Below are 57,671 nucleotides of genomic sequence, written 5' to 3'. Positions count from 1 at the left end.
TGATGTGCTCCAGCGCCGGCTGCACGTTGTTCGTCGGATCGAAATCCACCCAACCCGACACCGGACAAAACACGGACACCCACGCATGCGACGCATCGGCACCGATCAGCCGTGGCTGGCCGGGCGGCGGCTGGGTGAGCAGGTAGCCGCTGATATAACGCGCCGCCAGGCCTCGCGAGCGCAGGCAGGCGAGCATCAGGTGGGCGAAGTCCTGGCACACGCCGCGACGGCGCTCCAGCACTTCCACCAGCGGCGTGGCGACCTGAGTGGCTTCGGCATCGAAGGTGAATTCGCTGAAGATCTTTTGCATCAGCGCCTGCACGCCTATCAACAGGGGCTCGCCAGGCGCAAAGCAGCTCTCGGAGAACTCGACGAAGGTTTGTTTCAAATGCACGTAAGGCGATTCGAAGCGATAGCGGCAGGCTTCGATGATGTCCAGTGACAGCGGTTGGCTGCTGTAGGTAAAGCTGTCGCGGGTGCGGTCCCACGCCGGCGATTGCCGCAGGTCCAGTGCGGGTCGCGCCAGCACTTCCACGGTCAGCCCGGCATTGACCAGCAGTTCATCATGGGGACGCTCGAACGCCAGCCGCGTGATCGGGTTGCCGAACACGTCCAGCTCGTCGCGGCGTGAAGAGGGCTGCGGGCTGATATCCAGGGTCTGCCAGGTGCACCGTTGCCACGCACAGGGCCGCGGCCACAAGTGCGCCAGTTGCTGGGCCAGGGAAACCGGGCTGTCGTAGTGATAATGGGTGTCGTGGAAAATCTGGTAGCGCGCGCTCATCACACCGACACCGTTTGCTGGCTGACATCATCCACATGGGCAAAGTGTCGCAACGCCAGGCGATCCGATACTTGCCCGCTCTCATCGGCGACCGCTTGCAGCAGGTCGGCCAGGCCATCCAGCGCGGCGCGCACGCTGGATTCGCCGAACAGCGGATTCTCCAGGCAACCGAGGTCGAAGCGCGCCAACTGCTCCACCAGCGGCCCCAGGCCGCTTTCCCGTGGCACGCCGAAATCGTCGTTCAAGCGACGCAAAGTGCGGCTCACCAGCTTGAGCTGGAACAGCACCGCGTGGGGGTTCTGCTCGTCGAGCAACAACAGGTCCAGCACCGGGATCAGTTGCGGCACCGCCAGGTACCGCGAACGGTAGGTGATGCTGCTGTTGCCCAGTTCCAGCAGCCATTCCAGCCCGGCCTGATCGAACACCGCCACACCACGCAGGAACGCGGCAAGGCTGCTGCTCAGAAACTGCAGACGCTCGATACGCCGGCCCATCATCAAGAAGCGCCAGCCCTCGTCGCGGGTCATATCGTCCAGGGCAAACCCCGACAGCGCCGCCAGGGACATCACCAGGCGGTTGAGGAAATCCAGCAACTCGCCGAAGTCCGGGGTCTCGCGTTCCAGGTCCATGGCTTCGCGTTGCAGCTCCACCAGGGCCTGCCAGTTTTCCCGGGACAACTTGCCGCGCACCTGGGACGCGGCCCACTGCAGGCGCTGCAAATTGGCGCGCAGGCTGGAGGGCCAGTCATCGCCGAGCAAGGCCGCCAGCAAGCGTTCGGGCAACTCGCCCTCTTCCGGCAACAGCCGCAGGCTTTCGCCCAGTTCCACCGCCGCCTGCAAGGCCAACGGATCGTCGCCGTCGACATAGCGTGCCAGCACGATGCGCAGCCAGCGCGCACTGTCATCGCAGCGCTCGCAATAACGACCAAACCAGAACAGGTTTTCCACCACCCGTGACGGCAGGTACGGATCGCGGCGCACCAGATCGTGCGCACCGATCACGCGCTGGGCGCGCCACTGCTCGCCACCGGGCGCACGTTCGCCGAGTACCCAGGTGTCCTTGCTCGCACCGCCGCGTTGCATCGACACCACTTCGGCATCGGCCTCGGCGGCTACGCGGGTCAGGCCGCCGGGCAGTACACGGTAGCCGTCGTCACTGGCCACGGCGTACACGCGCATGCCGATGGCGCGGTGTTGCAAATGGTCTTCCACGGTGTGCCACACCGGCGCCTGGGACAATTGCGCCAGCTCCTGGGCCACATAAGCATAAGGCCGCGCACGCATGCGCCGGGCCAGAGCTTCGCGTTGTTCGGCGTTGAGGTCGCGACCGAACACCGGGGCGAAACTCTGCGAGGGGAACGCCGGTTTGATCAATAACTGCGGCAGCTTCTCCAACGCGTCGGCCAGCACCGGCGCTTCACCGCACCACCAAGTGGCGATGGACGGCAGGATCAGTGCTTCGCCAAATAAAAACTCATTGATCTTCGGCAGAAAGCCAAGCAGGCCTGGCGACTCCAGCACACCGCTGCCCAAGGCATTGGCCACCAGTACATTGCCCTGGCGCACGGCATCAAGCAGGCCGGGGACGCCGAGCGCCGAATCGGTGCGCAGCTCCAGGGGGTCGCAGAAATCATCGTCCAGGCGCCGCATGATTGCGTGAACACGGCGCAGGCCACTGAGGGTCTTGAGAAACACGGTGCTGTCGCGCACGGTGAGGTCGCCGCCTTCCACCAAGGGGTAGCCAAGCTGACGCGCAAGGTAGAGATGTTCGAAATAGCTTTCGTTGAAGCGCCCCGGCGTCAGTAGCACGATCAGCGGGGGCTGGTTATCGCCGGGCGCCTGGCGGGCCAGGGTTTCCTGGAGGGTGCGAAAGAAACCGGTGAGGTGCTGCACCTGCAAGTCACGGTAAAGGTCCGGGAAAGCGCGGGACACGATGGTGCGGTTTTCCAGGGCATAGCCCGCGCCCGATGGGGCCTGGGTTCGGTCGGCCGTCACCCACCAGCGTCCATCCGGTGTGCGGGCCAGGTCCACGGCATACAGGTGCAGGAAGGCGCCGTCCGGCGGCTGGATACCCTGGCACGGCCACAGGAAGTTGTTGTGGCCGAATACCAGCTCGGCGGGCAGCAGGCCTTCCTTGATCAGGCGCTGCGGGCCATAGAGGTCGGCGAGCACGGCATTGAGCAGGCGCGCCCGCTGGGCAATACCAGCCGACAAGTGCTGCCACTCGTCAGCGGCCAGCACGTGGGGCAACAGGTCCAGTTCCCACGGGCGATCGGCGCCCTTGGGGTCAGCGTAGACGTTGTAGGTCACACCGTTTTCCTGGATCTGCCGGGTCAGCAGTGCCTGGCGCTGGGCAAGTTGGGCCGGCGTGCTGCGTTGCAGGTGGTCGAGCAGGCGCTGCCAGTGAACACGCACTGCGCCGCTGTCATCCAGCAGTTCGTGATAGGTGCCTGGAGTCAGCGGGTAACGGTCGAGCAAATCGGACATGGAACGCTCGGCAGAGGCAAGGGGGATCAGGTTAACTCAACAAACATCGCAAATCCCCTGTGGGAGGGGGCTTGCTCCCGATTGCGGTGCATCAGTAACAGACATCCTGACTGACAGACTGCTATCGGGAGCAAGCCCCCTCCCACATTTGGATTGTGATTCAGTCATTTTTATTGGGGAAACGCCGCAGGTCGAGGGTCATTGGCAATTCATCGTTCACCACCACAGTCGGCACAGGGAGCTTGCCCGGACTATGCCCCAAGCGGAAGAACCGCGCCATCCGCCGGCTCTCGGCTTCGTTGGCATTCACCGGCAAGCTGTCGTAATTGCGCCCACCCGGATGGGCCACATGGTACTGGCAGCCACCCAGCGAGCGCTGCATCCAGGTATCCAGCAGGTCGAACACCAGCGGCGCGTGCACGGCGATAGTCGGCTGCAGGCAGTTGGCCGGTTGCCAGGCGCGGTAACGCACGCCGGCGACAAATTCGCCGACGCGGCCGGTCGGCTGCAGCGGCACCGGGATGCCATTGCAGGTCAGCACATAACGCTGCGGCGCCAAGCCGCTCAACTTCACTTGCAGGCGCTCCAGGGACGAGTCCACGTAGCGCACCGTACCGCCCACCGCGCCCTCCTCGCCCAACACATGCCAGGGTTCAAGGGCCTGGCGCAGCTCCAGCTCGATGCCATTGACGGCATAGTCGCCAACCTTGGGGAAACGAAATTCCAGGTGCGCAGCAAACCATTCGGCGCGCAGCGGATAACCGGCGGCGTTGAGTTCGGCGATCACATCAGCGAAATCCTGCTCGATAAAGTGCGGCAACAGGAAACGGTCGTGCAGTTCTGTGCCCCAGCGAGTCAGTTTCGGCGGCGCATAGGGTTCACGCCAGAAACGTGCAACCAAGGCGCGCAACAGCAATTGTTGGGTCAGGCTCATGCGCGCATGGGGCGGCATCTCAAATGCGCGCAGTTCCAGCAAGCCCAGGCGGCCGGTTGCGCCATCCGGCGAGTAGAGTTTGTCGATGCAGAATTCGGCGCGGTGGGTGTTACCCGTCACGTCGATCAGCAGGTTGCGCAGCAGGCGGTCGACCAGCCAGGGCAGGCATTCTTGGCCGGGCGCAGGCATTTGTGCAAACGCGATTTCCAGCTCATACAGCGCATCGTTGCGTGCCTCATCCACCCGCGGTGCCTGGGAAGTCGGCCCGATAAAAAGGCCGGAAAACAGGTACGACAGCGATGGATGGTTATGCCAGTAGCTGATCAGGCTGCGCAGCAGATCGGGCCGGCGCAGGAAGGGTGAATCCTTGGGTGTGGCGCCACCGAGCACAAAGTGGTTGCCGCCGCCGGTGCCGGTATGGCGACCGTCGATCATGAACTTTTCGGTGGTCAGGCGGGTTTGCCGCGCCTCTTCGTAGAGGAACTCGGTGCGCTCCACCAACTCGTCCCAGGTGGCGGACGGCTGCACGTTGACCTCGATCACGCCTGGGTCCGGCGTCACCCGGAAGTTGCTCAGGCGCGTATCCGAAGGCGGCTCGTAGCCTTCCAGCAGCACCGGGCAATGCAGTTCTTCGGCGGTCGCCTCGATGGCGGTCACCAGCTCCAGGTAATCCTCGACACGCTCCAAAGGCGGCATAAACAGGTACAGCCGCCCTTCCCGCGCTTCGGCGCACAGCGCAGTGCGGGTCAGCCAGTCGGCGGATTCATCGACCTGCGGCACGCGTTCATCGCTCGGGGCAGGCTCGCCATGGCTGCGCAGTTGTGGGGCGGTCGGCAGCGGCGGTTGGTCCTGATTCGGGTCGGTCGGATGCACAAACGGATATTCCGCTGCCGTCACCCACGGCTGCGAGGCCAGCGGCAGCCGATAACCCAGCGGCGAATCACCCGGCACCAGGCGGCAATGGTTGTCGCGCAGGTACCAGCGCCCGCTCTGCCAGCGATCGTTGGCGGCGGTACGCGCCAGCGGCAGCACCTGGCCAATGACTTTATCCAGGCCTTGGCTGAAGACTTTGCGCAGGCGCTCGCGCTCCAGATCATCGCTCAGGCGCGGGTCCTGGGCGGTGACGTTTTGCGGTAGCGCACCTTCGCGCCACAGGTAGTAGAAATTGTCTTCAAATGCCGGAAATACAAAGCGGGCTGGCAACTTGAGACGCTCGGCGACACTGGCCAGGAAGCGCCCGGCCAGCACGCTATCCGCGCCATAGTCGGCTTGCTCATCGGCGAGCAACGCGCTGTTGTGCCAGATCGGCACGCCGTCGCGGCGCCAGTAGCAGTTCAGGGACCAGCGCGGCAACTGCTCGCCGGGGTACCACTTGCCCTGGCCGAAATGCGCGAGGCCCTGCGGCGCGTAGTGCCTGCGCAGGCGCTGGAACAGCTCAGCGGACAGGCGGCGCTTGTCCGGGCCCAGGGCGGCGGTATTCCATTCGGCGCCGTCGGGGTCGTCGATAGAGACGAAGGTCGGTTCGCCGCCCATGGTCAGGCGTACATCGTCCCTGAGCAGGTCGGCATCGATCTGCCGGCCCAGGGCCTGGATCGCCAGCCATTGCTCTTCGGTGTAGGGCCTGGTGACACGTGGTGCTTCCCAAATGCGCTGCACCGACATCTCGTGGGTAAACTCGCACTCGCACGGCTCAACCAAGCCACTGATCGGTGCAGCAGAAGACGGATCCGGACTACAGGCCAACGGAATATGCCCTTCACCGGCAAACAACCCGGAGGTGGCGTCCAGGCCGATCCAGCCGGCGCCGGGCAGATACACTTCGCACCAGGCGTGCAGGTCGGTGAAGTCCACGTCGGTGCCGGAGGGGCCATCCAGTGCTTTGACATCAGCGGTGAGCTGGATCAGATAGCCGGAGACAAACCGCGCCGCCAGCCCGAGATTGCGCAGCAGTTGCACCAGCAGCCAGGCCGAGTCGCGGCAGGAGCCGCAAGCGTTTTCCAGGGTGAACTCCGGGGTTTGCACGCCCGGTTCCATGCGGATCAGGTAGCCGATATCGGCAGCCAGGCGCTGATTGAGTCCGACCAGAAAATCCACGGCTGGCAACGGCGTACGGTCGATACCGGCCAGGTAGGCGGCAAACTTCGGCGTCAGCGGCAAGGTTTCCAGGTAGGGCGCCAGCTCGCGCTGCTCATCGGCGGCATAGCTGAAAGGGATGTTCTCGGCGTAGGGCTCGAGGAAAAAGTCGAATGGGTTGAATACCGCCATCTCGGCGACCAGGTCGACCTCAACGCGCAGTTCGTCAGTCTTTTCCGGAAACACCAGACGCGCCAGGTAATTACCCTGGGGGTCTTGCTGCCAATTGATAAAATGCTGCTCGGGCAGCACCTTCAGCGCGTAGGACAGTATCCGCGTGCGGCTATGGGGCGTCGGGCGCAAACGCACAATTTGCGGGCCCAGTTCGACAGCACGGTCGTAGCGGTAATGCGTAACGTGGTGCAACGCGACATGAATCGACACGGCGGCCTCCTGCGAGCCAGGGCATGGGCACAACGCGCGCAAGACTTATGCCAGAGCGGCAGTCATTGCGCTTTATCGTGGGAACCGCCGCAGTACAGCACTAAAACAGCGCCAAGGTTGCAACCATGGTGCGGCCGCTGCACGTATTTGTGGCGCCGGCGCCGCGACAGGTGGTGAATCTACCCAGTCAACGGTGTTTATGTTGGGCAGTCATGGCCTGGCGCAGGCGGCGGACTTCGACCAGTTTGCGGCGCATTTCGCGGTGGCGTTTGCTGTTGAGCAGTAGCAACCCGAGCAGCGGGAACAGCAGGCTCAATCCATAGGACAGAGGATGAGGACCAAAGGCAGTAGTGGGCAGTACCGCCAGAATACAGAGGGCGAGCAGCGCCACCAGCGGCCATACCCACTGCGGTCGCCCGCGGGCGATCATGAAATTGCACTGCACGATGCCCCACGTCAGCGCGAGGCCACCCAGGAAGGAGTACTTGAGGTTGTCGTCCATCGGCAAGCGAGGGAAATAACTGTCGAAAATCAGTGGCACCGCAAACACAAGACTGAACACCGCCGCGAAAATCGCACCCATGAAGACCGGAAAGTACTGCGCCAGAAAACTGCGAATACCCGGTAGCTCATTCATCGCGCATTTCCTCATACAGCCCCACGGCAATGGTGCGCACATTTCCCGAAATTGCGCTGCCGGTAAAACCGATGGCCGCGCCCAATGCATCCTGTATCTGGGTCACCGTCCCATGCTTGACCTGGGCGGGCGTGAACCGCTTGGTCGCCTCGCCGGACAGTTGCTTCAACTTGAGCATTTTGGCGCTCATGCGCGGGTCCTTGATGCTGAGCAGCTCCTTGGTAAGCTTGGCGCGCTCTTGCCGGTTCAATCCTCGCAGCACGTCCCGCACGCTTTTTCCGGTGGTCGCCTGGTTCAACCGCACCAGTTTTACCGTGGTCAACGTCGATGCACCGACCCCGATCAACGACGCCGCGTCCAGCGCGATCATCGTGTACTGGTACCACTCGGAGCTATCAAGCTTGTCATTTTTGGAGGGGTCGCTGATCTCATTGCTGACGCGGTAGCCACTGGCAAAACACTGGAGCGTGCTGGCCGTGGCAGCGGTATAGCCGATGGCCGTAATCACTGTGCTGGCGCCCGCCGTGAACGGCACAGCAACGGTGCCGCTGAGCACAACGATCCAACCGATGATCGCGCCCGCGCAGGATAGGGAGGTGTTGATCGCCTCCCCCACCAGGCGCGATTCGCGGGGGTTGTCCTGGACCTGTTGCACAAACTGCGCCGGGGCGATGTATTTCTGCGCCTCACGCAAAATAATGCGCTTGGGGGCAATACTGCAGATAGGCTGGAACTCACGCAGGGTTACCACGTTGAAGTCGGCGTCGATATACACCACGCCCGCACCAACAATGCCAGGGTCTGCGTCAATGGCCGCAAACAGCCGTGGCAGGTTGATCTGGCTTTCAATGCGCTGGCGCGCCATGAACTGGGAGCGGTTGAAATCCATGCCGATGCTGAGCAGGGGGTTGCTCATGGGGGTACTCTTCCTTGAAGGGGGGTGACGGAACTGACGCTATCGGGGGCAAGCCCCCTCCCACATTTTGAATGTCTTCACACATCAAAGTGTGGGGAGGGGGCTTGCCCCCGATAGCAATCTGATAGGCGCCACCATACCAAACGGGCTCACCACCGACTAGAAATCAAAACGCCAGCACGAAGCTGGCGTTTTGCATATCAGGCTGCGATCAACGCGGCACCACCGGCTTGCGCGCAGGCTTGCCGCCCTTGCCCTTGGCCGCATCGGTACGTTCCTTCGCCGCCTGCTTGTTGCGCGCCTGAGCCGCCGCCTTGGCTTGCTCACGCTTGTCCCACGGGTTGCTGCCGTCACTGCCACGCGGCGGAAGGCCGGTGTGCTGGGTGAGGATTCTGGTGGTGGTTTCCTTGGCGACCTTGTGGCTGCCGGCCGGCGTCGAGTTCTTGCGACGCGCGCTCTGGTAGCTGTCGGTGCTCGGCTGATGCAGCGGGATCAACTGGTCCTTGCCCGGCCCGATCAGGTCGGCGCGGCCCATGCGGGTCAGCGCTTCACGCAGCATCGGCCAGCCTTTCGGGTCGTGATAGCGCAGGAACGCCTTGTGCAGACGGCGTTGTTCTTCGCTCTTGACGATGGTCACCGCGTCACTCTTGTAGGTGACCTTGCGCAGCGGGTTCTTGCCCGAGTGGTACATCGCGGTGGCGGTGGCCATCGGCGACGGGTAGAACGCCTGCACCTGGTCGGCGCGAAAGCCATTGCCCTTGAGCCACAGGGCCAGGTTCATCATGTCTTCATCGGTGGTGCCGGGGTGGGCGGCGATGAAGTACGGGATCAGGTACTGCTCCTTACCCGCTTCCTTGGTGTACTTCTCGAACATGCGCTTGAACTTGTCATAGCTGCCGATGCCCGGTTTCATCATCTGGTTGAGCGGACCTTCCTCGGTGTGTTCCGGGGCGATCTTGAGGTAACCACCGACGTGGTGGGTCACCAGTTCCTTGACGTATTCCGGCGACTCGACGGCGAGGTCGTAGCGCAGGCCGGAGGCGATCAGGATTTTCTTCACACCCGGCAACGCACGGGCGCTGCGGTACAGCTGGATCAAGGAGGAGTGGTCGGTGTTCAGGTTCGGGCAGATGCCAGGGAACACGCACGACGGCTTGCGGCACGCGGATTCGATTTCCGGGCTCTTGCAGGCAATGCGGTACATGTTCGCGGTCGGCCCGCCGAGGTCGGAGATCACGCCGGTAAAGCCCGGGACCTTGTCGCGGATCTCTTCGATCTCGCGAATGATCGACTCTTCGGAACGGTTCTGGATGATGCGGCCTTCGTGCTCGGTGATCGAGCAGAAGGTGCAGCCGCCGAAGCAGCCACGCATGATGTTCACCGAGAAACGGATCATGTCGTAGGCCGGAATCTTCTCCTTGCCGTACGCCGGGTGCGGTACGCGGGCGTAAGGCATGCCGAACACATAGTCCATTTCTTCGGTGGTCATTGGAATGGGCGGCGGGTTGAACCACACGTCCACTTCGCCGTGCTTCTGCACCAGGGCGCGGGCGTTGCCCGGGTTGGTTTCCAGGTGCAACACGCGGTTGGCGTGGGCATACAGCACCGCGTCGCCACGGACCTTTTCCACCGAGGGCAGGCGGATCACGGTCTTGTCGCGGGTCATGCGCGGGCTGGCCAGGATCTGCACGACCTTGGCTTCCTCAGGATCATCCACCGGGCCTTTTTCCTGCTCGATGGCGCAGGCCTGGGTGTCCTGGGTGTTGACGTACGGGTTGATGATCTTGTCGACCTTGCCCGGCCGGTCGATGCGCGTGGAGTCCACTTCGTACCAACCGGCTGGCGTATCACGGCGGATGAACGCCGTACCGCGCACATCAGTAATGTCTTCGATCTTGTGCCCCCACGACAGGCGCTGGGCAACTTCGACGATGGCCCGCTCGGCGTTGCCGTACAGCAGGATATCGGCGGTGGCGTCGATCAGGATCGAATTGCGCACGCGGTCCTGCCAGTAGTCGTAGTGAGCAATACGACGCAGGGAAGCTTCGATACCGCCGAGTACGATCGGCACGTTCTTGTAGGCTTCCTTGCAACGCTGGCTGTACACCAGGCTCGCGCGGTCCGGGCGTTTGCCGGCCATGCCGCCTGGGGTATAGGCGTCATCGGAGCGGATTTTCTTGTCGGCGGTGTAGCGGTTGATCATCGAGTCCATGTTGCCGGCCGCGACGCCGAAGAACAGGTTCGGCTCGCCGAGCTTCATGAAGTCGTCTTTGGACTGCCAGTTCGGCTGGGCGATGATTCCGACGCGAAAGCCCTGGGACTCCAGCAGCCGGCCGATGATCGCCATGCCGAACGACGGATGGTCAACGTAGGCATCACCGGTGACGATGATGATGTCGCACGAATCCCAGCCAAGCTGATCCATCTCCTCCCTGCTCATCGGCAGGAATGGCGCAGGACCGAAACATTCGGCCCAGTACTTGGGATAGTCAAATAACGGCTTGGCTGTTTGCATGACGGTGACCGGTGTTGAGATGAAAAATCGCGGGCGCGGAATATAGCACAAAATTTGACCAATTCCGACGGCAGCGGTCGGCTTTTTCACCTCGCCGTACTGTCCGAGCGTTGCCTCGCACATATGTACCACCGCCCAGGCACTGCCCGTCGTAACGTCGCTCGTTTCCTGACCCGTGCCGCCAAGCCCACAGTGCCCGGCGTGCCTACCGCGAGCACCGAACATGACAACCCCTCCCAGCGCAGCCGACGAAACGGATACCCCGCTTGTACTGACCAGTGAAAGCTGGCAGCAACAACAGATTGTGCAACTGGTGCATGAGAACGTGAAAACGTTCATGGGCAAGCTCCCTCCAGAAGAGCAAAAGGAATACCTGCGCCTGTGCAAAGACCATGCTGAGCGCGAAAAAACCTTGAGCATCGCCCTCAATGACTTTTACAGCGACCTGAACAAACAACTGGTCGAGGCCCTGGAAAGCGCCTTGAAAAACAAAGCCGGCAAGCCCATCAATGCACAGACCACTTACCTCAAAACCCGGGTGAGGCAATTGCCTGTCGCCCTGGACGATCTGCCGGCCAATGACCGTCTGAGCGATCAAGTGCGTATCTTCAAAGAAGACCTCAGCGTGCGCGAGTATCAGCGCTCAATCACCTTACTGGAGGCCGCCTACCGCAACTTCGGCTTCACCGCCTACTTTTCCACCGAAGAACAGCGCGCCAGTTCCATCAGCGATACAGCCCTTAGCGTGAAAGACTTCGTGGCCGTGGCGCGCAGCGTCGATTTCGGCAAGCGCATCAATGACTACATCCAGGCCCAGTTCAGGAAGCGGCTGTCCAATGCGCTGTTCGGCCTGCAAGGTACCAAGTTGGTGATCGCCTTGAGAGATGCCTATCGCACCCAGGCATCCTGGAGCATCGGCGAGCAGGCGTTCAATGACCTTAAAACGTGGCTGTTCGATTCCAGCCTTCACTGGGAGCTGCATCAACTGGATGCCGGCGGCGACAAGATCGCCATGCCGTTTTTCACGCGGCGCTTTGAGTCGCCGGAAGGTGCCTGCGTCTACAGCTATTTCCCGGACCGCCCGAATGGTGCGCTGCGTCGCCATGGGTCTCAGCACGAAGCGGTCCAATCGCTGCAGGACCAGATTCGCAACGACGTGGGCCTTGAGCATTTCAATTGGTTCATGAAGGCCATCTCTCTGGACAATCAGGAGAAGCTGCGCACCTTTATCAAACCGCTCAAGGTCAACCGGGATGAGCTCTACTGGCATGCCCGAATCCTGTATGACCTGTTCGTCAGCAAAACTCCCAACCGGCAAAAACTGACGGTCGAGCGCTTCGCCACCGGCGCCCGTAGCCTGGCGCATACCTTGCCGGTCTACCATGGGTGGCCCATACAGGCGGACCTCAACCGGCTGGCGCGCACCAACAAAGTCGCCGACCGCGAGGCCGCCGAGGCCTTGGCCACCTACTTGGTCAGTGAAACCTTGTCGATGCTGCTGATTCCGGTGCCTGGCGGCGTCACGGGGTTAAGCAAAGTGATGCTGGTCGCGATGCTGGGTACCCTCGTCTACCAGACCTGGTCGGCGATTGCCGCACTGCGTCGCGGCCAGCAGGCCGAGTTGGTGCAGGCCGTGGGAGATATCTTCGATCTGTTGGTGGGCCTGCGTTTGCAGGGCGCGGCGGCCAAGTTGTCGGCACGCCGTACAGGCAAATTGATGAACGCGCTGGGCAACCCCAACTACGGTACCGCCGCCGATGGCAAACCGGCGTTGTGGTTCATCAACGACTACACACAGATCGCCCCCTCCTTCCTCGCGGGAGTTGAGCCAAACCCTCAGGGCCTATTTGAAAAAGGCAGCCTTAACTACATCAAGCTTGAGGTAGACAACCAGACCAGATTCGCCAGGGTCACCCTGGAAAAAAGCTCCGGGCGTTATCAGCTGGATACCGATCTCGCCGCCAGTGTTCGCCCCTATGTCACTTATTCGCCCAAGCAGGGGCGCTGGAACCTCGACCCCGTCGACACACGCGCCCTGAGCGAAGCCCAACTGCTGCAGCACATGATTTCGCCAAGCGAGCTGTCGATGACGCCGCAGGCCTGCCGGCGTGCATTGAATGTCGCAGGCATTGATCGTCAGGAGCTGCTGGACATCTGGTTCGGCCGCCAGCCCGTGCCGCCGACCTTGACGCAAGCCATTGAAAACCAGCACCTGCGCGAGGGGCTCGAGCAACTGCAAACGGCGCTCAAGCAGCGCGATGGCCGCCTGCCAACCCTTGCCGATAGAGCATTGCCCGCGTTGCTGGCGGACCTGGGCAGTTGCACGATCAACCTGTACACCGCCGACGGCAAAACGATGCTGTCGAGCCACACCCCGCCAGGCGCGGCCAATGCACCCACGCCAATCACCATCGACCTGCGCCAGGACGGCAGTGACCGTTATCGCCCCCTCGCAACCACCGCCTCGGTTGCCCCGCTTATGCAGCAAGTGCTGCACGAGCATGAACGGCTCGACCCGAAGAGCATCCTGGGCAAGACGGGCCGTGGCAGCGAAGATCAGCATCTGGAGAACCGCTTGCTTGGACTGAGGAAAAAACTCGGTGCGCACCTTGAGGCACACCATGAAGCGGTCTATGCAGCCCTGCGCACCGACCGCCTGCGCGAGCATCTGGGAGTAACCCATGAAGCCCGTCGATTTGCACCGACAGCGCTGCTTGATCAAACCTTCAGTGACAGCCCGGCAGTCCGCCTGTTGCGTCGGCGTTTCCCGCAGCTTTCCAGGCCCATGGCCGTCGACCTGCTCCAGCGGCACCCTTCATTACGCGACATCGGCCTCTATTCACCGCTGCACGCCCCGGTACGCGCCGCCATCTTCAAAAGCGTTGAGCAAAGCATCATTACCGAAGCCCTCGGCGCACTCTCGGACCCCAGCGGGCGAGGGCTCAATGCGCAAAGCGAGGCACTGTTCTGCCAATTGCTGACGCTGCTGCCGGACTGGTCAAGCGACGTTGGTGTTCAGGTGTATCAAGGCAACGTCGACCCGGCCGGAACCATCACTCGTCGTGGTCCGCTGCTGGACACCTATGGCAGCGAGGACGCCGACAGCATGATCATGCTGGTCAAGTCCGGCAATCGATACGCCGCTTACCTGGCGCACAACGGCGAACTGCAACCCGCTGCGAAGGGCGAAAACAGTTTGCTCAGCGCCACCTTGCACAGTTTGACCGACGCACAGCGCACTGCGCTTGGGCGTAAAATCCACGACGTCGATGGGCTCGCGCAGGACATACTCCAACAGGCCCGCGTGCAACAGGCACACTTGCCGGAGTTCCTGATTGCCTCGCGGGAGTTACCGCTGTCGAGCCAAAGCCTCAGTGCTTTTCGCATCGTCTACAAGCAACTGCCGGACAATGCCGACGCCGACGGCATTCATGCGTTGAGCGAGCGCAACTATGTGAGTATCGATGGCGGCATCTATCAGGTCATGTTCGACCGTGACGCCTCCACTGCCACCGGCAAAGTCTGGCGTATCGTCAAGCCAGACGACCCGGTTGCCCAGGATGAAGGCAACCTCTACAACAGCAGCCGTGCCGGAGAAAGTCACGCCATCACCCGCAATGCCGCGAATGTCTGGGTCAGCGCCGTCGTGGGTGCGCAAGGCGGCGTGCGGGGGCCGGGGCATGAGTGGAGTTTTTTCCGGCAACTCTCGGACCAGGCCGCCGCCGCCACCAATCGCCTGCGCAACCCGCAAAGCCGCGTACGCAAACTGTTCCCCATTTTCACCGATGAACAGGTCAGCACCTTTGTGCAATCGCTGGGGGACAACGTCACAGGCGAGCTGACGCGAAGGGAAACCGAATACAGAACCCTGCGCAACGCATTGAAGGCATGGCGGCAAACGACCACATCCGAAACCGCAGCCTGGAAGAAAACGCTCACCGACGAGATCAAGCGTTGCTGGCGACGTGAAACCGGGACGACACTCAAACTGGCGTCGATAACCTCAGCGCTTCCAGCGCTGAACGCTGATTTCAGCCATGTACGCGAACTTGATCTGGTGTCGGTCAACTGGACGGAGGCGGCCGATACCCTCATTGGCAACTTCCCCAACATTGAGCGCCTGCGCATCACGCAGTCCAAGCTCGACAAACTCCCCACAGCGGTCAGTGACATGCGCCACTTGACCACTTTGAATCTGAGTTCGAATCAGGTCCGCCTGGATGCACAGAGCGTGGAAAAACTCGCGGCACTTACCCTGCTCGAACACTTGAACCTCTCGGACAACCCTTTGGAAACAACCCCCGACTTGAGCGCCATGGCGAACCTGAAAACCCTGGATCTCAATAAGACCGGGATCAATCAATGGCCTAAAGGTTTGCTGGGCAAGCCTGGCCTGAGCAGCGTCGACCTGCGCAGCAACCAGTTGCGCGCGGTTCCCGAGGCCCACCTCAAGCCACCGGCTGATCAACTGGACGCTATTGTACGGGTCAATAACGTCATGCTGCTGCAAGGCAATCCCTTCCCCGCCCAGTACTGGCGCAAATTCGACCGGTACTGGCGCGACCTCAGTGAAAACCATGCGCAACTGATCGAAGGCGTCATCGACGCCGCGTTTGACTGTGGCAGCCCACGGGTTGAACGCTATCGCCGGATGTTCCCGAACAAAAGCCTGAAGCAATCCCGGGAGTTTCTGTGGAGTTTCCCCAACGGCGCGGCAGCGGTGGAGGTGGATCGGCTGGAGCTGGAGTTCAACCTGCTCCAGGCGCAGCTGGATGCGTGGACCTTCTCGGGCGGTGGCCAACGGCAGACCTATATCCGCGCAGGCCAACTGGCGGCAAATGCCGCGCATCACAGTGACCGAAACACTGCCCGGGAACGTATCTTGAGTTGCTGGCGCAGGGAAACACCCCAGATGCTGGCCAATGACGGCACGCCTATCGGCCTGGAGCTTGACCTCAGCCGCCTGACACTGCCCAGCCTGCCGGACCTGGACGCGGACTTCAGCCATGTCGGCTCGCTCAAACTGAACAACATGAACCTGAGCACTTCTCCGGAGGGTTTCCTGACCCGATACCGGCACGTGCGCTGGCTGAACCTTGCCAACAATCAGCTCCGAGAGCTGCCGCCGGCGTTGGGTGAAATGCACGGGCTTACACGTATTTTTTTACAGAACAACCAGATTCGCCTGACCCCGGACACCGCGCGCATCCTGTCGGAACGCACCACCCTCAGAGCCCTGTGGATGCAAAACAATCCACAACTGGGCCTCACCCCCGATTTCAGCCAAATACCGGATATACGCTCGCTCGATCTCTCCAATACAGGCATCGATACCTGGCCTGCGGGCTTGTTAGAGCAACCTTCGCTGGACAAGATCAACCTGAGCGGGAATCGGATCACCGAGATTCCCGACACCCTCATTGCACCCACCGACGCACTCCTGGCGCAGTCGGGGAGGATCAGCAATGTGACCGACGTCGCCGGCAACCCCTTATCCGCGGACACCCTGAATCGGGTCGCCGATTACGGAGAGCGACTCTTGGCCGCCGGCATTACACAAATCGGACTACCGAACTTTCTGGTAGCGACCAGCGCGCAGGCCCAGCGTGTCGCAGGGTTCAGAGCGCGAGGCGACGATTCTTTCAGGCGGTTGACCAATGGCCTGGCCTCAGACAAGGTTCGCGCAAGACGAACACAATGGAATGCGTTACGCGAACAAGCAGGCGCAGAACCTTTCTTCGACCTGCTCAAACGCCTGGAACAATTGGGCACCGGCCAGGAGGATTACCGGCGTCGGGTCTGGGAACTGATCGACGCCATCACCGAAAACAACCCGGAATCCGAAAAGCTGCGTCAGGAAATTTTCGACCGTGCCGGCGAGCCGGCCTGCTGTGACCGTGCGGCGTTCTCCTTTGGCAATCTGGAAATCACTGTACTCGCCTACCGCGCTCGCACGCAGGCGATGGATCAGTCACAAGGCGCACAGTTATCGACACTGTCCAGAGGCTTGTTCCGCTTGCATGAAGTGGACAGGATCGCCTCGCAAGACATTCAGCGCAGCGAAGCGATCATCAATGACCCTCAGGTTTCAGAGGCGCAGAAACAGCCCCACCGTGAGCGTCTGCGTGAAGAAGTCGAGATCAGGCTGGCCTATCGCTACGGCCTCAAGGATCGCCTCCAATTGCCGGGGCAGCCTGAGCAAACACGCTTCACCCATATGGGCCAAGTCACTCAGGCGATGCTGGACAGCGCCTATGAAAGCGTCGTGGCGCTGGATAATTCGCCTGAGGAGTTCCAGGCACTGGTGTCCAGAGAATTCTGGCAAGTTTATGTCATCAACAAACACCAGCCGCAATTCGAAACCCAGCGTCAGCCCTTTCAGGAGCGCCTGGAGGCCCTTCGCGAGAGTTTTACCGCAGGGGCACTGTCAGAAGCCGACTATAAGGAGCAAACCGACAACCAACAGGCACTGCTTGTAATTGAAGAGGCCCAGTTGATTCAGACGCTGACCCGCCAGGAGCTGGCCGAATGACCTGAGCCAGTCGTTACTCGTCGTCGTCGAAGTTATAACTGCCCGGCGCCAGGTTTTCAAAGCGCGTGTACTTGCCGATGAACGCCAGGCGGATAAAGCCGATGGGGCCGTTACGCTGCTTGCCGATGATGATTTCGGCAATGCCTTTGTGTTCCGTTTCGGGGTGATACACCTCGTCGCGGTACACGAACATGATCACGTCGGCGTCCTGCTCGATGGCTCCGGATTCACGCAAGTCGGAGTTCACCGGGCGCTTGTTGGGGCGTTGTTCCAGGGAACGGTTGAGCTGGGACAGCGCCACCACCGGGCAGTTGAATTCCTTGGCCAGGGCTTTCAGGGAACGGGAGATTTCGGAAATCTCGTTGGTGCGGTTGTCGCCGCTCGAACCCGGGATCTGCATCAACTGCAGGTAGTCGATCATAATCAGGGCGATGTCACCGTGTTCACGCACCAGGCGGCGGGTACGTGCGCGCATCTCTGAAGGGCTGATACCGGCGGTGTCATCGATGAACAGCTTGCGGTCGTTGAGCAGGTTGACCGCCGAAGTCAGGCGTGGCCAATCGTCGTCTTCCAATTGGCCGGAACGCACCTTGGTCTGGTCGATACGGCCCAGGGACGAAAGCATACGCATGATCAGCGATTCGCCCGGCATCTCGAGGGAGTACACCAGCACCGCCTTGTCGCTGCGCAGTACGGCGTTTTCCACCAGGTTCATCGCGAAGGTGGTCTTACCCATCGACGGACGGCCGGCGACGATGATCAAGTCGGACGGCTGCAGGCCGCTGGTCTTTTCGTCGAGGTCGGTGTACCCGGTGGAAATACCGGTAATCGCAGCATCGGTGTTGAACAAGGTATCGATACGGTCGATGGCTTTGGTCAGCAGGTCGTTGACGCTGACCGGCCCGCCGGTTTTCGGGCGGGCTTCGGCAATCTGGAAGATCTGGCGCTCGGCCTCGTCGAGAATCTCAGCGGCGGTGCGACCTTCGGGGTTGAAGGCGCTGTCGGCGATTTCAGTGCTGATGCCGATCAACTGGCGCAGGGTGGCGCGCTCGCGGACGATCTGCGCATACGCCTTGATGTTGGCGACGGACGGCGTGTTCTTCGCCAGTTCACCGAGGTAGCCGAGGCCGCCGACCTGGGAGGTCTGGCCTTCCTTGTCCAGTTGTTCGGCCAGGGTCACCACGTCGATCGGTGAGTTCTGGTCGGCCAGCTTGGCGATGGCGCGGAAGATCAGGCGGTGGTCATGGCGATAGAAGTCACCGTCCGAGACTTGATCCAGCACGCGTTCCCAGGCGTTGTTGTCCAGCATCAAACCACCGAGCACGGCCTGTTCGGCCTCGATGGAATGCGGCGGCACCTTCAGGGCAGCGGTTTGCAGATCGTATTGCTCAGGAGCGGAGATTTCGTTCATGGCCACTTGAAATTTGGGGTGTGTAAAAAAACAAAAGGCACGACCTGTAAACAGGATCGTGCCCGATGTTAACCGGCTGGCACACGAGGTGCCAGTCAGTTAGGTGCGACTTAAGCTGCTACCACGACAACGCGTACGGTGGCTTCAACTTCGGCGTGCAGGTGCACGGCTACGTCGAATTCGCCTACGTTGCGGATGGTGCCGTTCGGCAGACGAACTTCGCTCTTCTGCACTTCAACGCCGGAGGCGGTCAGTGCATCAGCGATGTCGTGGGTGCCGATCGAACCGAACAGCTTGCCTTCGTCACCGGCGGTGGCAGTGATAGTCACTTCCAGCTCAGCCAGTTGGGCAGCGCGAGTTTCGGCCGACGCTTTTTTGTCTGCTGCGGCTTTTTCCAGCTCAGCACGACGCTCTTCAAACGCAGCCAGGTTGGCAGCGGTTGCAGCGGTGGCTTTGCCGTATGGCAGCAGGTAGTTACGACCGTAGCCGGCCTTAACGTTCACTTTGTCGCCCAGGTTGCCCAGGTTGGCGACTTTTTCCAGAAGGATCAGTTGCATGTGAAAATCCTCTAACTTTTAACCTTCACCGTTCGCGCTATCGGCATCTTTCGACGCCAGACGTCCGCGAAAATCAATCAGGCCGTCGACAATGGCCAAGACCACGAGTAACGGATAGATCAGCTGCATGAACAGCAACAGCGTGACGTACAACCCCACCAGCCAGAACCTGGCCAGGCGCTTTCGCGCCACCAGCCCGTGAATCAGGGCCAGCCCGGCAAACACCAGCGGTACGCTGCAAATCGGCGCCAGCAAGGCCATCTGTGGACCGAAGTTCGGTCCGACAACCATGCACGCCAGCAGCAACATCGCCGGTCCCGCAGGGATTCTGATACTGCGAAACTCGCGACCAAAACCACCCGGGTTGTACAACAACGCCTGCCAATAACGCCCAAGAATCAGGCTCAGCACGCTGACGACCTGCAACAGAGCCGCAATCAGGCCGGTCAGGACCGGCGCAATCAGTGACGCAAAACGCGCTCGCTCATCTACCGACAAATGCTGGTAGAGATCCCCGAGGGCCAGCGGCAGGATCTTGACGATTTCCTGCGCCAGCGCCTCGATTTGCGGGCGGAAAGCCGCGCCAAGCATCACTGAGTACACCAACCCCACTGCCACGCTGACCAGCAGCGTACGGACCCAGGACTCACTTGCGCGTAAAACCAACGCAAGGCTCGATGACCCCAGCAGTACCAGAAGTACCCGTGGATCACCCATTTGCAGCCACCAGATCAAGGCCGGCAACAAACCCAGGGCAAGAACGCCAAGGGCGTCCTTCAAACCGCGCCGCAGGAGCACAAGGCAACCTGCGGCAGCACCCAACCAATAAAGCAACGGCAATGCCGCACAGCCAGCCACTACCAGAGTGGCCTGCATACGACCGCGCATGATGAACTCAGCTAAGGCGCGCATGCATTCAATCCCTTACTACTTGTCGACTGCCCGGTCTCAGCGGCCGTGGCTGTCGGTGTAGGCCAGCAGGGCCAGGAAGCGGGCGCGCTTGATAGCGGTGGCCAGCTGACGCTGATAACGTGCTTTGGTACCGGTGATACGGCTTGGAACGATTTTGCCGGTCTCGGATACGTAGGCTTTCAGAGTGTTGAGATCTTTGTAATCGATCTCTTTCACGTCTTCAGCGGTGAAGCGGCAGAATTTACGACGACGGAAGAAACGTGCCATTTGATAGGCTCCTTAAAAGGTCCGTGGATTACTCGTCAGCGTTATCGCTGTTGTCGCTGTCATCACTATCAGCGCTATCAGCGCCTTCGTGCTCAGGACGGTCGCGACGCTCACGGCGCTCACTGCGGTTTTCTTCAGCCTTGAGCATCTCGGATTGGCCGGTAACGGCTTCTTCGCGACGGATGACCAGGTTACGGATCACTGCATCGTTGTAGCGGAAGTTGTCTTCCAGCTCGGCCAGGGCCTTGCCGGTGCATTCAACGTTCAGCATCACGTAGTGAGCCTTGTGAACATTGTTGATTGCGTAGGCCAGTTGACGACGGCCCCAATCTTCCAGACGGTGGATTTTGCCGCCGTCTTCTTCGATCAGCTTGGTGTAACGCTCAACCATGCCGCCGACTTGCTCGCTTTGATCCGGGTGGACCAAAAAGATGATTTCGTAATGACGCATGAATGCTCCTTACGGGTTGTAGCCTGCCGCTCAAAAACGGTCAGACAAGGAGTGAATGACACTTATGGATCTTGCCGCAGGGGAGGCACATGCGTGCCTGCCAGGTGGGCAAGGGGCGCAATTGTAGAGAAGGGGGAGAACGGGCGCAAGGTGATTGGTGATTATTTGAACAATCTCCCAAACACCACAAAATTAAATGTGGGAGGGGGCTTGCCCCCGATTGCGGTGTATCAGTCAACTAATGTTTAGCTGACACACTGCTATCGGGGGCAAGCCCCCTCCCACATTTTGCTGCTATATCAAGCTTAGAATTACTTCTTGGCCTTGGCCTTGGCACCGCGCTGACGCCGGGCTTCGAACAGGCATACGCCCGTCGCCACCGACACGTTCAGGCTGCTGACGCTGCCGGCCATCGGCAGGTGCACCAGGTAATCGCAATGCTCGCGGGTCAAGCGACGCATGCCCTTGCCTTCGGCGCCCATGATCAGGATGGTCGGGCCGGTGAGGTCCTGGTCGTAGATGCTGACTTCGGCTTCGCCTGCCGTGCCGACAATCCACAGGCCGCGCTGCTGAAGCTTCTCCAGGGTGCGCGCCAGGTTGGTCACGGCCACCAGTGGAATCACTTCCGCCGCGCCGCAGGCCACTTTACGCACGACCGGCGTGAGGGTGGCCGACTTGTCTTTAGGCACGATCACCGCCAGCGCGCCGGCCGCATCCGCCGAACGCAGGCAGGCGCCGAGGTTGTGCGGATCGGTCACGCCGTCCAGCACCAGCAACAACGGCGCGCCTTCGGTACGGTCGAGCAGCTCGTCGAGCATGGCTTCGCCCCACACCTGGCTCGGGCTGACATCGGCAACCACGCCCTGGTGAACGCCTTCTACCCACACATCCATTTCACGGCGCTCAGCCTGGCCGATGGCAACCTTGTTCTGGGTGGCCAGTTCGACCAGCGCCTGCACGCGTGGCTCGCTGCGACCTTCCGCCAGCCACACTTGCTTGACGCGCTTGGGGTGGTGACGCAGCAGTGCTTCTACGGCGTGCACGCCGTAGATTTTTTCCAGACTCATGACTTGGCCTTAGGTTTGCGCGACCCGCCGCTTTTCGCAGGGGCCGAACCCGCTTTAGGCGGGCCTTTACGGTGTTTACTCGGTTTGCTCGACGGTTTTTCCGCCCCTTGGGACTTTCCCCCAGACGCCGCTTTACCACCGCTTTTGGCTTCGTTGAGCAGTTGCTGCTTCAGCTCGCGACTCTTGCGCAGCTCGGCATTTTTCGCCGCAGCATCGCTTGGGCGGTAGGCCTCAGGGGCCTTGTCCTTGGCCGAAGAACGACGCCCGGTCTTGGCAGGTGCAGGCTCGGTAGCCGTCTTCGTGCCGGAAGCCTTGCCTTTGGAAGCCGGCGCTGCGGTTTCGCTGCCACGCTTTTTACGGCCAGCCGGCTCTGCGGGCTTGTCAGGCATGCCGAAGTCGATCTTGCGCTCGTCCAGGTCGACACGCATGACCTGAACTTCCACGGTATCGCCCAGGCGGAAGCTGCGACCGGTGCGCTCGCCCGCCAGGCGGTGGTGCACAGGATCGAAGTGGTAGTAGTCACCCGGCAAGGCGGTGACGTGCACCAGGCCCTCGACGTAGATGTCGGTCAGTTCGACGAACAGGCCGAAGCCGGTCACGGCGGTGATCACACCCGGGAACGACTCGCCCACGCGGTCCTTCATGAACTCGCACTTGAGCCAGTTCACCACATCGCGGGTGGCTTCGTCGGCGCGGCGCTCGCTCATCGAGCACTGCTCGCCCAACTGCTCAAGGGCCGCTTCGTCGTACGGATAGATCCGTGCCTTCGGAATGGTCATGGCACCGGCGCGCTTGACGTGCGGGGTGTTCTGCTTGGAATGGATCACGCTGCGGATCGCCCGGTGCGTGAGCAAATCCGGGTAACGACGGATCGGCGAGGTGAAGTGGGTGTACGCCTCGTAATTGAGGCCGAAGTGACCCTGGTTATCGGCGCTGTACACCGCCTGGCTCAACGAGCGCAGCATCACGGTCTGGATCACGTGGTAATCCGGACGGTCCTTGATGCTTGCGAGCAATGCCTGGTAGTCCTTCGGCGTCGGACCATCCTTGCCTTTGTGCAGGGACAGGCCGAGTTCACCGAGGAAGGCGCGCAGTTTTTCCAGGCGCTCCGGCGGCGGACCATCGTGGACGCGGTACAACGCAGGAATCTCGTGCTTCTTCAGGAATTCCGCAGTGGCCACGTTGGCCGCCAGCATGCATTCCTCGATCAGCTTGTGCGCATCATTACGGGTGGTTGGGGTGATGGCAGCGATCTTGCGCTCGGAACCGAAGACAATCCGGGTTTCCTGGGTTTCAAAATCGATCGCGCCACGGGTGTGACGGGCGCCCAGCAGCACCTTGTACAGCGAGTAAAGCTGCTTGAGGTGCGGGACCACATCGGCATATTCGCTGCGCAGGGCCTTGGCTTCGCTGGTCTTCGGCGTTTCCAGGATGGTGCTGACCTTGTTGTAGGTCAGGCGCGCCTGGGAGTGAATCACCGCCTCATAGAACTGGTAGTCGGTCATTTCGCCGGTTTTCGAGATGGTCATCTCGCACACCATGGCCAAACGGTCGACTTTCGGGTTCAGCGAGCACAGGCCGTTGGACAGCTGCTCGGGCAGCATCGGGATCACGCGCTCAGGGAAGTACACGGAGTTGCCGCGCACCTGGGCCTCGTTATCCAGGGCCGAACCGATCTTCACGTAGCTGGACACGTCGGCAATCGCGACATACAACTTCCAGCCGCCGGAGAACAGGCGCAGCTTGCCCGGCTTGGCTTCACAGTAAACCGCATCGTCGAAGTCGCGGGCATCTTCGCCGTCGATGGTGACGAACGGCAGATGGCGCAGGTCGATGCGTTTTTCTTTGTCCTTGTCTTCAACTTCCGGCTTGAGCTTGGCGGCTTCCTTGAGCACGGCATCCGGCCAGACGTGAGGAATATCGTAGGTGCGCAGCGCCACGTCGATTTCCATGCCCGGCGCCATGTAGTTGCCGACCACCTCAACGATATCGCCCTGAGGCTGGAAGCGCGCAGTCGGCCAGTGGGTGATTTTCACCTCGACAAACTGGCCAACCTTGGCGGCGCCATTGCGGCCCGGGGTGATCAGCACTTCCTGCTGGACCTTCGGGTTGTCCGGCACAACGAAGCCGATACCGCCTTCTTCGAAGTAACGGCCGACGATGGATTCGTGGGCGCGGGACACCACTTCGACGATCACGCCTTCGCGACGACCACGACGGTCCAGGCCGGAAACACGCGCCAGGGCACGGTCGCCGTCGAACACCAAGCGCATCTGCGCCGGGCTCATGAACAGGTCGTCACTGCCGTCATCCGGGATCAGGAAGCCGAAGCCGTCCCGATGGCCGGCGATGCGGCCCAGGATCAGGTCAAGCTTGTCGACCGGCGCGTAGGTGCCACGGCGGGTGTAGATCAACTGAGCATCGCGCTCCATCGCACGCAGACGGCGGCGCAGGGCTTCGAGCTGGTCTTCGGTGGTCAGACCGAACTCTTCAACCAGCTGCTCGCGGCTAGCAGGCGAACCACGATCGGCGAGGTGCGCCAGGATCAGTTCGCGGCTAGGAATAGGGTTTTCATATTTTTCCGCTTCACGAGCGGCCTCGGGATCGAGGGACTGCCAATCGGCCATTAGAGAGTTTTCACCTTGTCTATATGCGGGTTAGTTTGGCATACGCGTATTGAAACGGGAAATTTCAGACGTCATCAAGCCTTTTAAAGCCCTTTGCAGCCCCCGGCGCGCACCTTGCACGACCATTGGCGAAATTTTCCAGGCTTTTTTCATGGCAGGGGTTTACAGCGCAAATGTCGCTCCGTATAGTGCGCGCCATCGACGACGGCAACGTTGTCAGATAATGCCCAGGTGGTGAAATTGGTAGACACGCCAGCTTCAGGTGCTGGTGATCGCAAGGTCGTGGAAGTTCGAGTCTTCTCCTGGGCACCAAATTCAGATCAAACCCGCGAAAGCGGGTTTTTTCGTTTCAGGCCTTTGATTTTTAACGGAAAAATTGATTTATATTTTTCGAATCAGGGGTTTACAGATCAAAACGCCCGCCGTATAGTTCGCCCCATCAACAGCGGCAACGTTGCTTGATAATGCCCAGGTGGTGAAATTGGTAGACACGCCAGCTTCAGGTGCTGGTGATCGCAAGGTCGTGGAAGTTCGAGTCTTCTCCTGGGCACCAAATTCAGATCAAACCCGCGAAAGCGGGTTTTTTCGTTTCCGGGGTTTGAAAAAAATCGGCGTGAAAACTTTCCCCCGCGATCACCCTCGATCCCGCACTTGAGAAGCTTTATCGTTTATCCTTGTAGTGATTTGTTGCACATAAGCGAGGAACACTTCGGATGATGATCCGCGATAACCGACTCAAGACATCCCTTCTGCGTGGCCTGACCCTTACCCTGCTCGGCCTGACTCTGCTCTCCCCCAACGCCTATTGCGCCGAAAAAATCTCCCTGACCCTCTACAACGGCCAGCACAAAGAAGTCGGCGATGAGCTCGCCAAAGCCTTTGAAGCCAAGACCGGCATTCACGTCAATGTACGCAAAGGCAGTAGCAACCAACTGGCCAGCCAGGTCGTCGAAGAAGGTGAGCGCTCCCCCGCCGACGTGATCTATACCGAAGAATCGCCGCCGCTGAACAAACTCGGCGAGCAAGGTTTATTGGCGAAGATCGATGCCAGCACCCTTGACGTGCTGCCCAAGGATTACGTCGGCAGCAATGGCGACTGGATGGGCGTTACCGCACGCACCCGCGTCGTCGCCTTCAACCCCAAGTTGATTGCCGAAAAGGACCTGCCCAAATCGGTGCTGGATTTCGCCGGTCCCGAGTGGCAAGGCAAGGTTGGCTTCGTGCCCACCAGCGGCGCACTCCAGGAACAGGCGGTGGCGATCATCAAGCTGCACGGGCGTGAAGCCGCCGAAGAATGGCTGACCGGCCTGCGCGCCTTCGGCAAGGTGTACAGCAATAATATGGTTGCGCTCAAAGCCGTGGAAAACGGTGAAGTGGCCACCGTGCTGGTGAACAACTACTACTGGTTTGCCTTGAAGAAAGAAAAAACCAACCTCGACTCCCAACTGCACTATTTCACCGACGGCGATGCCGGCGGCCTGATTACGGTGTCTTCGGCGGCCGCGCTGAAATCCAGCAAACACCCCAAGGAAGCCCAGCAACTGCTGGCCTTCATGGCCAGTGAAGAAGGCCAGCGCGTGATCACCAACACCTCGGCCGAATACCAGCTGCGCAAGGGCATGGAGTCCAGCCGTGGCCTCAAGCCTTTCAGCGAACTGCAACCGCCGAAAGTCACCCCTGCCGACCTGGGCAATGCCGAAGAAGCCCTGGAACTGGAACGTGACGTTGGCTTGAACTGATGACCCCATTGCCCAGCGCTGCAGGCTTTCGCCCCCGACGCAAACGCCCTTCAATCTGGCTGCTGTTGCCGGTGCTGTTCCTGGTTGGCCTGAGCCTGCTGCCACTGGCGTATGTCGGGCTCAAGGCCTGGCAGGCCGGCTGGGCACAGGCGGTGCATCTGCTATGGCGGCCTTATGTCTTCGGGCTGCTGCGCAACACCCTGTCGTTGATGGTCGGCGTGACGGTTGTGTGCGGCGTGGTCGGCCTGTCCCTGGCCTGGTTGCTGGAACGCAGCAACCTGCCGGGGCGGCGCATCTGGGGCGTGATCCTGTGCCTGCCGTTTGCGGTGCCGGCGTTTGTCAGCAGCTTCACCTGGGTGTCGCTGAGCGCCAACTTCGAAGGCCTCGGCGGCGCGATCCTGGTGATGAGCCTGTCCAAATATCCGCTGGTGTTCCTGCCGGTGGCGGCGACATTACGTAACCTGGACCCGTCGCTGGAGGAATCGGCGCGCACTCTGGGATTGAGCCGCTGGAGGGTATTCCTGCACGTCACCCTGCCGCTGCTGTGGCCGTCGCTGCTGGCCGGCGCGCTGTTGATTGCCCTGCACATGCTGGTGGAGTTCGGCGCCCTGTCGATCATCGGCCTGCAGACCTTCACCACGGCGATCTACCAGCAGTTCGAACTGGAGTTCAGCAACGCCAATGCCGCGATGCTCTCGGCGGTGCTGCTGGCGATGTGCCTGAGCTTGTTGTGGCTGGAGCTGCGCGTGCGCGGCAAGGGTCGTCATGTGCGGATCGGCCAGGGTGCAGCACGACATGCCGAACAGGTTCGACTGGGCAAGTGGGCGCCATTGGGTCAATTGTATTGCCTGGCACTTGCGATCATTGGCAGTGGCATCCCACTGGGCATGCTCGGGTATTGGTTGGCAGTCGGTTCGTCGGCTGCGTTTCCGATGGCCGAGATCGGTGAGGCACTGCTGTCATCCCTGGCGCTCTCGCTGGGCGGCGCCGCACTGTGCCTGGTACTGGCAGTACCGGTTGGGCTGCTGGTGGTGCGCTACAAAGGGCAGTTGGCGATATGGGCCGAACGCCTGCCGTATCTACTGCATGCCCTGCCCGGCCTGGTGATTGCATTGACCCTGGTGTATTTCGCACTGCATTACGTGCCGGCGCTGTATCAGACGTCGGCGTTATTGCTGATTGCTTATGCGCTACTGTTTTTGCCGTTGGCACAGGCGCCTATTCGCACAGCGCTGAACAAGGCTGCGCCGCAATTGGAAGAGGCCGCGCGCACGCTCGGCGCATCGTCGTTCAGTGCTTTTTGCCGGGTGACGCTGCCGATTATTTTTCCGGCATTGGGGGCGGCGTTTGCGCTGGTGTTTCTGGATGCGATGAAGGAGCTGACGGCCACCTTGCTGTTGAGCCCTACGGGGCTGAATACCTTGGCGACGGCCGTGTGGGCGCATACCTCGAATGTCGAGTTTGCGGCGGCGGCGCCTTATGCGGCGTTGTTGATTCTGGTGTCGGGGTTGCCGGTTTATTTGCTTACGACGCGGATGTATCTGAGTCGCTGAGACCGCTATCGGGGGCAAGCCCCCTCCCACATTTGGAATGCGTTCCCATGTGGGAGGGGGCTTGCCCCCGATGAGGCCGGCACAGGCAACGCTAAGCCCTGAACTGCCCCAGACTCGCCTTCAACTGCGCCGCCAACCCATCCAGCACCTTGCCACTGGCCGTCGTCTCCACCACCGCCTGCGCCGCACGCTCAGCCTGAGCATGAATCACCTCGACCCGCCCACGCACCGCATGCGCACCTTGCGCCTGATGCTCTGCCGCACGCGTCGCCAGGCCGATCGCCGCATGCACCTGCTCCACCGAAGCCTGTACCGTCTGCTGCAAGCGCACGCTGTCGCGCAACACCCGTAGCCCTTCGTCCGCCTGGCGCCCGGCTTTGCCGATGGTTTCCACGGCCTCACGCGCGCCTTGCTGCAACGCCACGATATGCGCCTGAATGTCTCCCGTGGAGCTTTGAGTCTTGCTCGCCAGCGCACGCACCTCGTCCGCGACCACGGCAAAGCCCCTTCCGGTTTCGCCAGCACGGGCCGCTTCAATGGCCGCATTGAGCGCCAGCAGGTTGGTTTGCTCGGCGATGCCGTGAATCACCGTCAGTACCACTTCAATCTGCTCGCTTTGCTGGGCCAAACGCTCGATGACCTGGGAACCGGCCTGAACCTGTCCTGCCAACGCCTCGATCAAGCCGCCGACTTCAGCCGAGGTACGTGAGTTCTCATCCGTGGCCAGGCGAATATCCACCACCTGCTGCAAAGCCGCCTGCATCGCGTGGCTCTCGGCCTGGGCCTCGTCGGCCATTTGCTCAAGGGCACGCAAACTCTCGGCCACTTCGTCGCGCTGCAAGCCTGCCGCGGCATCGGCTCCGGCATTGCGCAGGGTCATCGCACCGATCTCTACGCCGGTACGCTGGGCCACATCACCGGCTTCACGCACGATGGGCTGCAACTTATCCACAAAGCGATTGACCGCCGAAGCCATGTCGCCAATTTCGTCCTTGCTGCTGATCTGTACACGCTTGGTGAGGTCGCCCTCACCTGCTGCCAGGTCATCCATGGCGACGATCAACAGCTTCAGACGGTTGACTACGCGGCGGCCGAGCACAATGGCAATCAGCAGCAATACACCAAACCCGACCAGTGCCAGGCCCATGCCGATACGCCAGCGCAAGGTGCCGGCAGCCTCCTGAACCGCACTGGTGGTGTTGGCGGTCATCTGGGTGGCCGTGGCTTGCGCCGATTGCAGGCGCGCGCCCATGGCGGCGGCGCTATCGGCCGCTGCGCCTTTGAGGCTGTCGCCGACCAGTTGATCACCGCTGGCAATCAGCGCGGCGAAACGGGTATCCAGTGCTTGCAGATCGGCCTCGACCGATGCGGTCGAGACCCCCATGCGAACTTTGCCGATCTCAACGCCGTTGGGACTGATCGAGGCTTCGACGTAATACACCGAAGGATCCGTCCTGGCCGCGTCCAGTACCTTATCCAGGGCCCGCTCTCCCGCGCCCTTGGCCAACAAGGCCTGGTTGATCGGATTTTCACGGTTCAGGTAACGGGTCAAATGCTCACCCGCCGCGTCGTCATACACCACGAACAACACGTTGGGATTGCGCTGTGCACGCCGGGCAAACTCCGACAATGTCGGCACATCGCTGTCCCACATGGCGCGCGGCGCTACCGAAGCCAGCAACTGCGCCATGTCATTGGCGGAGTCCTGCAGGTCTTTTTCCAGGGTCGCGCGCAATTGCTTCTGCTCTTGCTGAAGACGCGTGGAGAGCCCTGCAGTCAGACGCTGGCGAGTGCTGGTGGACAGGCTATCCAGGCTCGAGGTGACTTCCTTGCCGGCCTGGGCCAATTCGCCGGACAGCTTCTGGCTATCAATGCCCAGACGATTGCCCAAATCGGCCTCCAGGGCAGTGACCGTGCTCCGCGTCAGCGCGACGGCCACCAGCACTTGCACCAAAAGAGCGATACCTAGGGTAACGAACACCGGCCGCAGCAGACGGCTTTGTAACAACGAGAGAACAGCAGACACTGGAAATCCCTCCACCACGGGTGCCATTAATTTGATAGCACCTCGAAAGAGGGAAATACAGCAAGGGTCGTGCCGCTTGCCAGGCGGAAACGACAAAGGGCTCCCGAAGGAGCCCTTTGCTTTTTACATCAACAGCTTATTAAGCGAACGGGTGACGCAGAACGATGGTCTCGTTGCGGTCCGGGCCCGTCGAAATAATGTCGATCGGTGCGCCGATCAGCTCTTCCACGCGCTTGATGTAGGCGCGGGCGTTGGCTGGCAACTCTTCCAGGGTCTTGGCACCTACGGTCGATTCGGTCCAACCCGGCACTTCTTCGTACACAGGCTGCAGGCCTACGTAGCTGTCAGCGTCGGTCGGGGCGACATCGTTGCCTTGCGCGTCTTTGTAGCCGACGCAGATGTTGATGGCTTCCAGGCCGTCGAGCACGTCCAGCTTGGTCAGGCAGATGCCCGAGATGCTGTTCACATCGATAGCGCGACGCAGGATAACGGCGTCGAACCAGCCACAACGACGGGCACGGCCGGTGGTGGCGCCGAATTCGTGACCCTGCTTTGCCAGATGGGCGCCGACATCGTCGAACAGCTCAGTCGGGAACGGACCGGAACCTACACGGGTAGTGTAAGCCTTGGTGATGCCCAGGATGTAGTCCAGGAACATCGGGCCAACGCCTGAACCTGTGGCAACGCCGCCGGCAGTGGTGTTGGAGCTGGTCACATACGGGTAGGTACCGTGGTCGATGTCCAGCAACGAGCCCTGGGCGCCTTCGAACATGATGTCCTTGCCGGCGCGACGCAGGTCGTGCAGCTCGGCCGTCACGTCCAGCATCAGCGGCTTGAGCAGCTCGGCGTATTCCTTGCACTCGGCCAGGGTCTTTTCAAATTCGATGGCCGGCTCTTTGTAATAACCGACCAGCATGAAGTTGTGGTAATCCACCAGTTCACGCAGCTTGTCTTCAAAACGCGGCATGTTGAGCAGGTCGCCCACACGCAGGCCACGGCGTGCCACCTTGTCTTCGTAGGCCGGGCCGATGCCGCGACCGGTCGTACCGATCTTCAGCTCGCCACGCGCCTTTTCACGGGCCTGGTCCAGCGCCACGTGGAAGGACAGGATCAGCGGGCAGGATGGGCTGATACGCAGGCGCTCGCGCACCGGTACGCCTTTCTCTTCCAGCTTGACGATCTCGCGCAGCAAGGCGTCCGGTGCAACCACCACGCCGTTGCCGATCAGGCACTGCACGCCTTCGCGCAGCACGCCCGACGGGATAAGGTGCAAGACGGTTTTTTCGCCATCGATGACCAGGGTGTGGCCAGCGTTGTGACCACCCTGGTAGCGCACTACGGCGGCAGCATGTTCGGTCAGCAGATCAACGATCTTGCCTTTGCCCTCATCACCCCATTGGGTGCCCAGGACTACGACATTCTTACCCATAACACTTGTCCTCATTCGCGCAAACTTGGTGCCGGCGGTGGCCGGCAGGAAAACTCAAGAAGCCAGTGGCGATACTTGCCAAAGCCCGTTCTGCTGAATCAATTGCCGGTCGCAGTCCGCTTCACGGGCGGCGGCCAATGGTTGCCCAGGCAGGGCCTGGACGACACGCTGACCCTCACTGCGCAACTGACAAACCTGCTGCCAGAGTGCCGCGTCCGTACTGTCGGGCATCCAGATGCCACCAGACGGCAGCTCGACCTCAGCACGCCCCAGGGTCACCAGGGTTTTCAAATCGGTGGAAAAACCGGTGGCCGGACGGGCGCGACCAAAGTCGGCACCGATGTCGTCGTAGCGACCACCCTGGGCGATGGCCTGGCCAACACCCGGTACAAACACCGCGAACACCACACCAGTGTGGTAGTGGTAGCCGCGCAACTCGCCCAGATCAAAGTACAACGGCAGTTGCGGGAAACGCGCGGACAACTGCTCGGCAATCGCCTGCACGTCGTCCAGCGCCGCCAATACAGGCGCAGGCGCCTTGGCCAGGCGTTCACGCGCGGCCGCCAGCACTTCACGACCGCCGCACAGGTTGACCAGCGAGCGCAGCATATCGGCCAGCTCGGCAGGCACGCCTTCGGTCAGGGCGATGACTTCATCGATGGCCTTGCGTTGCAGGGCATCGAACAACTGTTGCTCAACCTCGCCGGACAAGCCGGCCGCACGGGCCAGGCCGCGGTAGATACCCACGTGACCCAGGTCCATGTGCACGTCCGGCACATCCGCCAGTTGCAGCATGGCCAGCATCAGGCTGATGACTTCAACGTCGCTGCTTGGGCTCGCATCGCCATACAACTCGGCGCCCAACTGGATCGGGCTGCGCGAAGACGACAAGGCACGCGGCTGGGCATGCAGCACGCTGCCGGCATAGCACAGGCGGCTGGGGCCTTCGCGGCGCAGGGTGTGCGCATCGATGCGTGCCACTTGCGGCGTGATGTCGGCGCGGAAACCCATTTGCCGGCCCGATTGCGGGTCGATAACCTTGAAGGTGCGCAGATCCAGGTCCTGGCCCGCGCCGGTCAGCAGGGATTCCAGGTACTCGATATGGGGGGTCACGACAAACTCGTAGCCCCAGCTCTGGAACAGATCCAACACCTGGCGACGCGCTATTTCAATGCGCGCAGCCTCTGGTGGCAGTACTTCTTCGATGCCATCTGGCAGCAGCCAGCGGTCTACCGTTGCCATTACGCCATTCCCCTTAGATCCGGGCGGCCAGCCCTCGGCCGAGCCTTGAGTAGAGCAGAAAATACCCGCCGCCTGCATAAACCACGCGCAAGAGCGACGTGACGAACGACCTGTAACCGGCCTCGTCGGGCACTTTCCTCGAAAAACCTGTCACGCCTGCCGAATCAAACATGCAGACGCAAAAAAGCCGGGAATTTCCCGGCTGCCGCATCATACACCCGTTTTCTGAAAGGATCACCCCGCCAGGCATTTTAGCCGCCCGACGGAGTGCTCCCTACAGAATCACAGGCTTGTTACTTGGACTTTTCCAGGTAGCGGAAGAAGTCGCTGCTTGGGTCAAGCACCAGCACGTCGGTCTTGTTCGCGAAGCTTTCACGGTAGGCGCGCAGGCTACGGTAGAACGCGTAGAACTCCTGGTCCTGGCCGTAAGCCTTGGCGTAGATCGCCGCGGCTTGAGCATCACCATCACCCCGAGCCTCTTCAGACTCGCGATAGGCCTCTGCCAACAGTACACGGCGCTGACGATCGGCATCCGCACGGATACCTTCGGCCAGCTCGTTACCCTTGGCACGGTGCTCACGGGCTTCACGCTCACGCTCGGTGCTCATACGTTCGAACACGCTGCGGTTCACTTCCTTGGGCAGGTCGATGGCCTTGACGCGAACGTCGACCACCTCGATACCCAGTTCTTTTTCCGCCATGGTGTTCAGCGAACGGGTGATGTCCGCCATCAGCGCGTCACGTTCACCGGATACCACCTCGTGCAGGGTGCGCTTACCAAACTGGTCACGCAGGCCCGATTCCAGACGGCGCGACAAACGCTCGTCGGCAATCTGCTTGAGGCCGGAAGTCGCAGTGTAGAAGCGCTCGGCATCCTTGACGCGCCACTTGGCGTAGGCGTCAACCATCACGGCTTTCTTTTCCAGGGTCAGGAAGCGCTGTGTCGGTGCATCCAGGGTCATCAGGCGCGCGTCGAACTTGCGCACCTGGTTGACGTAGGGGACTTTCACATGCAGGCCCGGCTGGACATCCGCCTGGACCACACGGCCGAATTGCAGCAGCACCGCACGCTCGGTCTGAGCGACGATGTAGAAGCAGTTCCAGGCAGCGATGACCACGACGACGCCCACAATCAGGGCGGTCAGCGATTTATTGCTCATCAACGGCTCTCCCTGGTACGTGTTTGCTGTTGCAGCAAGTCAGCGGCCGCACGGGCGCTCGCTTCGTTGGCAGCGGCATTCGAACCGGTGGACGGCGCGCTGGTGCCACTACGACCACCTTCGATCATCTTGTCCAGCGGCAGGTACAGCAGGTTGTTCTGCCCACCCTTGCTGCCGGTCACGAGAACCTTGCTGGTGTTGCTGAAGACTTCCTGCATGGTGTCCAGGTACAGACGCTCGCGGGTAACCTCGGGCGCCTTGCGGTACTCGGCAACCAGTTTGGTAAAGCGGTCCGCCTCACCCTTGGCGCGGGAGACCACTTCGTCGCGGTAACCGTTGGCATCCTCGAGGATGCGCTGGGCCTGACCACGGGCTTCCGGCACGACGCCGTTGGCGTAGGTTTCAGCCTGGTTGCGCGAACGCTGCTCATCTTCACGGGCGCGGATCACGTCGTCGAAGGCTTCCTGCACTTCACGCGGCGCGGCTGCGCTCTGTACGTTGACCTGGGTGACGGTGATACCGGTGCGATAGGTATCGAGGAAGCGTTGCAGACGCTCCTTGATTTCGCTGGCCATCAATTCACGACCTTCGGTCAGCACCTGGTCCATGGCGGTGGAACCCACCACATGGCGCAGGGCGCTTTCGGTTGCGTGTTGCAGGCTGATTTCCGGCTGATCGACGTTCAGCACGAAGTCCTGCAGGTTGCTGATCTTGTACTGCACGGTCAGCGGCACTTCGACGATGTTCTCGTCTTCGGTCAGCATCTGGCCCTGCTTGGTGTAGGCACGCTCGCGCGTGACGTTCTCCATGTACTTCTTGTCGATCGGCGGGAAATAGATGTTCAGGCCTGGCCCGACCGTCTCGTAATACTTGCCGAAGCGCAGCACCACGGCTTGCTCCTGCTCGTCCACTACGTAGACCGCGCTGTACAGCCAGACGGCCGCGAGCACGACAAGACCCAGGCCCAGCAGGCCATAGCCGCCGCCCTTGCTTGTGCGACCGCCCTCGTCACCACCGCGTTTTTTTCCACCACCGAACAACCCATTCAGGCTTTCCTGCAGCTTTCGGAAGGCCTCGTCGAGATCCGGTGGCCCCTTGCGGTCGCCATTATTGCGGCGCTTACCACCCCAAGGATCCTGATTATTCGAGTTGCCACCCGGCTCATTCCAAGCCATAGCGCTCTCCATCTGATAAAGCAAAGACGCACCCACGGCGCGCCGACCAATGCTACAGAATGCCTGCTACTGCGGCACAACCGCTTTCTCAGGCTTTTATTGCAAAGTGTGTTGTTCGAGGAACTCCGCCGGTACAACACCCTCGCGACTGACCAGTCGATTGAGCTCCGCGCGTGGCAATCGAACGGCCAGCAAGCTGACACCTTCTTCGTCGTGTTCTTCTTTCTGTACCGCGCCCAGCTCGAAAAACTGTGCACGCAGTCGAGCAAAACGCTGCGGCAAGCGCAAGGTGCCCACGAACAAATCGCCGCCGAGCAACTCGGCGATGGCTTGTTCAAGCAACTCCAGACCACTGCCATCACGCGCCGACAGCCAGACCCGCTGGGGCCTGCCATTCTCATCGCGCTGGATTTGCGGCTCGACGCCTTCAAGCAAATCGAGTTTGTTATAGACCTCGAGGATCGGCAAGTCCTGGGCACCAATCTCGCCCAGCACCAGCATCACCTGCTCGATCTGCAGCATGCGATCCGGCTCGGCCGCATCGATCACGTGCAGCAGCAGGTCGGAATTGCTCGATTCCTCGAGCGTAGACCGAAATGCCTCGACCAGCTTGTGCGGCAAGTGCCGGATGAAGCCCACGGTATCGGCCAGCACAATCGGCCCCAGGTCGTCCAGATCGAGGCGGCGCAGGGTCGGATCGAGGGTGGCGAACAATTGGTCGGCCGCGTACACGTCCGATTTCGTCACGTTATTGAACAGCGTGGACTTGCCGGCGTTGGTATAGCCCACCAGGGATACGGTCGGGATATCGGCACGGGAACGGCCACGGCGCGATTGCTCGCGCTGGCTGCGGACTTTCTCCAGGCGGCCCTTGATCTGGCGCAGGCGAACCCGCAACAGACGTCGGTCGGTTTCCAGCTGGGTTTCACCCGGACCACGCATGCCGATGCCGCCGCCCTGGCGCTCAAGGTGCGTCCAGCCGCGGACCAGCCGCGTACTCATGTGGTCAAGCTGGGCCAGTTCGACCTGGAGCTTGCCTTCATGGGTACGTGCGCGTTGGGCGAAAATATCGAGAATCAGGCCGGTACGGTCGATCACGCGACACTCGAAGACACGTTCGAGGTTACGTTCCTGACTGGGCGTCAGAACGTGATTGAAGATCACCAGATCGGCTTCTTCGGCATGGACCAGGTCGCGCAATTCTTCGACCTTGCCGCTGCCAATCAGGTATTTGGCGGTTGGCCGATGACGCGGCACGTTAAAAAACGCAACGGTCTCGGCGCCGGCCGAATTTGCCAACTCCTGAAACTCCTGCGGATCTTCGCGCGCCTCAGGGTCCTGTCCATCCAAGTGAACGAGGATCACTCGCTCACCACCACCGTGGCGCTCAAAGAACAAAGGAGACTCCTATCAGGCGTTACCTGGCTCAGCGTCAGCTGCTTCATCACCTGCTGCGCTAGGCAGACGGATTGGACGAACAGGGACGACTGTTGAGATAGCGTGTTTGTAAACCATCTGGCTGACGGTGTTTTTCAGCAGGATCACGAACTGGTCGAACGACTCGATCGTACCTTGCAACTTGATACCGTTGACCAGATAAATGGAAACCCCCACTTTCTCTTTACGTAAGGTATTCAAGTAAGGGTCTTGTAGCGAATGCCCTTTTGACATGTGCCGCACTCCTTTAAGGATCAATAATAAAAAATCGGAAAAATAAATAGCTCATGGCCGCCACACCCCCAAGGATAGACGGCAATTGCAAGGACTCAGCTCAATATGGAGACCGTTCCCAGGTATTTCAAGGCGCGTGACAGATTGTCGCTGTCCAGGCTGTCCAGCCAGTGCAAATCGCTCCAGCTGCGCAACCAGGTGAACTGGCGCTTCGCCAATTGGCGCGTGGCAATGATGCCGCGTTCCTGCATTTCGGCTGACGTCAGCTTGCCATCCAGATGATCCCAGACTTGGCGGTAGCCTACAGCACGTATCGAAGGCAATCCTGGATGCAGATTACCTCTGGAACGCAGTGCTACGACCTCCTCCACAAACCCCTGTTCCAACATATTTGTGAATCTTTGTGCAATCCGTTCATGCAGCACTTGGCGGTTCGCCGGAGCGATGGCCAGGTTCGCCACAGTATAGGGCAATTGTGACCGGCCAGATGCGCCTGCGTCAGCACTTTGCGCAGTTTGTTTCAGCCGATGTTCAGTCATGGTCTGACCACCCACACGCCAGACTTCCAGGGCGCGGGTAAGGCGCTGTGGATCATTGGGGTGGATGCGTGCCGCGGACACCGGATCTATCGCCGCCAGTTGGTCGTGCAGGGCTTGCCAGCCCAGACGTGCGGCCTCGTCTTCAAGTTCGGCGCGCACCTGGGCGTCGGCAGGCGGCATATCCGCCAGACCTTCCTGCAAAGCCTTGTAGTAGAGCATCGTGCCGCCGACCAGCAACGGAATGTTACCCCGGGCTGTGATCTCGGCCATGGCGGCCAAAGCGTCGGTACGAAAATCCGCAGCCGAATAGCTCTCGGCCGGGTCGATGATGTCAATCAAACGATGCGGATACCGGGCCAACACCTCTTTCGAAGGCTTGGCCGTACCGATGTCCATGTCCCGGTAAACCAGGGCAGAGTCGACACTGATCAGCTCGCACGGCAAGACCCTGGTCAGCTCGATGGCCAGGTCGGTCTTGCCGGCGGCCGTTGGGCCCATCAGGAAAATCGCGGGGGGCAAGGCACTCATCAGCGACCGCGCAGGAACAGTTTGTCCAGATCATCCAGGCCCATCTGGGTCCAGGTCGGTCGGCCATGGTTGCATTGGCCGCTGCGCTCGGTGTTTTCCATGTCGCGCAGCAGGCCGTTCATTTCCGGCAGGGCCAGGCGACGGTTGGCGCGGATGGCGCCGTGGCAGGCCATGGTGCCGAGCAACTCATTGATATGCGCCTGGATACGGTCGCTGGTGCCGTACTCCATCAGGTCAGCCAATACATCGGCTACCAGCCGGTTGGCCTCGGCTTGCTTGAGCAGCGCGGGAATCTGGCGGATCGCCAGGGTTTCCGGGCCCAGGCGTTGCAGTTCGAAGCCCAGTTTCTGGAACACACCGTGGTGCTCTTCGGCGCAATCGGCTTCACGCTGGCTGACCGCCAGGGATTCGGGCACCAGCAATGGCTGGCCACTGAGCCCTTCACTGGCCATGGCGATCTTCAGGCGCTCATACATGATCCGCTCGTGAGCCGCATGCATGTCCACCAGCACCAGGCCGTGGGCATTTTCCGCCAGGATGTAGATGCCCTTGAGTTGCGCCAGCGCATAGCCCAACGGTGGAATATCACCACCGCCCTCGGGCAAGGCAACTGTGCCGGGCTCGGCACCCGGCAGCGGCGCGAAAAACTCACGGTAAGCCGCCTGGGCCTCGGCCACCGGCACGGTCGATTGCGGGCGCGGGGTGTATTGATACTGATAACCGGCGCCGGCTCCCGCGTTGGGCGCTGTGTAGTTGGGCTGCTGCGGAGATTGCAGCAGGTTGGCGGCCAGGCTCATTTCGCCCTGGGGCCCGAATTCACCGGCCTCGGGGCCGCTTGGGCGGACCACCGCCGTCACGATGGGCGCCGACAATTGATCATCCGGGCGCACGTCGCCCAAGGCGCGGTGCAAGGTGCCGTACAGGAAGTCATGCACCATGCGCCCATCACGGAAGCGCACTTCGTGCTTGGTCGGGTGCACATTGACGTCGACCACCGAGGGGTCGACTTCAAAAAACAGCACGAACGTCGGATGCCGCCCGTTGAACAACACGTCGCGGTAGGCCTGGCGCACCGCATGGGCCACGAGCTTGTCGCGCACTGCCCGGCCATTCACGAAGAAATACTGCAAATCCGCCTGGCTGCGGGAGAAGGTCGGCAAACCGACCCAGCCCCACAGGCGCAAACCATTGCGTTCAATCTCTATCGGCAACGCCTGCTCCAGAAAGCCGGCTCCGCAGACTGCCGCCACGCGCCGAGCACGCGCGGCGTCGTCATTGGCTTCGTGCAGGCTGAGGATGGTCTTGCCGTTGTGGCGCAGATGGAACGCCACATCGAAACGTGCCAGGGCCAGGCGCTTGATGACTTCCTGCAGGTGGTCGAATTCGGTTTTTTCGGCCTTGAGGAATTTGCGCCGCGCCGGGGTATTGAAGAACAGGTCGCGCACTTCTACCGAGGTGCCCACCGGATGAGCTGCCGGCTGGACCCGGGGCGCCATGTCACGGCCTTCGGTTTCCACTTGCCAGGCCTGCTCGGCACCGCGTGTACGCGAGGTCAGGGTCAAGCGGGCCACGGAGCTGATGGAGGCCAGGGCCTCACCGCGAAAGCCCAGGCTCATGACCCGTTCAAGGTCTTCCAGGTCGCGGATCTTGCTGGTGGCGTGGCGGGCCAGGGCCAGCGGCAGGTCATCCGACGAGATGCCGCTGCCATCGTCGCGCACCCGCAGCAGCTTGACGCCGCCCTGCTCCACGTCCACGTCGATGCGCCTGGCGCCGGAGTCGATGCTGTTTTCCAGCAGCTCCTTGATCACCGAGGCCGGGCGCTCGACCACCTCGCCCGCGGCGATCTGGTTAGCCAGGCGCGGGCTGAGCAGTTCAATGCGCGAGCCACTATTCAAGACAGATTCGCTCATTACTGCGCCGCCAATTCAGTGCCTGGGATGGTCAACACCTGGCCGATCTTCAGCTCATCGGTTTTCAGGTTGTTGGCGCTGCGCAAGGCGGCGGGCGTGACCTGGAAACGTACCGCCAGCATGGCCACGGTGTCGCCGGGCTGCACGCGGTGATCACGCGGCCCCTGGGCAATTTTGCCGGAATCACGCAACCAGGCGATGTAAGTGCCCGGTGGCGGATTCTGCTGGAAGAACTGGCGCACGCCGGCGCTGATCGAGCGCGCCAAGGCTTGCTGATGGCTGGCACTGGCCAGCTTGGATGCCTCGTTGGCGTTGGAAATGAATCCGGTCTCGACCAGGATCGACGGGATATCCGGCGACTTCAGCACCATGAACCCGGCTTGCTCCACGCGCTGTTTATGCAGCGATGTGACTCGACCGATGTTGCTCAGGACTTTCTGGCCGACGTTCAGGCTGGAGGTCAGCGAGGCGGTCATCGAAAGATCAAGCAGTACGCCGGCGAGCATTTTGTCCTTATCGTCGAGGGACACGTTGCCGGCCCCGCCGATCAGATCGGAACGGTTTTCGCTGTCGGCCAGCCAACGGGCAGTCTCGGACGTGGCGCCACGATCCGACAGGGCAAACACCGACGCACCGAAAGCGGCGCTGGAAGGCGCGGCGTCGGCGTGGATCGAGACAAACAGGTCCGCACCCTTCTTGCGGGCGATTTCAGTACGCCCGCGCAACGGGATGAAGTAGTCGCCGGTACGGGTCAGTTCGGCGCGATAGCCTTTCATGCCGTTGACCTGGCGTTGCAGTTCGCGGGCGATGGCCAGCACCACGTCTTTTTCATGCTGGCCGCGCGAACCGGAGGCGCCCGGGTCTTCGCCACCGTGACCGGCGTCGATGACCACGATAATGTCGCGCTTGCCTGCCGGAGCAGGCGGCGGCGGTGGCAGCTTGACCTGCGGTTGCGAGGGGTTGACCGGCACCGCCGGCACCGTTGCCACGCTGGGCGTCGGCACAGGCGGCGGCGCGGCATCGGCGGGATTGTCGAACAGGTCGACCACCAGGCGGTTGCCATATTGGGCGTTCGGGGCCAGGGAAAAGCTTTTGGGGGTCACGGCCTTTTTCAGGTCGATGACCACGCGCAGATCGGTCGGCGTGCGCTGGGCCGAACGCATGGCGGTAATGGGGGTATTGGCAGTGGAGACCTTCAGCGGCGCAGCCAGGCTCGCACCGTTGATGTCGATCACCAGGCGATCGGGCGCCGTGAGGGTAAAGACGCTGTGCTGGACCGGGCCAGACAGGTCGAACACCAGTCGCGTGTTATCCGGCGCTCGCCACAGGCGAACACTTTTCACCTGTGAAGCAGCCAGAGCATTGACAGTCATTGCCGCAAGCAACACCCCCACGACAGCAACCAACGCGCGAAAGCGCATACCTAACCCCACCAATTATTTGAATTCCAATGCCAAAGCGGCGCACCACGACTGGCCGCGCACGCTCTGGGGCAACAACTTCAGCTGACGTCCATGCTCATGCGGCGTAATGGTAATGGTCATGTCCGGCTTTGGCAAAAAGCCTGTGCCTTTATTTGGCCACTCGATCAGGCATAACGCGTCTTCGTCGAAATAATCCCGGATGCCCATGAATTCCAGCTCTTCGGGGTCCACCAGGCGATAGAGGTCGAAGTGGAAAGCGCGAATCTTGCCGATCTCGTAGGGCTCGACCAGTGTGAACGTCGGACTCTTTACCGCACCGGCGTGACCCAAACCGCGAATGATGCCCCGGGACAGCGTGGTCTTGCCCGCCCCCAAGTCGCCTTCAAGGAAGATCAGCCCTGCCCCGGCAGTGACCTGGGCAAGGCGCTGGCCGAGGCTGACCATGGCCTCTTCATCCGCCAGGAAAAGAATTACTTCAGGCACGGCGACTGCTCCTCCAACAATTGACGAATGGCCGGTATCAGGTCACTGGCGGCCAGGCCGCGACCAAATGTGCCCTGGCGATCCCCCGCCGTGGCGTGCAACCACACGGCCAGGCAGCTTGCCTCATAGCCGTGCATGCCCTGGGCCAGCAATGCGCCGACGAGGCCGGCCAATACGTCGCCAAGCCCTGCCGTCGCCATCGCGGGATGGCCTTGGTCACAGCGCGAAACACGTCCGTCCGGGCTGGCGATCAAACTGCCAGCACCCTTGAGGATAGCCACCGCGTTGAATGTCTGGCTCAACGCGCGCGCCACCTTAAGGCGATCGGCCTGAACCTCGGCTGTTGAAATGCCCAACAGACGTGCGGCTTCGCCTGGATGCGGGGTAATCACGCAATTGGCCGGCAGGCTGACCTTGCCGGTCGCCAGTTGATTCAAGGCGTCGGCGTCCCAGACTTGCGGCTGGGGCGCGTTGGCGGCGACGGACAGCAGGCTTTTACCCCAGGAAGCGTCACCGAGACCGGGCCCGATCACAATCACTGAGATCTTTTCCAGCAGGCCCATCAGTTGATTGGCCGAACTCACGCCCACCGTCATCACTTCAGGCAAACGCGCCAACGCGGCGGGCACATGTTCAACCCGTGTTGCCAGCGACACCATGCCCGCACCACTGCGCAATGCACTTTCGGTACTGAGCAACGCTGCCCCGCCAAAGCCTCGGTCGCCGCCAATCACCAGCAGATGGCCGAACTGGCCTTTATGAGCGTCCAGCGAACGCGCAGCCAGTTGCGGCAAGTGACCCGGCAACAACAGCTGAACGTCGGTTATTTCGTGTTTTGTCTGAGGCATGCGTCTTCAAGCTCCGATGTCTGGCAGAATTATACGCATCTATCCTGTGGTTTCCCGTGTCTCATGCCCCCTATCACCTCCGATCTGCCCGCCCTCGCCCAATCGATCAAAGACTGGGGCCGCGAGCTGGGCTTTCAACAAGTCGGCATCAGCGGCCTGGACCTGGCCGAGCATGAACAGCACCTGCAACGCTGGCTCGACGCGGGTTATCACGGCGAGATGGAGTACATGGGCGCCCACGGCAGCAAACGCTCCCATCCCGATGAGCTGGTGCCGGGCACCTTGCGCGTGGTATCGCTGCGCATGGATTACCTGCCCGGCGACACCCAGATGGCGCAATTGCTGGCCCAGCCGGAGAAAGCCTACATCTCGCGCTACGCCCTGGGCCGCGATTACCACAAGCTGATCCGCAAGCGCGTGCAGCAACTGGCCGACCGCATCCAGGCTCAGATCGGACCGTTCGGCTTTCGCGCCTTCGTCGACAGCGCACCGGTACTGGAAAAAGCCATCGCCGAACAGGCCGGCCTGGGCTGGATCGGCAAAAACACCCTGGTACTCAATCGCAAGGCCGGCAGCTATTTCTTCCTCAGCGAACTGTTTGTTGATTTACCGTTGCCGGTGGACCCACCCCACGCCACCGAACACTGCGGCCGTTGCACGGCGTGTCTGGACATCTGCCCCACCAACGCCTTCGTCGGCCCTTATGTGCTGGACGCGCGGCGCTGCATTTCCTACCTGACCATCGAACTCAAAAGCGCCATCCCCGAAGACCTGCGCCCACTGATCGGCAACCGTGTGTTTGGCTGCGATGACTGTCAGATCGTTTGCCCGTGGAATCGTTTCGCCCGATCCACCGCCGAAAGCGATTTCAAGCCACGTCACAATCTGGATAACGCTGAACTGGCCGAATTGTTTATGTGGGACGAGGATAAATTCCTCAGCAGCACCGAGGGCTCGCCCCTGCGCCGTGCCGGTTATGAGCGCTGGTTACGCAACCTGGCGGTGGGCCTGGGCAATGCGCCCTCCAGCATTCCGGTGCTTGAAGCGCTCAAGGCGCGGCGGGACTACCCGTCGGAGCTGGTGCGCGAACATGTGGAATGGGCGCTGGAGCAACACGCTGGACGTTAATGCACATCGTCGTTGTAAACGAACTTGGGCATTTCCCAGTGAAACCGGATCGCCAGCAGGCGCAGTAGAAACCCGCTGAACAAGGTCAGCAGAATGGACTGTTCGCTGGGCAATTCCAGATACAGGCACAGCAAGTAGAACCAGGCGGCCAGGAACGACACGCTGGCGTACAGCTCACGGCGAAAGATCAGCGGGATGTCATTGCAGAAGATATCGCGCAGGATGCCGCCAAATACGCCGGTGATCACGCCACTGACCGACGCCACCAGCATGCCATGTCCCATTTCCAGGGCGGTCATGCAGCCGATCAGGGTGAATGCCACCAGGCCCAAAGCGTCCAGCGCCAGAAACAGCGAGCGCAGGCGGCGCATCAGCGGTGCGATAAAGATGGTCACCAGTGCGGCCACCGAGGTCAGCACCAGGTACTCAGGGTGCTTGACCCAAGTCAGCGGGTAATGGCCCAGCAACATATCGCGCACCGACCCGCCACCCAGCGCCGTCACGCAGGCGATCAGCACCACGCCAAACCAGTCCATGCCGCGTCGACCGGCGGACAAGGCGCCGGTCATGGCTTCGGCGGTGATGGCGATGAGGTAGAGCATCAGCAGCATGATGGCGATCCTTGCAGGGTGGCCGGCAGTCTAATCATTTGCTGATGGCACCAAAAGGGGGCGCTCCGAGATAAACCCAGTCGCCCTTCCACACTTGGATTTGCAAATCCATTCCAATGTGGGAGGGGGCTTGCCCCCGATGGCGGCCTCTGGGCCGACCAGGATGTTGGATCAGATCGAGTACATATCCGTTTCTGCGGTAACGGCCACTTAGGGTTCCGCCCTGACGGCGGCTCACTTTTGAAAAGCGCAAAAGTAAGCAAAACGCTCTTGCCCCACCACTCGGCACCTCGCCCAGGCTCGGTGTGCCCTCTCTCCGGCTTGAATCCGTGGGCCGCCGCAATGGGCCATCCATGGCCCAGTGCGGCTAACCCGGCGTCCTGCCGGGTTACCCACGGATTCAAGCCTGCGTTCGGCCAGCGTGGTTTAACGGGGCGCCTAGGATCAAAAGCAGATCAAGATCAAGAGCGACTCGCTGCGCATCGTGGTTACTGTTGGGCGCTGCTGAGTTGTGTAGATACCTATGCCCCCGATAAGGGAGTGTCAGTCAATGCATCCGGGCCTGACACACCGCCATCGGGGGCAAGCCCCCTCCCACATGTGCAGCGGACGCTGCCGACTTCAGGCCTTGATGAAATGCTTGCGGTAATGCTGCAACTCGGCGATCGACTCGCGGATGTCATCCAGCGCCAGGTGCGTGCTGCCTTTATGGAAGCTGTCTTTGACCTCCGGCGCCCAGCGTGCTGCCAGCTCCTTCAAGGTCGACACGTCCAGGTTGCGATAATGGAAGTAGCTCTCCAGCCCTTTCATGTGCGTATAAAGGAAGCGCCGGTCCTGGCAGATGCTGTTGCCGCAGATTGGCGACTTGCCCTTGGGCACCCAGTTTTCCAGAAAGGCGATGGTTTGGGCTTCGGCTTCGGCCATGCTGATGCGGCTGTCGCGTACACGCTGGGTCAGGCCCGAGTTGCCATGGGTGCGGGTATTCCACTCGTCCATGGTGGCAAGCACGGCATCGCTGTGGTGAATCGCGATCACCGGACCTTCGGCCAAGGTATTGAGGTTGCTGTCGGTGACAATCGTCGCCATCTCGATGATGACGTCGGTGTCGGGGTTCAGACCGGTCATTTCCAGATCGATCCAAATCAGGTTCTGTGGGTTTTGCATGGCTTGATTCTCTTGGCACCTTGGCGTAGCTGCGCAGTTTAGCAGGCGGGGCCGTGCTAGACTCGCGACCGTTTTACCCAACTTTTGCATTATCGACACGGAACACCAATGGCCAAACGCCAGCTCAATCGTCGCCAAAACTGGCGCATCGAAAAGATTCAAGGTGAACGCGCAGCGCGCGCCGCCAAACGCGAATCCTCCGCCGTGGAAGCGCTCGAGGGCGGCGACCTGGGGCCCGAACAAACCGGCCTGGTGATCGCGCACTTCGGCGTGCAGGTCGAAGTCGAGGCGCTGGAAGGCGACCTCGCAGGCTCTGTGTCCCGCTGCCACCTGCGCGCCAACCTGCCCGCGCTGGTCACCGGCGACAAAGTCGTGTGGCGTGCCGGCAACCAGGGCATCGGCGTGATCGTCGCCCAGTTGCCACGCAGCACTGAATTGCGTCGCCCCGACAGCCGTGGCCAGCTCAAGCCGGTGGCGGCCAACGTCGACATGATCGTGATTGTGTTCGCACCGTTGCCCGAGCCCCATGCCAACCTGATCGACCGCTACCTGGTCGCGGCCGAACATGCCGGTATCCGCCCGCTGTTGCTGCTGAACAAATTCGACTTGATCGACGAGCAGAACGCTCCGGCGCTCAACGCCTTGCTGGCGGTCTACCGCACCCTGGGCTACCCGGTGCTGGAAGTGTCGGCCCATCACGGCGACGGCATGGAACAGCTGCAACAGCAGCTGGACGGGCGCATCAGCGTGTTCGTTGGTCAGTCGGGCGTGGGCAAGTCGTCGCTGGTCAACAGCCTGCTGCCGGAAGTCGACACCCGCGTCGGCCCGCTGTCGGAACTGTCCGGCCAGGGCACCCACACCACCACCACCGCACGGCTGTTCCACTTCCCCGGTGGCGGTGAGCTGATCGACTCCCCGGGTATTCGTGAATTCGGCCTCGGCCATGTCAGCCGCAGCGACGTGGAAGCAGGCTTCATCGAGTTCAACGACCTGATCGGCACTTGCCGCTTCCGCGACTGCAAACACGACCGCGAGCCGGGTTGTGCATTGCTCAAGGCGCTGGAGGATGGACGTGTGCAGCAGCAGCGGATGAACAGCTATCGGTCGATTATTGCGAGCTTGCCTGAGAGCAGTTACTAAGCCACCAGCCTCTGTAGGAGCGAGCTTGCTCGCGAAGATCCCAAACGCAACGCGAGCATCCAGCATACACGCGTTATCGTTGACGGTTTTCGCGAGCAAGCTCGCTCCTACAATGAGATGGCTGATACGACAAGGCCGCGATAATCGCGGCCTTGTCGTATCTGGAGCTTTACGACCCCGGCGCAGGCGCCGTCGGGTCCTTCACGCCGCCGTCATCAAACAAGTTCAGCTTTTGACGCAGCTCATGGGCCGGCAGCGGCTCCTGACCTGGCGGGAGCGCATTCGGGTCCGCCGGCACTTCACCGGGGGCGCCCTCACCCTGCGCAGGCGGTGGCGGCGGCTGATCGCCCTCAATCGCACGCTGGGCCTTTTTGGTCAGCACAACGATATCGATCCGACGGTTGATCGGGTTGAACGGGTCTTTAGGATCGAACAACTGCGAGGAAGCAAACCCCACCACCCGCGCCACTTGCGGGTCCGGATAGCTGCCGGCCACCAGCGCGCGGCGGGCCGCGTTGGCGCGGTTGGCCGAGAGTTCCCAGTTGCCGAAGTCGCCCTGCCCCGCATAGGGCTTGGCATCGGTGTGACCACTGATGCTGATCTTGTTCGGTACCGCCTTGATGGTGTCGGCCATGGCCAGCAGGATATCTTCGAAGTACGGCTTCAAGCGCGCACTGCCGGAATCGAACATCGGCCGGTTGGCGGCGTCGGTGATCTGGATGCGCAACCCTTCCGGGGTGATCTCGAAGGAAATCTGATCCTTGAATTTGAGCAGTTGCGGGTTTTCCTCAACCTTGTTCTGCAGTTCTTGCAGCAACAGCTCCAGGCGCTCTTTCTCGACCTGTTCGGCCATGCTTTCGACCTTATCGCGCTCGACCGGGATTTTTTCCTGGGGCGATTCGGTCTGCACCTCCGGATTGATGGTGCGCTCCGGGGCCAGCTGCGGCGAGCCGCCCAAGTCGATCACGAAAGGTGTGCCACTCTCCGAAAACCCGATCGGGTCCTTGAAATAACCCGCAATGGCGATTTTTTGTTCAGGGGTGGCGGTGGACATCAGCCACAGCACCAGGAAGAACGCCATCATCGCCGTCGCGAAGTCGGCGAAAGCGATTTTCCAGGCGCCGCCGTGATGCCCCGCTGCGAAGCGCTTGACGCGCTTGATGATGATCGGCTGGTTGTTTTCCATGGCTTAGCGACCGCGAACCGCTTGTTCCAGCTCGGCGAAACTTGGGCGATGCTTCGGATACAGCACTTTGCGCCCGAACTCCACCGCCAGCGACGGCGGCATGCCCGAGGCCGAGGCGACCAGGGACGCCTTGATCGCTTCGTAGAGATTGATTTCTTCCTTGGCGTCATGCGCCAGGGAGGTGGCGAGCGGGCCGAAGAAACCGTAGGCCGCCAGAATACCGAAGAAGGTACCCACCAGTGCCGCACCCACGTGCATGCCGATGGCCGCCTGGTCGCCCTCACCCAGGGAAGCCATGGTCACCACGATACCCAGTACCGCCGCGACAATACCGAACCCGGGCATGCCGTCGGCGATGCCGGTCACGGCGTGGGAAGGATGCTCCAGTTCTTCCTTGAGGCTGAACAGCTCCATGTCGAACAGGCCTTCGAGCTCATGGGGCGCCATGTTGCCGGAGGACATGATGCGCAGGTAATCGCAGATATACGCGGTCATGCGCTCGTCCTTGAGCACGGCCGGGTATTTGGCGAAGATCGGGCTCGCGGCGGCGTCTTCGATATCCCCTTCAATCGCCATCATGCCTTCGCGGCGACTCTTGTTGAGGATCTCGTAGACCAGCCCCAGCACTTCCAGATAGAAGGTGTGGGAGAAGCGCGAGCCAAACATGGCCAGCGACTTCTTGACCACGTGCATGGTCATGTAGCCGGGGTTGGCCTGCAAGAAGGCGCCAAAGGCGGCGCCGCCAATAATCAACACTTCGAAAGGCTGAATCAGCGCGGCAATTTTACCGTGGGACAGGACGTACCCACCGAGCACACTAGCGATGACGACAATGATGCCGATAATTTTAGCCATAGGGGATCTGTACTTGCGCCGTCGGGTTCATGGACATAGTGGGTGCAACTGAAAAACTCTTGTTCTACTTATCGGCAAAACTGCGCCAGACTATAGCCCGTTAAGGCGAAAAGCCAATTCAGCCCGTTACGGGTGTGTTGAACACATATGATGATCGCGCCCCAACCATGGCTAATGAAACGACAGTCCCAATTGCAAAACCTGCCACCCTCGCCGCCTGGATCAAGCGCCTGGACGACGTGCTGCTGCCCGTTCCCCAGGCCAGCCACGAACGTGTGTGCAAAGCCATCCGCGACAGCCGCAGCTCATTAAGGGACATTGCCGAGCTGATGCAAGACAGTCCGGCCCTGGTGCTCAGCGTGATGCGCGAGGCCAACAGCCACACCCATGGCAGCCTGGCGGAACCGGCGGAAAACCTCGAAGTGGCGCTCAATCGCCTCGGCCTCAAACGCGCCGATGAACTGCTGGCACGCCTGCCGTCGGTGCCGGCCCGCGAGATTCCCGTCGCACTGCGTCAATTGCTGCTGGTCAGCCAGCACGCGTCCCAGCAAGCCAACGGCCTGTTCGGCAGCCGCCTGGCGCGCCTGTGGCAGGACATCCACTGGGGCAGCCTGCTGTTTTTGTCCCCACTGTGGCCGATGGCGGTGGCCTACCCCAAGCTGCTTGAGGAATGGGAACTGCGGGTAATCCACAAGGGCGAGTCGGCGCGCAAGGTCGAACAGCAATTGTTCGGCGTGCGCCTGCTCGACCTGTGCCTTGGTTTGACCGCGGCCTGGCACCTGCCGATCTGGGTGTCCCAGGGCTATAACCTGCTGTTGGGCGAGCAGCGTCTGTTGGTCAAGGCATTGCGCATCGCCCGCGAAGACGACCCGTTGCGCCACCAGCAGTTGCTCGACGCCGAACCCAACCTGCGTCGCTGGCTGAATCAGCCGGCCAACACGGTACTGTTGGCCAACGGCCTGGCGATGTCGGCGCAGGAATCCTGGACCTGCCCGCACACCGAGCGCTGGCAATACCTCACTGCGCTGTACCTGCAGGAGCCACTGAGCGATGTGCAGCAACAGGTCCACCAGCAAGCGGTCACCAGCGCCCGCAGCACCTTGATGCCTGACCTCTGGCACCCGGCCCTGTCGCTGATCTGGCCGTGGCACGTGCAAAAAGTCCATCGTGGCTTGTTGCCTGCGCCACCGCCGACAGCCGAAGCGCTGGAAGTATGGCGCAACCGTTGCACGGAGCTGCTGGTCGAACCGAGCCGCTTTGCCAATGCGATGCACCTGACCACGTGCGCCAGGGAGGCCCTGGTCGCCAGCGGCATGCAGCGCGTGCTGCTGTTCATGGCGGATCGCGCCTTGAGTACCTTGCGTGTGCATCAGGCCGATGGCTTGCCAAAGGACGCTGCCAACCTGAGCCTGGATGTGGTCAGCAGCACATTGCTGCAGCGGCTGCTGGAAAAGTCCGCCCAGGTGCGTCTCGGACCTGACAACCATGCACAGTTCTCCGCCCTGCTGCCGCCGATCCTGCGCCGCCTGTTTACCGGCGAGCACCTGCTGTTGCGCTCGCTGAGCTGCAATGGGCGCGTGGTGATGCTGATGGTGGCTGATCAGGGCGGCGGGCCGTTCTCGGAAACCACCGTGCAAGCCTTCGGCAAAACCGCGCAATGCGTCGAAAAAGCCCTGCACAGCTTTACCAACCGCAGCGCCTGATGCTTGCGCTACAATCGCCCTCCTTTATCGCCGACATTTGTGCCCAGGAGACCTCACATGCCTGACTTCTCTGGCTTGCCGCTGGTGATCGAACCCAGCGACCTGCAAGGTCGCCTTGATGCCGAACACCTGATTCTGGTGGACCTCACCAGTGCCGCCCGCTACGCCCAAGGGCACATCCCCGGCGCGCATTTCGTTGACCCCAAGCGCACCCAGTTGGGCCAACCGCCCGCGCCGGGCCTGCTGCCGCACAAGGCCGACCTGGAGACGCTGTTCGGCGAATTGGGCCACACACCCGATGCCACTTATGTGGTGTATGACGACGAAGGCGGCGGTTGGGCCGGGCGTTTTATCTGGATGCTCGACGTGATCGGCCATCAGAAATACCACTACCTCGACGGCGGCCTGTTGGCGTGGCTGGACGAGAAGCACCCCATATCTACCGAAGTACCCGCCCCCGCCGGCGGCCCGGTCAGCCTCACCTTGCACGACGGACCCACCGCCACCCGCGAATACCTGCAAAGCCGCCTCGGCGCGGCCGATCTGGGTATCTGGGACGCCCGCGGCCCGCTGGAGTACTCCGGCGAAAAAGTCCTCGCGGCCAAAGCCGGTCACATCCCCGGCGCGGTGAACTTCGAATGGACCGCCGGCATGGACAAGACGCGCAGCCTGCGCATCCGCCGCGACATGCCGCAAGTCCTCGAAGACCTCGGGCTGACCCGCGATAAAGAAATCATCACCCACTGCCAGACCCACCACCGCTCTGGCTTCACCTACCTGGTGGCCAAGGCGCTCGGTTATCCGCGAGTCAAAGGTTATGCCGGTTCCTGGGGCGAATGGGGCAACCACCCCGATACCCCTGTCGAGATTTAAAGGTTAAGGACACTTAATGAAAAAGCAGTTGTTTATCCTCAGTCAGTACCTGCTGCCGCACCACTTGCTGTCGCGCCTGGCCGGCTGCATTGCCGAGTGCCGCGTGCGCTGGTTCAAGAATGCCTTCACCCGTTGGTTCGCCAAGCGTTACCAGGTGGACATGTCCCAGGCACTGGTTGAAGACCTGACCGCCTACGAGCACTTCAATGCCTTCTTCACCCGCGCACTGAAAGACGGTGCGCGCCCACTGGATCAAACCCCGGGCGCCGTACTGAGCCCGGCCGACGGCGCTGTCAGCCAACTCGGCCCGATCGAGCATGGCCGTGTGTTCCAGGCCAAGGGCCACAGCTTCAGCGTGCTGGAATTGCTGGGCGGCGACGCTGCGCTGGCTGCGCCGTTCATGGGCGGCGACTTCGCCACCATCTACCTGTCGCCCAAGGACTACCACCGGGTGCATATGCCGCTGGCCGGCACGTTGCGCGAAATGGTCTATGTGCCGGGGCGGATTTTCTCGGTGAACCAGACCACCGCCGAAAACGTACCGGAACTGTTTGCGCGTAACGAGCGGGTTGTCTGCCTGTTCGACACCGAACGTGGCCCGATGGCCGTGGTATTGGTGGGCGCGATGATCGTGGCATCGATTGAAACCGTGTGGGCCGGGCTGGTAACGCCGCCGAAACGTGAGCTGAAAACCTTCCGCTACGACGAAGCGGCCCGTGCGCCGATTCATCTGGAAAAAGGTGCGGAGCTGGGTCGTTTCAAGCTGGGTTCGACCGCTATCGTGCTGTTCGGGCCGGATCAGGTGAAATGGACCGAAGCATTGTTGGCGGGTTCGCCGGTGCAGATGGGCCAGGGTATCGCAACACCCAAGGCCTGACGCAGAACTAAGTGTGGGAGGGGGCTTGCCCCCGATGGCGGTGGACCTGTCAATACATCTCTGACTGGACTACCGCAATCGGGGGCAAGCCCCCTCCCACATTTTTTAGCGCATTTCGTCAGTCAGAGCTGCCCGTCACGGTCGCGCAAGCCCAGCAGATACAGCACCCCATCCAACCCCAAGGTCGAAATCGCCTGCTTGGCCGACTGCTTGACCAACGGCTTGGCACGGAACGCCACGCCCAGCCCGGCAATCGCCAGCATCGGCAAGTCGTTCGCGCCGTCGCCGACCGCAATGGTCTGTTCCAGGCGCAAGCCTTCCTTGTGCGCCAGTTCCCTGAGCAGGTCCGCCTTGCGTTGCGCATCGACGATTGGCTCCACCGCCACGCCGGTTACTTTGCCATCCACCACTTCCAGCTCGTTGGCGAACACATAGTCAATGCCCAGCCTGGCCTGCAGTTGCTTGGCAAAGTAGGTGAAGCCGCCGGACAGGATCGCCGTCTTGTAGCCCAGGCGCTTGAGTTCAGCGAACAGAGTTTCGGCGCCTTCGGTCAGGCGCAGGGACGCGCCGATTGAATCAAGCACACTCACGTCGAGGCCCTTGAGCAGCGCCAGGCGTTCCTTGAAGCTGGCACGAAAATCCAGTTCGCCGGCCATTGCCCGCTCGGTAATCTCGCTGACTTGCTCGCCTACACCCGCCGCCTTGGCCAGCTCGTCGATGACTTCGGCCTCGATCAGGGTCGAGTCCATGTCGAACACCGCCAGACGACGATTGCGCCGGAACAGCGAATCCTCCTGGAAGGCGATGTCGACATTCAGTTCCTGGGCCACGCTCAGGAATTCGGCGCGCAGCGCTTGCGCATCGGCGGGCTCCCCACGCACCGAAAACTCGATGCAGCCCTTGCCTTTGTCCGCCGGCGTGTCCAGCGGCATACGCCCCGACAGACGGTCGATATGGTCGATGTTCAAACCGTAGTGCGCCGTGATCGAGCTGACGCGCTGCAATTGTTCGGCCGTTACCTTGCGGGTGAGCAGCGTCACGATATGACGTTTTTTGCCCTGGCCTTCGACCCAATGCTGGTAATCGGCTTCGGACACCGGGGTGAAGCGCACCTGCTGATCCAGCTTGTAGGCCGTAAACAGGATGTCCTTGAGGACCGAGGATGCCTGCTCGGTGCTGGGGATTTCCACCAGGATGCCGAACGACAGGGTGTCGTGGATCACCGCCTGGCCGATGTCGAGAATGTTCACACCACCCTGGGCCAGAACGCCGGTAATGGCAGCAGTGAGACCCGGTCGGTCAAGACCTGTGATGTTGATCAGGACAATTTCGCGCAAAGCGCACCCCCAGGCTGGAAAAAAACCGCATTCTACCCACTTTCAGTGACCATCGGGCACAGCCAGCGCTTTGCCGGTCATGGGCCTGTCGCTATACTGCGCGTCAACTTCACGGACCAAGAGCCGAGCGCAAGTGAACCGGCCCACGCCAGTAAAAACCGATAACTTCTTCCTGCTGATCTTCCGGGCACTGCGCCACCGCCGTGTTCCGATCGCATTACGCATTGCCAGCCATAACGTGATCCTGGTCGCTCTGGCCCTGGTGATCTACGCCTGCGTGATGGGTTTGCAGTTCAAACAGGCCATGCATGAGCAAGCCGACGCCTTGGGCGAAAGCCTGACCACCCAGACCGCCACCTCGGCGACTGAGCTGCTGGTGTCCAACGACATCCTCAGCCTCAACGTACTGCTCAACAACCTGACCAAGAACCCGCTGGTGGCCCACGCCGCTATCTACAGCGTGGACAACCGGATCATGGCCGAAGCCGGGCAGCGTCCGAAAAACGGCCTGCTGGGCGAAGCCGAAGGCCTGTACCAGAGCAATATCACGTTTCAGGATGTGAAAGCCGGCCAATTGCGCATCAGCCTGGACATGCAACAGTTCCAGCAGCCGATGACCATCAGCCTGCAGAGCATGGGCATCCTCAGCGCGATCCTGCTGGCCCTCGCCCTGGCCTTGAGTCTGCGCTTGGGGCGGCATATCTCCACGCCCTTGATGCAACTGCGCATCTGGCTGCGCGATATCGACGAACATACCCCGGCCACCGACCGCCAGGACGAAATCGGCGACCTCGCGCGCCAGCTGCATGCCAGCTTCGCCCCGGAGCCGACTGTGCCTGAGGTTGAGCCCGAGCCTGAGTACGACGACGCCGACTACAACGACGAGCCTGAGTTTGAAGTGCGCGACCTGCGTGACCCAGGCTTCGACGAAAGCGCTCCGGTGGCCGGTCTGAAGCCTGCGCCACGCCATGTGGTCAAGGCCGAAGAAGACGAGCTGGACGACGAAGACCCGTTCGCCGACCTGCGCGATACCGCAGATGCCGCTCCCGCCGCAGCGCCGAAAGCGCTTGCGACCAGGAGCAGCGAGCCCCAATACAGCGCCGTACTCGCCGTGCAGCTGGGTGCCCAGGACCAACTGCGCCGCCTGCCCCGCGCCCGCCTGACGGAATTGCTGGAACGCTACCGCGACTGTCTCGACCAGGCCGCCTCGCTCTACCAGAGCGAACTGCACACCCTGAACGACGGCAGCACATTGATGCTGTTCCACAGCGAAGACAGCGGCGAAGACTACCTGACCAACGCCATCTGCTGCGGCGAGTTGCTGCGCGCCCTGGGCCATGCCTTGCAGATCGAAGTGGCGGACAGCGGCATTACGTTGCAATTGCAGTTGGGCCTGACGGTGGGTGACGACCTGTTCGGCATCAGCCAGATCGACCTGTTGCTGACCGAAATCGCCCAGGATGCCCTGGCCTTGTCCCAGCACAGCCGCAACCTGCTGCTGGTGGAGCGCAAGATCAGTGAAGACACGCTGATCCGCCAACGCGCACGCATCCGCCCGATTGCCAGCCCTGAGGGCGCCAGCTGTGTGGAGCGCCTGATGGAGCCGTATCCGTCGATGCTGGAGCGGCAGTTGGCGCGGATGCACGAGACCCGTAAGCCCTGAGGCTAAGGCCTTTTGTAGGAGCGAGCTTGCTCGCGAAAAACTCACAGACGCCGCGTTTATTCAGAAAGCACGCGTTATCGTTGACGCTTTTCGCGAGCAAGCTCGCTCCTACAGAACAGCCCAACAAAAAGGCCCGCTTACTCAGCGGGCCTTTTGTTTGTCTGCCATTCAGATCAAAACCTGAACACTTCCAGATCCGTACGAATCGGTGTCGCCATCGGCATCTTCGGCTTTCCCGGTGTGGCGGGCTTGGCCTGCGCCGGCGCCTGCTTGCGCGGGGCCTCGGCAATCGGCGGCTGGTTGGCCAGCGGCTTGAGCGCCACCGACAATTGCTGCGCCAAGTGCTGCAACAATACGCCCTGGGCCTGGACCTGGGACGCCGTGGTGCCGGCATGCTCTTCCTGCAGGTGCACGATACGGTTGTCTCGAACTTGCCCGCGACGATCGATCAAACGCCACTGGGCATCCAGGATCGCCGGTTGCGACTTGCCGGAGTCAAGCCGCGTGATGGTCAGCAGCACCTGCACATCCGGAGAGAACCCGGACGGGCCTGGCGCCAGGACCACGCGCTGGCTGTCCAACTGGCCGGCCACCTGACGCAACATCAATTGATTGATATCGGAGGAAAGACTGCCCGCCCAACGACCATCCGTGGAACCTTGCAGGCTTCCGTCGTTCTGACGTTGGAGCAGGGTTTCGCGTTGCAGGTAATCAGCAACGATGACCGGACCCAGCAGGACAGCCATACCCGCGGTTTGTGCCGGCTGAGCCGGACTTCCGCTGTCCAGCTGGTACAGCGACACCGGCTGGTGCGTGCTGCAACCCGCCAGCCCCAACAGGCCGGCGAGCATCAAAAATAGAGGAAGGCGTGGAGCAGTCATCATCCCATCCAGGTGGCTGCCACACGGCGAACCACAATGTAATACTAAAAATAACCTAAATACGCTCGGCCACGCCGGCGCTGGAAAGGCCATATCATCCGTGAATATGCGCCATGACTCCAGCGCCAAAGCGTCGATCTACGCGTTAAATCGTAGATCGAGGCCTCTAGTACGCCTTAAGCAGGCGTTTCTACCAACAAAGCATCCACTCGCTGGAAGCCTCGAGGCAGTTTGTTGCCGCGTCGACCGCGTTCGCCCTTGTAGTGCTCAAGGTCGTCAGGGCGCAGCGACAGCGTACGCTTGCCGGCCTGAAGCACCAGCGTCGCGCCTTCCGGAATGACGGCGATGTCGGTCACGTACTCTTCGCGACTGGCCACCCGCTCTCCCGGGATACCAATGATCTTGTTGCCCTTGCCCTTGCCCAACTGCGGCAGGTCGCTGATCTTGAACACCAGCAGACGCCCTTCGGTGGTCACCGAGGCCAGCCAGTTGTGTTCACGATCCTCCACTGGCCGCGGCAGGATCACCTTGGCATTGTTCGGCAGGCTCAGCAGCGCCTTGCCCGCCTTGTTCTTGGCCTGCAGGTCTTCACCCTTGACCACGAATCCGTAACCGGCGTCGGAAGCGATGACATACAGCGAATCATCCTCCGGCAGCAGCACGCATTCGAAATTCGCTCCCGGTGGCGGTGTAAGACGCCCGGTCAGTGGCTCGCCCTGCCCTCGTGCGGAAGGCAGCGTGTGGGCCGGCACCGAATAACTGCGCCCGGTCGAGTCGATAAACACCGCAAACTGGTTGGAACGCCCGGCGGCAGCGGTCTTGAAGCCATCACCGGCCTTGTACGAAAGCCCGGTGGCGTCAATATCATGCCCTTTGGCGGAGCGAACCCAACCCTTTTCCGACAGAACGACGGTAATTTTCTCGTTAGGCAGCAGCTCGGTTTCTGTCAGCGCTTTCGCTTCGGCACGCTCGACAATCGGCGAGCGACGGTCATCGCCGTAGGTTTCGGCGTCCTTGATCAGTTCGCTGCGCACCAGCTTCTTGAGTTTGGCTTCGCTGCCCAGCAGCGCTTGCAGCTTGGCTTGTTCCTTGAGCAATGCGTCCTGCTCGTCGCGCAGCTTCATTTCTTCCAGTCGCGCCAACTGGCGCAAACGGGTATCGAGGATGTAGTCAGCCTGGATCTCGCTCAGCTCGAAACGCGCGATCAGCTCGGCCTTGGGGTGCTCGGCGGTGCGGATGATATGGATCACTTCATCCAGGTTGAGGTAGGCAATCAACAAGCCGTCCAACAGGTGCAGGCGGCGCTCGACCTTGTCCAGGCGGAATTGCAGGCGACGGCGCACGGTCTGTACGCGGAACTCCAGCCATTCCACCAGCAGATTGCGCAGGTTCTTGAGCTGCGGCTTGCCATCCAGACCGATGATGTTGACGTTGACCCGGTAGCTGGACTCAAGGTCAGTGCTGGCAAACAGATGTTGCATCAGCACTTCATGATCCACCCGGCTGTTGGTCGGGATAATCACGATGCGGCAGGGGTTCTCGTGGTCGGACTCATCGCGCAGGTCGGCGACTTGCGGCAGTTTCGACGGTTTGGCCTGCATCAACGCGGCGATCTGCTCCAGCACCTTGGCGCCGGACACCTGATGCGGCAGCGCGGTCACAATAATGTCGCCGTCTTCAATGTGATACACCGCGCGCATGCGCACTGAGCCCTTGCCGGTTTCGTACATCTTCAGCAGGTCGGCGCGCGGCGTGATGATTTCCGCTTCGGTCGGATAGTCCGGGCCCTGGATATGCTCGCAAAGCTGCTCGACCGTGGCCTTTGGCTCGTCCAGCAGACGCACGCAGGCGCTGGCGACTTCGCGCAGGTTGTGCGGCGGCACATCGGTGGCCATGCCGACCGCGATGCCGGTGGT

At 61.4% G+C, this 57,671-nt stretch carries 41 protein-coding genes, 2 tRNA genes and 1 pseudogene (2 of these 44 cut by a window edge); 11 read left to right on the top strand and 33 right to left on the bottom strand.

Annotated features, from left to right (window positions below):
* From MRY17_RS02605 to MRY17_RS02580, 6 genes are all read right to left on the bottom strand, one after another.
* Positions 1-781, bottom strand: partial view of a transglutaminase family protein gene (locus MRY17_RS02605; protein WP_181285342.1) — the 5' portion only. It extends 110 nt beyond the left edge of the window; 781 of the gene's 891 nt are visible here — the first part of the coding sequence; the start codon lies at positions 779-781; its stop codon lies beyond the left edge, outside the window.
* Positions 781-3,267: a circularly permuted type 2 ATP-grasp protein gene (locus MRY17_RS02600; RefSeq protein ID WP_243353252.1), complete on the bottom strand. Its 2,487-nt coding sequence runs from the start codon at positions 3,265-3,267 to the stop codon at positions 781-783. The genes MRY17_RS02605 and MRY17_RS02600 overlap by 1 nt, the downstream gene beginning before the upstream one ends.
* Positions 3,268-3,427: 160 nt before the next feature.
* Entirely contained in the window at positions 3,428-6,718 is a 3,291-nt protein-coding gene (locus MRY17_RS02595; RefSeq protein ID WP_243353251.1) for a DUF2126 domain-containing protein, read from the bottom strand.
* 187 nt (positions 6,719-6,905) lie between these two features.
* Positions 6,906-7,355 (bottom strand): hypothetical protein, encoded by a 450-nt coding sequence (locus MRY17_RS02590; RefSeq protein WP_181285345.1) that lies wholly within the window; start codon positions 7,353-7,355, stop codon positions 6,906-6,908.
* Positions 7,348-8,271 carry an NAD synthetase gene (locus tag MRY17_RS02585; protein ID WP_181285346.1) on the bottom strand — a complete coding sequence of 308 codons (924 nt, stop codon included), beginning with the start codon at positions 8,269-8,271 and terminating at the stop codon, positions 7,348-7,350. The genes MRY17_RS02590 and MRY17_RS02585 overlap by 8 nt, the downstream gene beginning before the upstream one ends.
* A 211-nt stretch (positions 8,272-8,482) precedes the next feature.
* Positions 8,483-10,786 carry a YgiQ family radical SAM protein gene (locus MRY17_RS02580; RefSeq protein WP_191953162.1) on the bottom strand — a complete coding sequence of 768 codons (2,304 nt, stop codon included), beginning with the start codon at positions 10,784-10,786 and terminating at the stop codon, positions 8,483-8,485.
* Between the two features lie 223 nt (positions 10,787-11,009).
* Here MRY17_RS02580 and MRY17_RS02575 point away from each other — a divergent pair, with 223 nt between their 5' ends.
* Positions 11,010-17,318, top strand: coding sequence for an NEL-type E3 ubiquitin ligase domain-containing protein (locus MRY17_RS02575; RefSeq protein ID WP_243353250.1), 6,309 nt, complete (start codon positions 11,010-11,012; stop codon positions 17,316-17,318).
* A gap of 13 nt (positions 17,319-17,331) precedes the next feature.
* On the opposite strand, the gene dnaB is transcribed toward MRY17_RS02575, so the two are convergent.
* The 7 genes from dnaB to rnr form a co-directional block, all read right to left on the bottom strand.
* Positions 17,332-18,729 carry a replicative DNA helicase gene (gene dnaB, locus MRY17_RS02570; protein ID WP_003188079.1) on the bottom strand — a complete coding sequence of 466 codons (1,398 nt, stop codon included), beginning with the start codon at positions 18,727-18,729 and terminating at the stop codon, positions 17,332-17,334.
* Positions 18,730-18,839: 110 nt separating this feature from the next.
* Positions 18,840-19,286: a 50S ribosomal protein L9 gene (gene rplI / locus MRY17_RS02565; RefSeq protein WP_003171376.1), complete on the bottom strand. Its 447-nt coding sequence runs from the start codon at positions 19,284-19,286 to the stop codon at positions 18,840-18,842.
* Between the two features lie 18 nt (positions 19,287-19,304).
* The gene (locus tag MRY17_RS02560; RefSeq protein WP_181285348.1) at positions 19,305-20,198 is read right to left on the bottom strand and encodes a hypothetical protein; all 894 of its coding nucleotides are present in this window, start codon (positions 20,196-20,198) and stop codon (positions 19,305-19,307) included.
* Between the two features lie 36 nt (positions 20,199-20,234).
* Positions 20,235-20,465: a 30S ribosomal protein S18 gene (gene rpsR, locus MRY17_RS02555; protein WP_002551829.1), complete on the bottom strand. Its 231-nt coding sequence runs from the start codon at positions 20,463-20,465 to the stop codon at positions 20,235-20,237.
* Between the two features lie 28 nt (positions 20,466-20,493).
* A complete protein-coding gene (rpsF, locus tag MRY17_RS02550) occupies positions 20,494-20,916 on the bottom strand; it encodes a 30S ribosomal protein S6 (RefSeq protein ID WP_003236224.1) in 423 nt (140 codons plus the stop codon).
* Positions 20,917-21,227: 311 nt separating this feature from the next.
* A complete protein-coding gene (gene rlmB / locus MRY17_RS02545) occupies positions 21,228-21,983 on the bottom strand; it encodes a 23S rRNA (guanosine(2251)-2'-O)-methyltransferase RlmB (protein WP_057724256.1) in 756 nt (251 codons plus the stop codon).
* Entirely contained in the window at positions 21,980-24,610 is a 2,631-nt protein-coding gene (rnr, locus tag MRY17_RS02540; protein ID WP_243353249.1) for a ribonuclease R, read from the bottom strand. The genes rlmB and rnr overlap by 4 nt, the downstream gene beginning before the upstream one ends.
* A 225-nt stretch (positions 24,611-24,835) precedes the next feature.
* On the opposite strand from rnr, the gene MRY17_RS02535 reads away from it, so the two are divergent.
* The 4 genes from MRY17_RS02535 to MRY17_RS02520 all read left to right on the top strand — a co-directional run bounded on the left by MRY17_RS02535 (position 24,836) and on the right by MRY17_RS02520 (position 27,902).
* Positions 24,836-24,922: transfer RNA gene (locus tag MRY17_RS02535), tRNA-Leu, on the top strand.
* Between the two features lie 154 nt (positions 24,923-25,076).
* Positions 25,077-25,163 (top strand) — tRNA-Leu (locus MRY17_RS02530).
* Between the two features lie 160 nt (positions 25,164-25,323).
* Positions 25,324-26,349 (top strand): extracellular solute-binding protein, encoded by a 1,026-nt coding sequence (locus MRY17_RS02525; protein ID WP_243353248.1) that lies wholly within the window; start codon positions 25,324-25,326, stop codon positions 26,347-26,349.
* Positions 26,349-27,902, top strand: coding sequence for an ABC transporter permease (locus MRY17_RS02520; protein ID WP_181285351.1), 1,554 nt, complete (start codon positions 26,349-26,351; stop codon positions 27,900-27,902). Before MRY17_RS02525 ends, MRY17_RS02520 begins: the two co-directional genes overlap by 1 nt.
* A 91-nt stretch (positions 27,903-27,993) precedes the next feature.
* On the opposite strand, the gene MRY17_RS26545 is transcribed toward MRY17_RS02520, so the two are convergent.
* The 13 genes and pseudogenes from MRY17_RS26545 to MRY17_RS02460 all read right to left on the bottom strand — a co-directional run bounded on the left by MRY17_RS26545 (position 27,994) and on the right by MRY17_RS02460 (position 42,337).
* On the bottom strand, positions 27,994-28,698 hold the full coding sequence (locus tag MRY17_RS26545; protein WP_411566711.1) for a methyl-accepting chemotaxis protein: 705 nt from the start codon (positions 28,696-28,698) through the stop codon (positions 27,994-27,996).
* 201 nt (positions 28,699-28,899) lie between these two features.
* Positions 28,900-28,953 (bottom strand): annotated as a pseudogene (locus tag MRY17_RS26540) (hypothetical protein); the annotation flags it as partial.
* 1,114 nt (positions 28,954-30,067) lie between these two features.
* A complete protein-coding gene (locus tag MRY17_RS02510; protein WP_181285353.1) occupies positions 30,068-31,357 on the bottom strand; it encodes an adenylosuccinate synthase in 1,290 nt (429 codons plus the stop codon).
* Between the two features lie 54 nt (positions 31,358-31,411).
* A complete protein-coding gene (locus MRY17_RS02505) occupies positions 31,412-32,599 on the bottom strand; it encodes an ATP phosphoribosyltransferase regulatory subunit (protein ID WP_181285354.1) in 1,188 nt (395 codons plus the stop codon).
* A 293-nt stretch (positions 32,600-32,892) separates the two neighbouring features.
* Positions 32,893-33,759 (bottom strand): protease modulator HflC, encoded by an 867-nt coding sequence (gene hflC / locus MRY17_RS02500; protein ID WP_003188064.1) that lies wholly within the window; start codon positions 33,757-33,759, stop codon positions 32,893-32,895.
* Positions 33,759-34,934: an FtsH protease activity modulator HflK gene (gene hflK / locus MRY17_RS02495; protein ID WP_034117444.1), complete on the bottom strand. Its 1,176-nt coding sequence runs from the start codon at positions 34,932-34,934 to the stop codon at positions 33,759-33,761. Before hflK ends, hflC begins: the two co-directional genes overlap by 1 nt.
* Before the next feature lie 96 nt (positions 34,935-35,030).
* Complete coding sequence (hflX, locus tag MRY17_RS02490; RefSeq protein ID WP_057724271.1) at positions 35,031-36,332, bottom strand: ribosome rescue GTPase HflX; 1,302 nt, start codon at positions 36,330-36,332, stop codon at positions 35,031-35,033.
* Positions 36,333-36,344: 12 nt separating this feature from the next.
* Positions 36,345-36,605, bottom strand: coding sequence for an RNA chaperone Hfq (gene hfq, locus MRY17_RS02485; RefSeq protein WP_016976904.1), 261 nt, complete (start codon positions 36,603-36,605; stop codon positions 36,345-36,347).
* Positions 36,606-36,700: 95 nt separating this feature from the next.
* A complete protein-coding gene (gene miaA, locus MRY17_RS02480; protein WP_243353247.1) occupies positions 36,701-37,672 on the bottom strand; it encodes a tRNA (adenosine(37)-N6)-dimethylallyltransferase MiaA in 972 nt (323 codons plus the stop codon).
* Positions 37,672-39,582 (bottom strand): DNA mismatch repair endonuclease MutL, encoded by a 1,911-nt coding sequence (gene mutL, locus MRY17_RS02475; protein WP_411566114.1) that lies wholly within the window; start codon positions 39,580-39,582, stop codon positions 37,672-37,674. The genes miaA and mutL overlap by 1 nt, the downstream gene beginning before the upstream one ends.
* On the bottom strand, positions 39,582-41,003 hold the full coding sequence (locus MRY17_RS02470; RefSeq protein WP_065886524.1) for an N-acetylmuramoyl-L-alanine amidase: 1,422 nt from the start codon (positions 41,001-41,003) through the stop codon (positions 39,582-39,584). The genes mutL and MRY17_RS02470 overlap by 1 nt, the downstream gene beginning before the upstream one ends.
* Positions 41,004-41,018: 15 nt before the next feature.
* Entirely contained in the window at positions 41,019-41,489 is a 471-nt protein-coding gene (gene tsaE / locus MRY17_RS02465) for a tRNA (adenosine(37)-N6)-threonylcarbamoyltransferase complex ATPase subunit type 1 TsaE (protein WP_243353246.1), read from the bottom strand.
* The gene (locus MRY17_RS02460) at positions 41,477-42,337 is read right to left on the bottom strand and encodes an NAD(P)H-hydrate dehydratase (protein WP_243353245.1); all 861 of its coding nucleotides are present in this window, start codon (positions 42,335-42,337) and stop codon (positions 41,477-41,479) included. The genes tsaE and MRY17_RS02460 overlap by 13 nt, the downstream gene beginning before the upstream one ends.
* 63 nt (positions 42,338-42,400) lie before the next feature.
* Here MRY17_RS02460 and queG point away from each other — a divergent pair, with 63 nt between their 5' ends.
* On the top strand, positions 42,401-43,465 hold the full coding sequence (gene queG, locus MRY17_RS02455; RefSeq protein ID WP_191953167.1) for a tRNA epoxyqueuosine(34) reductase QueG: 1,065 nt from the start codon (positions 42,401-42,403) through the stop codon (positions 43,463-43,465).
* On the opposite strand, the gene MRY17_RS02450 is transcribed toward queG, so the two are convergent.
* Both MRY17_RS02450 and orn read right to left on the bottom strand, forming a co-directional pair.
* Positions 43,462-44,079, bottom strand: coding sequence for a trimeric intracellular cation channel family protein (locus MRY17_RS02450; protein WP_181285362.1), 618 nt, complete (start codon positions 44,077-44,079; stop codon positions 43,462-43,464). The two genes, queG and MRY17_RS02450, sit on opposite strands and share 4 nt — an antisense overlap.
* A gap of 618 nt (positions 44,080-44,697) precedes the next feature.
* The gene (orn, locus tag MRY17_RS02445) at positions 44,698-45,240 is read right to left on the bottom strand and encodes an oligoribonuclease (protein WP_124356771.1); all 543 of its coding nucleotides are present in this window, start codon (positions 45,238-45,240) and stop codon (positions 44,698-44,700) included.
* 108 nt (positions 45,241-45,348) lie between these two features.
* On the opposite strand from orn, the gene rsgA reads away from it, so the two are divergent.
* Positions 45,349-46,380: a small ribosomal subunit biogenesis GTPase RsgA gene (gene rsgA / locus MRY17_RS02440; RefSeq protein WP_243353244.1), complete on the top strand. Its 1,032-nt coding sequence runs from the start codon at positions 45,349-45,351 to the stop codon at positions 46,378-46,380.
* 169 nt (positions 46,381-46,549) lie between these two features.
* On the opposite strand, the gene motB is transcribed toward rsgA, so the two are convergent.
* Complete coding sequence (gene motB / locus MRY17_RS02435) at positions 46,550-47,566, bottom strand: flagellar motor protein MotB (RefSeq protein ID WP_181285893.1); 1,017 nt, start codon at positions 47,564-47,566, stop codon at positions 46,550-46,552.
* 3 nt (positions 47,567-47,569) lie between these two features.
* Complete coding sequence (gene motA, locus MRY17_RS02430; protein WP_181285892.1) at positions 47,570-48,421, bottom strand: flagellar motor stator protein MotA; 852 nt, start codon at positions 48,419-48,421, stop codon at positions 47,570-47,572.
* A gap of 167 nt (positions 48,422-48,588) precedes the next feature.
* On the opposite strand from motA, the gene MRY17_RS02425 reads away from it, so the two are divergent.
* Genes MRY17_RS02425 through asd form a run of 3 tightly spaced genes read left to right on the top strand, consistent with a single transcriptional unit; the run spans position 48,589 to position 51,874 of the window.
* The gene (locus MRY17_RS02425) at positions 48,589-50,124 is read left to right on the top strand and encodes an HDOD domain-containing protein (RefSeq protein ID WP_191953169.1); all 1,536 of its coding nucleotides are present in this window, start codon (positions 48,589-48,591) and stop codon (positions 50,122-50,124) included.
* A gap of 57 nt (positions 50,125-50,181) precedes the next feature.
* The gene (rhdA, locus tag MRY17_RS02420; RefSeq protein ID WP_191953170.1) at positions 50,182-50,997 is read left to right on the top strand and encodes a thiosulfate sulfurtransferase; all 816 of its coding nucleotides are present in this window, start codon (positions 50,182-50,184) and stop codon (positions 50,995-50,997) included.
* 16 nt (positions 50,998-51,013) lie between these two features.
* Entirely contained in the window at positions 51,014-51,874 is an 861-nt protein-coding gene (gene asd, locus MRY17_RS02415; protein ID WP_065934815.1) for an archaetidylserine decarboxylase, read from the top strand.
* A 122-nt stretch (positions 51,875-51,996) separates the two neighbouring features.
* On the opposite strand, the gene serB is transcribed toward asd, so the two are convergent.
* Positions 51,997-53,211, bottom strand: coding sequence for a phosphoserine phosphatase SerB (serB, locus tag MRY17_RS02410; RefSeq protein ID WP_057724301.1), 1,215 nt, complete (start codon positions 53,209-53,211; stop codon positions 51,997-51,999).
* A gap of 133 nt (positions 53,212-53,344) precedes the next feature.
* Here serB and MRY17_RS02405 point away from each other — a divergent pair, with 133 nt between their 5' ends.
* On the top strand, positions 53,345-54,874 hold the full coding sequence (locus MRY17_RS02405) for an AhpA/YtjB family protein (RefSeq protein WP_243353243.1): 1,530 nt from the start codon (positions 53,345-53,347) through the stop codon (positions 54,872-54,874).
* Positions 54,875-55,047: 173 nt separating this feature from the next.
* Here MRY17_RS02405 and MRY17_RS02400 read toward each other — a convergent pair whose 3' ends face one another.
* Both MRY17_RS02400 and parC read right to left on the bottom strand, forming a co-directional pair.
* The gene (locus MRY17_RS02400; RefSeq protein WP_181285887.1) at positions 55,048-55,758 is read right to left on the bottom strand and encodes a PqiC family protein; all 711 of its coding nucleotides are present in this window, start codon (positions 55,756-55,758) and stop codon (positions 55,048-55,050) included.
* Between the two features lie 173 nt (positions 55,759-55,931).
* Positions 55,932-57,671, bottom strand: the 3' portion of a protein-coding gene (gene parC, locus MRY17_RS02395; RefSeq protein WP_243353242.1) for a DNA topoisomerase IV subunit A. The gene runs 525 nt beyond the window's last position; only the last 1,740 of its 2,265 coding nucleotides appear in the window; the start codon falls outside the window, past its right edge; its stop codon occupies positions 55,932-55,934.

It is taken from the genome of Pseudomonas orientalis, from assembly GCF_022807995.1.
In the GTDB taxonomy this organism is placed as follows: Bacteria; Pseudomonadota; Gammaproteobacteria; order Pseudomonadales; family Pseudomonadaceae; genus Aquipseudomonas; species Aquipseudomonas orientalis_B.
This window is presented reverse-complemented; position numbering and strand designations above follow the sequence as displayed.

Excerpts from the sequence above, each read along its gene's own strand:
- MRY17_RS02520 (WP_181285351.1), top strand. The coding sequence starts at position 26,349 with ATGACCCCATTGCCCAGCGCTGCAGGCTTTCGCCCCCGACGCAAACGC.
- MRY17_RS02590 (WP_181285345.1), bottom strand. The coding sequence starts at position 7,355 with ATGAATGAGCTACCGGGTATTCGCAGTTTTCTGGCGCAGTACTTTCCG.
- rpsR (WP_002551829.1), bottom strand. The coding sequence starts at position 20,465 with ATGGCACGTTTCTTCCGTCGTCGTAAATTCTGCCGCTTCACCGCTGAA.
- MRY17_RS02580 (WP_191953162.1), bottom strand. The coding sequence starts at position 10,786 with ATGCAAACAGCCAAGCCGTTATTTGACTATCCCAAGTACTGGGCCGAA.
- MRY17_RS02425 (WP_191953169.1), top strand. The coding sequence starts at position 48,589 with ATGGCTAATGAAACGACAGTCCCAATTGCAAAACCTGCCACCCTCGCC.
- MRY17_RS02560 (WP_181285348.1), bottom strand. The coding sequence starts at position 20,198 with ATGCGCGCCTTAGCTGAGTTCATCATGCGCGGTCGTATGCAGGCCACT.
- rhdA (WP_191953170.1), top strand. The coding sequence starts at position 50,182 with ATGCCTGACTTCTCTGGCTTGCCGCTGGTGATCGAACCCAGCGACCTG.
- rplI (WP_003171376.1), bottom strand. The coding sequence starts at position 19,286 with ATGCAACTGATCCTTCTGGAAAAAGTCGCCAACCTGGGCAACCTGGGC.
- MRY17_RS02470 (WP_065886524.1), bottom strand. The coding sequence starts at position 41,003 with ATGCGCTTTCGCGCGTTGGTTGCTGTCGTGGGGGTGTTGCTTGCGGCA.
- MRY17_RS02400 (WP_181285887.1), bottom strand. The coding sequence starts at position 55,758 with ATGATGACTGCTCCACGCCTTCCTCTATTTTTGATGCTCGCCGGCCTG.
- hflK (WP_034117444.1), bottom strand. The coding sequence starts at position 34,934 with ATGGCTTGGAATGAGCCGGGTGGCAACTCGAATAATCAGGATCCTTGG.
- motB (WP_181285893.1), bottom strand. The coding sequence starts at position 47,566 with ATGGAAAACAACCAGCCGATCATCATCAAGCGCGTCAAGCGCTTCGCA.
- MRY17_RS02600 (WP_243353252.1), bottom strand. The coding sequence starts at position 3,267 with ATGTCCGATTTGCTCGACCGTTACCCGCTGACTCCAGGCACCTATCAC.
- hflC (WP_003188064.1), bottom strand. The coding sequence starts at position 33,759 with ATGAGCAATAAATCGCTGACCGCCCTGATTGTGGGCGTCGTCGTGGTC.
- MRY17_RS02505 (WP_181285354.1), bottom strand. The coding sequence starts at position 32,599 with ATGGCAACGGTAGACCGCTGGCTGCTGCCAGATGGCATCGAAGAAGTA.
- miaA (WP_243353247.1), bottom strand. The coding sequence starts at position 37,672 with ATGAGTGCCTTGCCCCCCGCGATTTTCCTGATGGGCCCAACGGCCGCC.
- MRY17_RS02585 (WP_181285346.1), bottom strand. The coding sequence starts at position 8,271 with ATGAGCAACCCCCTGCTCAGCATCGGCATGGATTTCAACCGCTCCCAG.
- MRY17_RS02510 (WP_181285353.1), bottom strand. The coding sequence starts at position 31,357 with ATGGGTAAGAATGTCGTAGTCCTGGGCACCCAATGGGGTGATGAGGGC.
- rpsF (WP_003236224.1), bottom strand. The coding sequence starts at position 20,916 with ATGCGTCATTACGAAATCATCTTTTTGGTCCACCCGGATCAAAGCGAG.
- rsgA (WP_243353244.1), top strand. The coding sequence starts at position 45,349 with ATGGCCAAACGCCAGCTCAATCGTCGCCAAAACTGGCGCATCGAAAAG.
- motA (WP_181285892.1), bottom strand. The coding sequence starts at position 48,421 with ATGGCTAAAATTATCGGCATCATTGTCGTCATCGCTAGTGTGCTCGGT.
- dnaB (WP_003188079.1), bottom strand. The coding sequence starts at position 18,729 with ATGAACGAAATCTCCGCTCCTGAGCAATACGATCTGCAAACCGCTGCC.
- MRY17_RS26545 (WP_411566711.1), bottom strand. The coding sequence starts at position 28,698 with ATGGCCGACGAGGCCCAGGCCGAGAGCCACGCGATGCAGGCGGCTTTG.
- rlmB (WP_057724256.1), bottom strand. The coding sequence starts at position 21,983 with ATGAGTCTGGAAAAAATCTACGGCGTGCACGCCGTAGAAGCACTGCTG.
- orn (WP_124356771.1), bottom strand. The coding sequence starts at position 45,240 with ATGCAAAACCCACAGAACCTGATTTGGATCGATCTGGAAATGACCGGT.
- MRY17_RS02460 (WP_243353245.1), bottom strand. The coding sequence starts at position 42,337 with ATGCCTCAGACAAAACACGAAATAACCGACGTTCAGCTGTTGTTGCCG.
- asd (WP_065934815.1), top strand. The coding sequence starts at position 51,014 with ATGAAAAAGCAGTTGTTTATCCTCAGTCAGTACCTGCTGCCGCACCAC.
- queG (WP_191953167.1), top strand. The coding sequence starts at position 42,401 with ATGCCCCCTATCACCTCCGATCTGCCCGCCCTCGCCCAATCGATCAAA.
- MRY17_RS02575 (WP_243353250.1), top strand. The coding sequence starts at position 11,010 with ATGACAACCCCTCCCAGCGCAGCCGACGAAACGGATACCCCGCTTGTA.
- rnr (WP_243353249.1), bottom strand. The coding sequence starts at position 24,610 with ATGGCCGATTGGCAGTCCCTCGATCCCGAGGCCGCTCGTGAAGCGGAA.
- hfq (WP_016976904.1), bottom strand. The coding sequence starts at position 36,605 with ATGTCAAAAGGGCATTCGCTACAAGACCCTTACTTGAATACCTTACGT.
- MRY17_RS02525 (WP_243353248.1), top strand. The coding sequence starts at position 25,324 with ATGATGATCCGCGATAACCGACTCAAGACATCCCTTCTGCGTGGCCTG.
- mutL (WP_411566114.1), bottom strand. The coding sequence starts at position 39,582 with ATGAGCGAATCTGTCTTGAATAGTGGCTCGCGCATTGAACTGCTCAGC.